A 50,062-nucleotide genomic window follows, 5' to 3' on the forward strand; every position below is an offset into this window, starting at 1 on the left:
CGACACGTACACTCTTTTGTTAACGATCGCCTGCTTTTAGTCTAAACTCCAGTAACTCAAAGCTTGTAGCTACATAAAAAGAAACCTTTGCAAAGCGGCTTAAGCATAGCCTTTGGCGAATGGAGCATAACTCCATTCGTTATTTTTATTTTGTTGATGCTCCAGTCTGTGTGGTGTAAATAACTTTTATAGCTAGCGATCGCAGCAGTTTTAAGAGTAACAAAAGGAGTCATAGCATCCTATTATCATTTTTACTTTAGTCTCCATTAATACACCTCAAATATTTAAGATTTACTCGACAAAGTTACTCTTAATAAAAACCGTAATTATCATAATTTTTTTTGGTAATAAAATTAGCATTTTGTTATTAGATTCCATAGTAATTATTGAGAATGAAGTTTATTCACACATTGAAATCTTTTAATTGTCAAGGTTTCAAAGCTTCAAACTGTCAAAAAACGGTTGCTATCTTTGAGAAAAAATTTATGCACATTGATGATGTTAATAACAATATATTGTCAAATAAACAGCTAAATACCACTTCAATCTCCTCATTAGATAGCTTTAATACAAAAGATGAATACAGCCTCAACTTCAGCAGACGTAGTAGCTATAACTCAGCCGATGCTGATGTGCAGTTGCGAAATAACGATGAATCGAAAAATAGCAATAACCCTACTAATAATGCTTTTAACACTCAAAATTATAACTCCACTAATGGTTATGGCTTGATTAATGGAGCAGCAGCAGTGGCTAGAGCTATTGGCCAAAATACCTTTGCTGATGTTCCCGATCTCGGTGGCAATAATTGGGGAGCAGACCTAGTTAAAGCACCGGAAGTTTGGGCACATGGATATACAGGTAAAGGCGTTGTTGTCGCTGTTGTAGATACTGGAGTTGACTACAACCACGAAGATTTAAAAAATAATATCTGGACGAATAGCAAGGAAATTGCAGGTAACGGTATAGATGATGATGGAAATGGCTATATTGATGATAATTATGGCTGGAACTTCGCCGATCAAAATAACAACACCTTAGATGATAACGGTCATGGTACTCATGTTTCCGGCACGATCGCAGGAGAAAATAATAACTACGGTGTCACTGGTATTGCCTACGATGCCAAGATTATGCCTGTCAAAGCTTTAGATAGCTCTGGCTCTGGTTCCTATAGTTCCATATCTAAAGGTATTCGCTACGCTGTAGATAATGGAGCTAATGTGATTAACCTGAGTTTAGGAGGCGGATCTTCCAATCGCACTTTAGAGTCAGCCATTAACTACGCCAGCAGTAAAGGAGTGATTGTCGTCATGGCAGCAGGTAATGATGGTGACTCATCACCAGACTATCCCGCCCGCTATGCATCCAAGTCGGGAATTGCCGTTGGGGCAGTAGATAAGAATAATAATTTGGCTGACTTCTCTAACCGCTCTGGAACAAATCCAATCGCTTACGTCACAGCTCCAGGAGTCAAGGTTTATTCATCAGTTCCGAATAATCAATATGCAACTTATAGCGGCACATCTATGGCTGCTCCCCACGTTGCTGGTATCGTTGCCCTGATGCTTAGTGCTAACTCTAACCTGACTGATGCCCAAGTACGTCAGATTGTCACAGAAACCGCAGAAAATAGTACGCAAACTACAAGCTCTAGTTTTAAAATTTCTAATGTCAGTTCTCTAGCGAGTCGGGTGATTGCAGAAAGCGCAGGAAATAACACACAAACGACAAACTCTAGTTTTAATAGTTACAATTTTGGCTCTCTAATTGGTCAGGGAATTACAGAAACCACAAGATATCTAACCCCAGAAAATATCAATAGTTTTAATAATTCCAATTTTGGTTCTCTAATCGGTCAGGGAATTACAGAATCCACAAGATATCTAACACCAGAAAATATCAATAGTTGGAATAATTCTGATTTTAACCCTGTAATTGGTCAAGCAATTACAGAAACCACAAAATATCTGATATCAGCCGAAGGTAATAACATATCAACAAATCCAGAATTATGGTCGCAATTTCAAAGCTATGAGAAGATTCTGGGTAGCATCAATGTGAATAGCAATCAGGATGAGAATAATCCAGATTTTGTCAAACTACTAGAGGGAATGTAAAAACAAATAGATCGGTATAGAAAATAAAATTTTTGGGTATAGCTTGAAAATTATAGCAATTTGCAGTTAAGTTCAATACTGCCCGTGTCTCGTTCCCAGTCTCCGACTGGGAATGCCGTCCTAGAGGCTCCGCCTCTCTTGCTGGCGGCAGCAGCCCAATTGAAGTGCATTTCCAGCCAGAGGCTGGAAACGAGGTTTTAAAGGAGTTTCAGCTTAAGTTGACACCAATGAACAATGCTAAACCCTTACTTGTGGCTAATCTAACAGACTTTCCTACCTAACAGAAAATGCCTCGCTGAATCGCCGTGTCACAGGCTCAGTAATGAATGTCAAAATTGACTTTTTCCGAGTGACAATTTCACCTGTAGCAGCCATCCCTGGTGTAAATTCTACTTCTTGACCTCGAACATTTACCGCGTGTTTATTTAGCTTAATTCTCGTCGGAAAAACTAAACCCAATTCTTTATCAGCAATTGCATTTGGACTGACTTGCATAACTTCGCCATCCACAATGCCAAATTCTTGGAAGGGAAAAGTTGCCATTTTCACTTTTGCCTTCATTCCTTGACGAATAAACCCAATATCACGGTTGAGAACTTTCACCTCTAGAAGCATTTCTTCGCCTTCCGGCAAAATTGACAGCAATTCTTCACCCGATTGTACTGGCCCCTTGGTGGCTTTGACTTTATAAATTGTACCGGCTACGGGAGCCTCAATCGTTTCTAAAGCTTGTTGCTTCCTCGCCTGCTCTAATTGACCTTGTACAGTTGTCAGTTCTTCTTTACGCTTATTATACTGCGTCAAAATTTCGCTTTGGCGTTCTGATGCTACACGCTGCGCCTGACTGCGTGCAGCGTTGTAAGCTTGTTGTGCTTGGCGAATTTCCTGGACTTGAGCAGCAATATCTTTTTCTAATGATGTGACTTTATCTTGAGCCTCTGTGATTCTATTCTGAGCGTTGATCACTTCATCTTGCGATCTAGTGATTTCTGTCTTTGCACGAGTTAATCTTTCTTGGGCATCCAGGTAATCGACACGAGGCACAGCGCCAGGAGTAATTAGAGTGCGTAGGCTTTTTTCCCTTTCTTGAGCAAGGGCTAAATTACTTTCAATTTTAATTCGGATACTATCTGCATTCACAAGGTTGGTTTGAGCATTCGCAAAGCTGCTTTTAGCATTAACTAAGTTATCTTGCAATCTGCTCAAGCGGACTTTAGCTTGATCGATGAGTGCTATTTGACGATTTGCTTCTGCTTCTGCTGCTGCTTGACGCGCTTGGTAGTCTTGCAGGCGGGAACTTAAAAGTTCATCTTGCAGTTTCGTCCCAGTAGTTTTAGCTCCAGTGCGTTCTGCATCCAAACGTTGTAAATCGTCTTGAATCAATCTGGTAGATTTAGCTAGGCGGGAAACATCGGTTACTTGCAAGTCTGGATCTTTTTGAATCAAAACTTGACCTTTAGTAACGCGATCGCCTTCTTGTACTTTAACAGCGACAATTGACCCTCCACCCAAAGATGTCACCGGTCTTACCTGTGTAGAAGCAATTAATTCCCCCGGTGCTGTTGCTACTTCATCTATTTGCGAGAAGTACGCCCAGGCGATCGCTCCAAATACAATGGCACTCATCGTTCCCGCTAATAATCTAGTGTACAGGGGTGGCAATTCCTGTACGGCCTTCCCTAATTCATAAGTAAGTTGTTCCTCCGGTTTAGCGAATCGCTCTTTTGTTTGACGTGCTTGAGCAGCATTTACCATATATTTTTGTCCTTTGTCATTTGTCATTTGTCATTTGTCATTTGTCCTTGATTATTCACGAATGACCAATGACTAATGACTAATGACTATTCAAACTGCTAAATAGCGCCGCAAAAAACTGTCTAATGTCTCTAATTGGAAGTTAAAAATCGTCTCTAAATTGGCAATTTCATCTTTTGTACAGAAAAATTCATTTGCTAGCAATGTACGAAAAGTTCCCAAAGCTTTTTGGGTTTGGGGATTAAATAAACCTAATGCACTCTGTAACCCATCAATCAGAAATAGGGGTGAGTTAATTATTACTGGTTCTTTGGCGAAAATCCGACCAAAAATCCGGGGAATATCTTCTCGTAATAAAATCTCTGGCCCTCCAACGGGTAAAATCTGGTTGCGAGCGCCTTCAACTGTCACAGAATCCACTACTATCCTTGCCAAATCATCAGTACTGACAATTGAGGTACGGTTTTTGCGATCGCCAACCAGCAGATACAATCCCGTTTCCCGAAATCGTTCTACTAGTGGCAGCAAGTTAGATGCTAATCCAGCTGGGCGCAAAATAGTGTAATTTAAGCCACTAGCTGCCAAATATCGCTCTACTGCTCGTTTAGCTTTAAAAACAGGAGCATCTTCATAACCGCGATCGGCTCCCAGTACAGAAATGAAGACAAAATGCTCTACGCCATTGGCTTTCGCTTGGTCGATGAGTTCAATATTGGCGCGGTAATCTAAAGATAGGGCATCGCTATCAGAACCGTGGGCGCTGATAATATACCGCACATCCTGACTCGCTTTCTGGATATCTTTTTCCTCTAGCAAGTCACCAATGAAGATTTCTGCACCCCGATGTTCTAACTCGCTGTAGCGCGAGGTAAGGCGGACAAATGCCCGCACAGACTGTTCTCGTTGTCGTAGAAGTCGCACAACTCTGCGACCAATGCCTCCCGTTGCTCCAGTTACCAGAAACATACAAATACCTAAATTGAATAGTTACAGCGTTTATAATTGTCAAAATTCTCGATATCTCGATATATAGTCACACCTTATTTATTTTAATACTCTAAAAATGATCCCCCACATCCTTGTAGATGCAGGGGATAGAATAATAGGATTAGTTTTACTGGCTCAACAAGTCAATAGCTTGTTCAAGCGACATCTTAGCCTTGTGCAAATTTAGCAGGTTTTCCTGGTCGTATCGGTCAGGATAGCTCATTTTCCTGCCCTCTAAAGTTATCCGAATTAGTGCTGCTTGCTCATCTGTGGGTGAATTCATCTCATCTATAGCAGAACTGATTACCTGGATAGCGTTAAAGTTAGGGAATTTTAACCCTTTACCTTGCTTCATTTGTTGCAGCGCTAAAAGTGGAAATGCCATCAGAGTTACGATGTAGGAGGTTTTGTATCCTGCATTCCCAGTTGGTTTGATGCCGTATCTACGACACAAGTCACGTAATTCTTTAATAGTCTTGATTTCAAGTTCGGAACGCGTGAACATAAAATAGTAGTGTCCATTTTTGAAATTGGATATTGGTGGTTGTACTTCCGGCAAGTTGTCGCAACTACCAAAAAACAATCTATTGTTTTGGCACCAAGTAAATCAAGCCTTATTTATATTTCTCAATAATGCCTAATCCTAAAGGGAATCCACAAAATTTACAACCAATTAAATCAAATAGAGAAGAATCATTAACAGAAAGGATTAACCTACGCATTACCAAGACTATGAAGGAAGAACTATCTACAAAGGATGATCCTCCAGAATTTTGCCGTCGTGCAATCCAGGAAGCATTAGATAAAGATAAACAGAAGTAATTTCAAAGAGATAGTTGTCACGAATGTGTGAATTACTGGAATAAGTCAGCAATATGCTTGATTGTTTGCGGAAAACACCAAAATGAGAAAACAAACTAGGATTTGAGAAAGTAAAAGCTCATTTTGCTTGCGGAAAACACCAAAATGAGAAAACAAACTGGAGTTTGAGAAAGTAAAAGCTGATTTTGCTTGCGGAAAACACCAAAATGAGAAAACAAACTGGGGTTTGAGAAAGTAAAAGCTCATTTTACTTGCGGAAAACACCGAAATTAGAAAGTAAAAGCAGCTTTTGAGTAAGCAAACACAGCTTTTGAGTAAGTCAAATGTCATTTTGCTTATTAAATTTGACTTTAGGGACTCCCAAATAAAAAATACTCAACTACTTCTTGTGGAGTGGGCATCTTGCCCGCCCATAGCCAAAAGCTGTTAAGAGGATGTTTGAAAAGTCATAATTGGTGTATCAACGTTTTTTACCCCACCCTAACCTTCCCCGTATGTATTGGGGAGGGAACTAGATTTTCCAGTTTTCCCCCTTGTAAAGAGGGGATTAAGGTGGAAAATTCAAAGTCTCTCTCCTGAAAGGAGAGAGATTTTCTAGATAGCATGAAAAGTCAGCTTTTTAATTGTCGCTTGTAGGGCAGGGGACAGACTTTTCTCCTGACCAATCTGTAAGAGTATTTTCATCTCTATAATGCCGGGGAGTTTTCAGCAGCAAATGCCAAGCTTCTCCAGCATCCAATAAATTAAACTTTTCAGAATATTGAGTTTCTAACAAATCCCTAACCATCACATAATAGTCCGAGTTCATTCCTGGAAAAATATGATGCTCAGTGTGATGAGAAAAATTGAAATGCAACAAGTCAAATATTTTGTAAACCCGGAGAGACATACTATTAATTAGTGGATCGTTAACGCTAGTCATCGGACAAAGTAAATGATTTGTATAAATATAAAAAATTACTCCAGCATAACCAATTGCAATCGGCAAAAAGTAACCAAGTATGAGCTTTATGGGGTCAAATTGGAGATAGATGAGGATACTCAGATGAATCACGATCATCATCAATAATTCCCCTGCGATCGCTCGACGATCTTTCGGACTGACTGTAAATGCAGCAGGAACATAATCGACAGATTTATGATTGAAAAACAGCACGGATGTCAGATTGCGAAAAGTATGTACTCCCCAAGCAGAAGTCATTCCCACTATGAACCATATAGGATTGACTTCAGTCGAAGGTACAAATAAGTCCTGAATCCATTTTCCCCAGGTTGAAGATTGTTCATATAAGTAATTACGATCTGGGTCGCCTAAATCGTTAGTGTGATTATGATGTACTCGATTATGAACTGCTTTCCATAATGTTGGCGGCATCCACAACATTGTTAGTCCTATAAAACTAATTATATAGATTAATCGGGGGTTTTTAATTACGCTACCATGCATCAAATCGTGGGTGCTAAATAGTAAGACAACCACGCTATTACCCATAATTAGGCTTAAAGGTACATAAAGCCACAAAAGGTATGGCGACCAAGAATCTAACCGCGCCGCTATCATCCAACCTAGTATTAAAATTGCCAGATTAATGAACAAGATAATTAACTTACTGGGATCGGGAATAAATGCTTCAGGTGGCATCAAGGAACGTAATTCTTTCGCATATATTTTCTGATGAATAAGTGTCCGATCTGTACTAACATTCATAAATAATTTTTCAGTTAGATAATTTCACTGGGTAAATTTTTGCAGTAAATCGTAAGCATTTTTCAACTGGAATAATTAAATTCACAAGTAGGTAAGTATTTAAATCCTAACACAAAATATTTCTGCGGTAGACCTCTTGCATAATTTTGGCATTGCCTACACGTTTTACTCAGAATAATTTATGTGGTTAAAAGTGAAAGTTATCTAAAGCTAACTAAAATTATTGTTTTAACCATATTACTAGCTATAGGCTATTAGGATGTCAAGTTTCTCTTAATAGGTAATGTTTTTTTAGTAATAGCTTTAGTCTTTATTTTCTCATCAATAAAATACTTACTAAAAACCCTATATATTAGCTTGAAAAAGTACTAAAAAAACGTAAGTTTGTTAAAAGTTTTCCCAATTTCAATCCCCCCACATCTTTATAGATGCGGGGGGAGTAATAAAATAACCCACAATTTGAATTTTTGATTAATTTTTGGGCAGCATTCACCCATTAATCCCATATACGGTAGGTGCAATTGCACTATTTATACTTTGTGCAAGCAGCCCATCTCAAAACTATTCAGACGCTTTGTTATTAGCTCTATTAGCACGCGCCTCAGCTGAAGCCATCACCTCATCGAAATTTTCTAGCACTTCGCCAGGGAAGTTTTCCAAAACTCTGGTAGAAAGAGCAACCCGGCCTTTACCTTCATCCAAGTCAATAATTACAGCTTTAATTGGCTGACCAACTTGAAATACTTTTTCTAAAGAATCAATAAATTTCTGGCTTACTTGCTTGATATGAAGTAGGGCGCTCATCCCACTTAAATCGACAAATACACCAAAAGGTTTGATGCCAGTAACTTTACCTTCCACCAGTTGACCTAGTTCTAATAAGCTGAAGTTGCTAGAACGAGTTGCTAAACGCTGGGAAAGAATGAGTTTGTTGGTGTTTTTATTAATTTCCAAAAAGCCCACGGTCAGATTTTGACCTTTGAGTGCATCTAAATTATCACGCTCTGCCAAGTGCGATCGCGGGATAAATCCCCGCAAAGAAAGAATATCAACGGTTACACCACCTTTATTCACACCCATAACTCGTACTTGCACAGTCTGAGCATTTTCCTGCATTTCGGCCAGTCGTTCCCAGATGTGCTGAATTTCCAACTGCTTTCGAGAAAGGGTGACTTGCCCTTCTGCATCCTGATCTCGGATAATCAAAAACTGCATTTCCTCTTGCAATGGCAGCACTTCCGATAAATCGGTAACTGCTCTCAAAGAAGCCTCATCGCGTGGCAGAAAAGCTGACGACTTGCCACCAATATCAACATAAGCTCCATCATGATCGAGTTGGAACACTTTGCCATTTACAAGCTGTCCCTTTTGAAATTGGTAGTCGTGTTTTTCTAGTGCTTTGGCAAAATCGTCCATTGTAAAGGGCGAATTGGCTGTTTGAGAAAGTTTCGATTCGGAATTCATGACTTTTGAAGATTAGTTTTTATTTGATATGGTGCAACTGAAGTTTAAATTGTCATTTGTCATTTGTCATTTGTCCTTTGTATTCACCAATGACCAATGACCAATGACGAACTTGGGTGCGTATGCTTCAGTTTAGTTGACCAAAGAGTTGTTTTACTTGCTCCCAAGCATCGGTCGCAGCTTTAGGATTATAACTGGCACGGTGGTCGCAGAAAAATCCGTGATCAGCTCCATCGTAGCGAAACACATGATGAGGAATTTTATATTTTTCTAACTCTGCTGCAATCTCATCTACTTGTTCGGTTGGGATGCTAGTATCTTCTATGCCAAAAAAGGCATAGAGAGTGCCTGGAATTTCTCTGGTGCGAGTGACAGTAGGAGCGCCACCTCCCGGCGTGCGGGTGGTAATTCCAGCACCGTAGAAGGAAGCCGTAGCTTTAATATCTGGCAAGGTGGCTGCAAGATATGCGACATGACCGCCAAAGCAGAAGCCAATACAGCCAAAACCATCTTTTTTTACTTGAGGCAGATTTTTGAGGTAGTCAATTGCTAGTTGAATATCGCTCAATAACTCTGAGGCTTGAGTTTGCATGGCGTAGCTTCTGCCCGTTTCAATATCTTCGGGTGTATATCCGGTTTCAAAGCCAGGAGCAATCCGTTGAAAAAGTGCAGGTGCGATCGCTACATACCCAAGTTGGGCAATCCGTTCTGTAACTTCCCGAATGTGAGCGTTGATACCAAAAATTTCCTGTAATACTACAACTCCTGGGTAAGAGCCAGGTTCTTTTGGTTCTGCTAGATAAGCAGACACTTGAATATTATCTTGCAAAAGATTAACCGTTGTGGTAATTGTTGCTTGCTCTGTCATAATAATTTTTACCAGTGCTGTGTGATTAACCGTGTGTTTATTTGATATAACTATGCCAGTATGCTCAGCTTTTTTCTAATTAAATTATCAGTTCCCAGTAGTGAGAGCATTAGAAATTGAGTTTAGAAAAAATTTATATGTAAATAACTAATCTTGTATGTAATAAATCAACTAGTTATCCGGGGATGCTGAGTTAAAAGTGCTGAGTAGGAAAGCAACACCTAAGACTCAAACCTCAGCACTCAAGACTCAGCACTCAGCACTTAGTATTCAGGAGGTTTGGTGATGATTCAATTCCGTATTCAGCCAGACAGCGAAATTCCCGCATCAACCCAGCTGTTTAATCAAATCCGATTTGCGATCGCTTCTCGACAATATCCCCCAGCCTACAAATTACCAAGCACACGGGCGCTGGCAATGCAAACGGGATTACATCGCAATACCATAAGTAAGGTTTACCGTCAACTAGAAGAAGACGGATTTGTTGAAAGTATGGCTGGTTCGGGTATTTATGTTCGCGCCCAAGGTCATGAGGGCGGTAGTAGGCTGCAATCACCAATTCTCAAACAAAATCCTGATGCATATCAAGTTGTTCAGCAAGCACTTGACGAACTGCTCTCTCAAGGATGTACGCTCAATCAAGCTAGAGAGCTATTTTTAGCGGAAATCGACTGGCGCTTGCGTTGTAGTGCGCGGGTATTGGTTGCAGTGCCATCTTATGACATGGGTGCTGGTGAGTTGATGGTCTATGAATTAGAGCGATCGCTAAAAATTCCAGTGCAATTGGTAGCAATGGAAGAATTAACAGCTGTGCTAGATAAAACTACCTCTGCCACAGTAGTCACCAGTCGGTATTTTATCAGTAATGTGGAAGCGATCGCAGCTCCAAAAGCCGCACGAGTAATTCCTCTCGATATCTACGACTACAGCAAAGAACTCAGCCTCTTGAAAACCCTACCAAAAGAAAACTGTGTTGGGATAGTTAGCCTCAGTTCCGGGATTGCACGAGCCGCAGAAGTCATCCTCCACGGTTTGCGGGGCGATGAACTACTGGTAATGACTTCGCAACCAAAAGATGCTTACAAACTTCAGGCAATGGTTAAACGGGCTGAAGTCATCATCAGCGACCAAGCTAGTTTTGCGGCAGTACAAGCAGCAGTGCAAGCCTCTGATGAAGATATTATTCGTCCACCAAAGCTGATTAAGGTTGAAAATTATATCGGCGCTAACTCGATTAACTTGCTAAAACGAGAACTGGGTTTAAGTTAATTTCAAGATAATTTAGCCAACATCTTTGAGAGCAGCTGATACAGGAGGGATGGGATAGTGCAGATTGTGATTGTGGGTGCAGGCCCAACAGGTGTAACCCTTGCCCTGCTTCTTGTAAAACGTGGTATTACTGTAACCTTAATTGAAGCAGCAAAAGACTTTCATCGTGTATTTCGCGGTGAAGGATTAATGCCCAGTGGCTTAGAAGCTTTAGAGCAAATGGGTATATCAGCCTTGTTGGAACATATTCCCCATCAGCAACTCGACGCGTGGGAATTCATTATCGGAGACAAGCAGTTGTTTCGAGTTGAGGAACCAATGGGAGCAACCCAACCCTGTACACTGGTTTCACAACCACCACTGCTCAAAGCACTGATTTCGTCAGCTCAAACCAATGATGGATTTGAATTTATCCAAGGTGTTCCTGTCAAAGATTTACTGTGGAGTAACCAACGTGTCGCAGGTGTAGTACTGAGCGATGGGAGAGAATTTACTGCTGACTTAGTGATTGGGGCAGATGGTCGAAATTCTCTTGTGCGCCAACGTATAGGATTAGAATTGGTACGTCAGCCCAAAAATATTGATATTCTCTGGTTTAAACTTGCCGCCAGTCCTGAGTTTGCAACCGATAATGTGTTTCGTACAATTGTAAATGGCGATCGCGTATTTACCATCTTTCACGGAGCAGAATCAGGAAAACTACATCTGGCTTGGGTAATGTCAGCAACCGAAAACACTGACTCCAAGCAAGCCAACTGGGCAGAGATTTTTGCCTCACTATCACCCTCATGGCTAGCAGAACATTTCCGTAATCATGCAGACACCATCGAATCTCCCATTCGGCTTTCTGTTGTGGTTGGTTATTGTCCACAATGGCACGCACCAGGGGTACTGCTTCTAGGTGACGCTGCACACCCAATGTCTCCCGTCCGTGCCCAAGGAATTAATCTCGCATTCCGTGATGTGATTGTCGCTGCTAATCATCTTGTGCCACTTTTGCAAAAAGAAGCTGGACACCAGGATATTGACATGGCACTATTGCACATCCAAGCAGAACGTCAGCCAGAAATTATCCGCGCCCAGCAACTCCAGTTAGAAGAAGCTAAACAAGGCGAACTACTGCGAAAAAATGCACTGGTGCGATCGCTGTTGATTCAACTTGCTCCCTTGCTCCGTAAAATAGTTAAAAAGTCTTGGTTAAAGCGACAATATAAAATGCGTCAAGGTATCACACAGGTACACTTAACTGTCTAAAAAACCGTTCTTAATTATCCTACTTGTGGTTGTGGGGTGTTAATTTGCAAAAACTCTTGTACCTGTTGCATATAAGTTGGCGCATCTTCCAACATTGGGAAATGCGCTGTGTTACGAATCATCACAAATTTAACTTTGTCATTCAATGCAGCGGCTTGACGCCCCATCTCGGCTGGAATAATTTTGTCATACTCCCCTGCTACAAGCAGAGTCGGCACTGTTAGCTTGGCAAACTCTTGCGGCATCACTTCAGATTGAGCTTTACTGACTGAAGTAAAAATTGTTCCTAAAGCCGCATCGTAATCTGCTTCGAGAAAATCTTCCAAAAAAGCTTGCCGCTCAGAATGTGGTATGGAACTATGCAGAAATCTGGCCATAAACATTCGGTCAACAAATGGAATTTTGCTTAACCATTTGGGACGAAATTTCACTACATAACCACCAAATTTATGAAAAGCACTAAAAGATTTTTCGTCGTACTCAAAAATGCCGCTACAAGTTAAAATTCCTCGTTCTACTCGTTCGGGATAGCGGTTAAAAAATAAAGTGGCAACAGAAGCGCCCATCGAATGAGCATTGATATAGACACGCTGGAGATGCAACCCATCTAACAAAGCTGCCAAATCATCAGCGTATTCCTCTAATTCATAGGTTAACTCTTTAATTGCCTCTGATTCTTCCTGGGGGGATTCCGATTCGGCAACAGCTTCACTTGCTTCGGCTATGGTTGGCTTCCCACCAGAACGGCCAAATCCCCGCATATCGTAGAGTAAACAATCAAATTGCTCTGATAAAGCATCAGCAGTATTTTGCCAATATCTAGCCGAACCAGCCCAACCGTGAATGAAAACCATCACTGGTTTTACCAAAGAACCGGATGGTTTTTTCACCCATTCGTAGTAATGCTCAACGCCACGAACATTAATATAAGGCATTAGTCATTTGTCCTTTGTCAGTTGTCATTAGTCCCTGGTATATGGTTATTATTCCTTATTTTTTGACCAATGACTAATGACCAATCACTAATGACTATTAAGCTGATTCTGGCTTCGGTAGTGAAGACGGATGTATTATCAGTTCCGCAGTCGATCGCTTCTCGACCATCTCCCGTGTTACTGTACAGCGTGTCACATCCTTACGGGATGGTAACTCATACATTACATCCAGCATTAATTCTTCAACAATACCACGTAATGCTCTCGCACCAGTTTTACGGCGGTAAGCTTCTTGAGCGATCGCTCGCAAAGCATCTGCTTTAAAATCTAGCTGGACATTATCCATCTTCAGCAGTTTTTGGTACTGCTTCACTAGCGCGCTGCGTGGTTGAGTAAGAATCGCCATCAGTGCTTCTTCATCTAGCGGATCTACTACTGCTACCATTGGCATCCGCCCAATAAATTCTGGAATCAGGCCAAATTTTACTAAATCATCCGGTTCTAGATGGCGAAGCGTGTCTGCTGCTCGTTTTTCCTTCGATTGACCTTCTCCCGGTTGCACAAAGCCGATTGCTTTTTTGCCAACTCTCTGATCTACAATTTTTTCTAAGCCAACGAAGGCACCACCACAGACGAACAAAATATTACTTGTATCAATCTGGATGCAGTCTTGATAAGGATGCTTGCGGCCTCCTTGGGGTGGTACATTAGCGATCGTTCCCTCTAACATTTTCAGCAAGGCTTGCTGCACGCCTTCGCCAGAAACATCGCGGGTAATTGACGTGTTCTCGCTCTTACGAGCAATTTTGTCAATTTCGTCAATGTAAATAATTCCCCGTTGCGCTTCCTCTATATCCAAATCTGCCACCTGTAACAGTCGCAGCAAGATATTTTCCACATCTTCTCCCACATACCCAGCTTCCGTCAGCGTCGTCGCATCGGCTACGGCAAAGGGTACATCCAGGATTTTCGCTAGGGTTTGGGCTAAGAGAGTTTTGCCGCAACCAGTCGGGCCGATTAACAATATGTTGGACTTTTGCAGTTCTATGGCATCATCCGCCCCAGGTTTGCCACTGGCCTTAGACTGAATCACCGCCAGCCGCTTGTAGTGATTGTAAACAGCGACTGACAGCACTTTCTTCGCTTCGTCTTGACCAATAACGTGTTCGTCTAGATACTTTTTAATCTCTCTTGGCTTGGGTATTTGATTAAACGAAATACTAGCAGAGTGGGTACGCCGTTTTTCAGGTGGTTCTGCTCTTGGTGCTGGTTGTGCTGCCGCACCACTGGTATCGAGCAACTCCTCGTCTAGTATTTCATTACACAAGTCAACGCATTCATCGCAGATGTAGACTCCCGGCCCTGCGATTAACTTACGCACCTGCTCTTGAGACTTGCCACAAAATGAACATTTTAAATGGGAGTCGTACTTAACCATACCAGCCTCTTATTTCAGAATGGTGACGTTTTCCCCTGCTACGGGAAGATTTTGCCTGGAAATGACTTGATCGATCAAACCGTAGTTTTTTGCCTCTTCTGCCGACATAAAAAAGTCGCGCTCAGTATCTGCTTCTATTCTTTCTAAGGGTTGACCAGTATGGTGAGCCATTAGCTGATTCAACTTAGCCTTAACGTAAAGAATTTCTCTGGCTTGAATTTCAATGTCAATGGCTTGACCTTGAGCGCCACCAAGTGGTTGGTGAATCATAATCCGGGAGTCGGGCAGAGACATTCGCTTACCGGCAGCCCCTGCTGTCAACAAAAATGCCCCCATGCTCGCGGCTAATCCAAAACAGATGGTAACAACATCAGGGCGAATTTGCTGTATTGTATCATAGATTGCCATCCCTGCGTAGACGGAGCCGCCAGGAGAATTAACATACAGTTGGATGTCTTTTTCTGAGTCTTCGGCGTCTAGGAATAACAACTGAGCCACAATTGAGTTGGCTACGGCATCGTCTATTGGCGTTCCTAAAAAGATAATCCGCTCTCGCAGCAGGCGGGAGTAGATGTCGAAAGCTCTTTCTCCCATGCCAGATTGCTCTATCACCATCGGCACGATGTTGCTAGGGCTGCTTAACTGGGAGTTAATGTTTATTCGACTTAAGTTGCTGATTGGGGAATTTCCCGACTGCGATTCAAGCATACAAGCTTTCTTTGACGATTATTTAGGACAAATTTTTCAGCAGCGGATGCTGCCTTTTCAACGAATGGAATTTTTATAAGCTACGTGTTAACCATTATGCCTCATATAATTTCCTCTCGTGTAACACAGTATCAAGCTCAAGTGATAACAAGTGTCACTATTTGCCGAAAATTCATTAATTCTTTAATTATTTTGACTTCATCCCTGAGTCATGGGGCATGGGGCATTGGGCATTGGGTATTGGTTATTTTCCCCTGCTCTCTGCTCCCTCATCTCCCTTAGCTTACCCATTTCACCAGTACTTTAACTCAGAACTGGTGAACTCATGGTTGTGGGATTTTTTATTATCCTTCTGTAACTTCTGTAGAAGCTTCGGTGTTTTCTTCCTCAGTCTGAGGTGCATCAGCATCAGCATCTGATTCTGCGTCTTCCGTTTCCTCCGCAGTACTCAATGAACCTTCCGGTACAAGTTCAACTGATGAGTGTTCTAAGAGCCAATCGATGATTTTTTCGGTTAACAGTTCGTTTTCCACGATTGAGCGCAGTTTATCTTCATCAACGTCCTGTTCCTCCGAGTACTGTTCCAAAAGTTCTGTGACTCTGGCTGCGATTTCTTCTGGTGTTACCTCGATAGATTCGCGTTTGCCGATTTCTCGTAAGGATAAAGAGCGTTTGATGCGTTCAATTGCTTCAGTACGCGATCGCTCCCGCAATTGCGGAATAATATCTTGAGTAAACAGCTTTCTCACATCCAATCCCTGCTGAGACAGCCGGATTGCTGTTTGCGTTAGCATTGCATCCACTTCTTGCTCAATCAAGGTTGCTGGTAAGTCAACTTCTACCTGCTTGAGCAGTTCCGTTAACAAGGCTTCCTGCTTATTGGTTTTTGTTTTGTCGTCCGCCTCTTTTTGATATCGCTCTACCAAAGAAGCGCGTAACTCCTCTAAGGTTTCAAAATCGCTGATTTCCTGGGCGAAATCGTCATTTACTTCTGGTAGTTCCTTTTCTTTCAGTTCTTTGAGCGTCACGGTGAAAGTTGCTGCTTTTCCAGCTAAATCTTCATTAGCATAAGGATCTGGGAACTGTGCCGCAATTTCTTTCGTTTCTTCAGGATTCATCCCCACTATTCCCGAAATAAAGCCTGGAATAAACTTATCTTCCTGCAACTCAACTTGAAAATCAGTTGCTTCGGCTCCGGGAATCGGTTCTAGTTCACCTGTTTCGTCTTCGCCCTCAACTCTGGCGAATGAACCTTTAAAATCGACTACAGCAATATCGCCGATTTGAGCTGCACGTCCTTCTACAGGAATCAATGTCGCCAATTCTTGACGTTCCTTATCCAGCGTGTTCTCCACTTGCTCTGGATCGAACTTGACTTCTTCGGCCTTGGCTTGCAAATCAGTGTACTGCACTAGATTCACTTCTGGTTCTACATCCACAGCAGCCGAAATCGTCAAGGGTTTTCCCGGTTCATAATTATTAATCAAATCCTCAAAAGAGGAGCGCAATTGCGGCTGACCGATTGCTGGGATGGCTTCTTGTTTGACTGCTTGCTCAATGCCATCTTGAATTAGTTCTTCCAGCGCCGCTGCCTTGATTCGAGTTGTACCCAGCCGTTGTAGTAATATCGGCCGAGGCACCTTGCCTTTACGAAACCCAGGAATATTGGCAGTACTCGCTAAGTTTTTAATGACCTGTTCGTAAGTTTGCTTGGTAATTTCCGGCGTAATCTCTATTTCCAGGCCAATTTGGCTGGCGGGAAGTTTTTCCTGGGTAACTTTCATGCTTCGTCTCTAGTTTTCTGGTATTTTATACTCCGAGTACACACAAAACGCAATAAAATAATTGTTTGCGTTTATAGCTTGATGTCTCTTAGGGCAATGGAAGTTTGCCAAAAGGTCTTGTGACATCCAAGGATGGATGTTTGTCTTGGGGCAAAGATCCAGTTTACTGCCAATTATCAAGGACTTGATATTTTACTTTCATAACAATTTGGTTAATGGGGCATTGATATTAAGGGGGAGGTGATAGGGAAATAATCTGTAACCCTTACCCTGTCACCTCTACCCTGTAACCTAATACGCTATTCCCTTCTTCACCCCCAACTCACTCTAAAACTTGGGAATTAATTATTCAGTGGGCTAACGCCGTGATATCCTGGTCTCAAAGAGTGGTTAGTACCTCAAATTAAAGTTATAGTATTGAGTCTAGCTATTATCTAGCTATTATTAAGTTATGTGTGGTACAAGAGTGCATCTGTCACTTAACCACATAGCTCAGTTTTGTGTTGTGCTGGCTTTTTGCATTTAGCTCGTAGTATATTCATCATCTTTGGTAAACAAGTTTGTAGCCAATACATTTGTTTCTTTACAGGAAGGATGCTTATTAAACCCCTAAATGCAGATATCTCCCTTTTTCTGATAAATAGCGGTTTATTGTATAATATATAGTTATAGTTATTGATGAAAAAATCGGCGTTATTTTAAAATGCAACATTATAAAAAAATGTATTAAATATATAAAGATATATTAAATGAAAGAAAAATTTAAACCTATTTAAAATGTATTTCCAGACTGCGATCGCTATTTAAATATAACTAAATTGTCCATTGTTCCAAGAAATTGCAAATTAAGTCTCTTATAAGGAGGAAGCAAGTTTGTCGAAATCCTATCGTTTAGCTATTTTAGGAGCTACTGGTGCAGTAGGCACAGAGTTGCTGGAATTATTAGAAAGTCGTAATTTTCCGGTTGCTGACTTGAAGTTATTGGCATCAGAGCGGAGTGCGGGGCGATCGCTGCGGTTTAAAGGTGAAAATATACCAATAGAGGCAGTGAGCGATCGCGCCTTTGAAAATGTCGATATAGTACTAGCTAGTGCAGGCGGTTCCACATCCAAAACTTGGTCAGCAGTTGCTGTGGAAAAGGGCGCAGTGGTAATTGACAACTCCAGTGCTTTTCGGATGAACCCGGAAGTTCCCTTAGTAGTACCAGAGGTGAATCCCCAAGCCGCGGCGCATCACCAAGGCATTATTGCTAACCCCAACTGCACAACAATTTTAATGTCTGTGGCAGTCTGGCCATTGCATAAAGTTAAACCAGTGCAACGCATCGTCGCTGCAACCTACCAATCTGCTAGTGGTGCTGGGGCTAGGGCAATGGCAGAAGTTAAAACCCAAACAAGCGCTATACTACAAGGACAGCCAGCGATTGCCGAAATATTGCCTTATCCATTGGCATTTAATTTATTCCCGCATAACTCCCCATTAAACGATTTGGGTTACTGTGAGGAAGAAATGAAAATGGTCAACGAAACCCGAAAAATATTTGGTACGCAGCAAATCAGAATCACTGCAACCTGTATACGGGTTCCCGTACTCCGCGCTCACTCAGAAGCCATTAATTTAGAATTTGAGACTCCTTTTAGTGCGAAGGAAGCCAAAGAAATTTTAAATTCCTCCCCGGGAGTAAAATTGGTAGAAGATTGGGGAACGAATCATTTTCCGATGCCAATAGAAGCAACCGGTCGAGATGAAGTTTTAGTGGGAAGAATTCGCCAGGATATTTCTCATCCTTGTGGCTTGGAATTATGGTTATGTGGCGACCAAATTCGCAAAGGTGCAGCATTGAATGCAGTACAAATAGCCGAATTGTTAGTAGATAAAAATCTACTTAAACCATTAGCTATTAGTCATTAGTCACTTGTACTGAGCGTAGTCGTAAAGCCTGCGGCATAGCTACGCTTCGGGCGCAGCCTATCGTAGAGAAGTATTAGTCATTGGTAATTAGTAAAATGACAAATGACAAAGGACAAATAACAAATGACTAATGACACTTGAAAGCAATTTGCAGATAGGTTATTACAATAGAGAACCACCAAGATATAAAAACATGGGTAATCAGGAGTGAAAAAAGGGTGGGAGATTTTGGCAATGTTTTAACCGCTATGATTACGCCATTTAAAGCAGATGGTAGTGTCAACTATGATGTAGCGGCAGAACTGGCGGCGCATCTAGCTAACAACGGTACAGATACATTGGTGATGTGCGGCACAACCGGAGAATCCCCGACACTAAGTTGGGATGAGGAATACCAGTTGTTTGTCGAGGTATTGCAGTCCGTGGCCGGAAAAGCCAAGGTAATCGCAGGTTGTGGATCGAATTCCACCAAAGAAGCGATCGCAGCCACCCAAAAAGCGTCTAAAATAGGAGTACATGGTTCCTTACAAGTTGTTCCTTATTACAACAAACCGCCGCAAGCGGGATTGGAAGCGCACTTTAAGGCAATAGCACAAGCCTGTCCCGACTTACCGTTGTTGTTATATAATGTCCCAGGTCGTACCGGACAAAACCTTCAGCCAGAAACAGTTGCCCGGTTAGCTGAGGTTAACAATATTGTCGGGATTAAAGAATCCACTGGTAATATAGATCAGGCTAGCGTTATTCGTCGCTTGACACCAAAAGAATTCCACATCTATTCTGGTGATGATTACATGACTTTGCCCTTGTTAGCGATCGGGGCAAAGGGTGTGGTAAGTGTGGCTTCTCATCTGGTAGGAAACCAACTACAGCAGATGATTCAAGCTTTTAGGGCGGGAAAAGTTGAGGTAGCAAGCGACATTCATCTCCAATTATTTCCGTTGTTTAAAGCTTTATTTCTTACTTCAAATCCCATTCCAGTGAAAAAAGCACTCCAACTTCAAGGTTGGGAGGTTGGTTCAACTCGTCCGCCGCTATGTGAAGCTGATTTAGAAGTAAGTCAAAAGTTAGAAGCGATTCTGGAAGAACTTAGTTTAATTTAACCACCAGCTATTTAAATGTTGATAGTCTCCTCCTTGCCAAAGATACATATACACAACGATCGTAATTGTTCATAAGTTGCATTTAAAAACCTGTGCTAGGACTGATAGATATACTATGAATCCTTGAGTTTTACAGTTGATTTTATTGAATAAAAAATTGAAATCTTCAATTAAAACTTGATTGCTTTGGGACTGGCTTAAAAGACAGATGTTGTCTGAAATACAAGGAAAGTTAACTATCAACTTAATTAATCAAAAGTAACAATCTAAGGAGAAAATGGCTAAAAACGAAGCTAATAATTCCGCCTTGAAAATTATTCCTTTGGGCGGTTTGCATGAAATTGGTAAAAATACCTGTCTTTTCGAGTATGACGATGAAATTATCCTGTTAGATGCAGGATTAGCTTTTCCCACAGAAATGATGCATGGAGTCAATATTGTTTTACCAGATATGACCTATCTGCGGGAAAATCGGCACAAAATTAAAGGGATGATCGTGACTCACGGTCATGAAGACCATATCGGCGGGATTGCTTTTCATCTCAAGCAATTTGATATTCCGGTGATCTATGGCCCCAGATTAGCAATGGCAATGCTAGAGGGTAAATTAGAAGAAGCAGGAGTCCGCGATCGCACAGAAATCAGAACAGTTCTACCACGTGATGTGGTGCGGATTGGCAAAAACTTTTTAGTTGAATATATCCGTAATACTCACTCCATCGCTGATAGTTTCACAGTTGCCATTCATACTCCCCTGGGTGTAGTTATTCACACAGGGGATTTTAAAATCGATCACACCCCAGTGGATGGTGAAAAGTTTGACTTGCAACGCCTAGCAGAACATGGAGAAAAAGGCGTTCTTTGTTTGCTAAGTGATTCCACTAACTCAGAAGTGCCAGGATTTACACCTTCAGAACGTTCAGTTTATCCCAATCTGGAGAGAGTATTTAGTCAAGCACCTGGGCGATTATTTGTCACGACCTTTGCTTCTAGCGTCCATCGCATCAACATGATTTTGGATATTGCCAAGAAGCAGAATCGTGTAGTGACAGTTGTCGGGCGTTCCATGCTGAACTTGATTGCTCATGCCCGCAATTTAGGTTACATCAAGTGTGAAGATAATCTGTTGCAACCATTGCACGCTGTCCGCAACCTACCCGATGAAAGAGTGCTGATTTTAACTACAGGTTCTCAGGGTGAATTGATGGCAGCCATGACCCGCATTGCTAACAAAGAACATCCTCACATTAAAATCCGCGAAGGAGATACGGTAGTATTCTCTGCTAACCCAATTCCCGGAAATACGATCGCTGTAGTCAACACCATTGATAAATTAATGATTCAAGGTGCGAAAGTGGTCTATGGACGGGATAAAGGAATTCACGTCTCCGGTCATGGCTGTCAGGAAGAACAAAAACTGATGATTGCCTTAACTCGACCGAAATTCTTTGTGCCATTTCACGGCGAACATCGGATGCTAGTGAAGCACGCAGAAACGGCTCAGAGTATGGGCATTCCCGCAGAAAACACGATTATCATTCAGAATGGTGATATTGTCGAATTGACAGAAGATGCCATTTGCGTCGCTGGGAAAGTGCCATCTGGTATAGAACTGGTGGATACTACTAGTTCGGGTATGGTAAGTGCGAAAGTGCTGCAAGAACGGCAACGCATGGCTTCAGAAGGCATCATCACGATCGCAGCTGCCATTGATTGGAATGGTAAACTGTTAGCAAAACCAGAAACTCACCTCCGAGGTGTAGTGACAAGTGTAGAGCGATCGCTCCTGCAAACCTGGGTAAAACAACGCATTGAAGAAATCCTCACGGTGCGCTGGACAGAATTTGCTCCTGAGCAAGGTGAAGCAGCAGATATAGACTGGGGTGGATTGCAAGGTACTTTAGAACGAGAATTGCAACGTTCCATCCGTCGGGAATTGCAATGTCAACCATCTGTGACTTTATTGATGCAAATCCCTGATGAGCCACCTGTGAAAGTTGCTGATGGGAGAAGACGGCGGACTCGAACTGCTGCTCAGGTAGCATCGTAGGCTAAGATCGCAATTTAATGTAGAAGCGCAGAGACGAAGATTTTTTCTGAACGTCTTTGCGCTTTTATGTAAGATATAGTCTCTTATCATGGGTACAGAAGCCGAGCGGTTTGTATTTGCCTATAGTTATTGGAGGCGATCGCTATGACTAAAACACCAATAAAAATTAATACTCTGGAAGAGTATATAAATTTTGATGATGGCACCGACAAGCGCTATGAAATTCAGGATGAGGTGCTGGTAGAAATGCCTCCTGGTACTGGCAAACATGAGGCGATTATCACCCTACTGTTAATTCGCTTTTTTTTAGAAATTCAAAAAATGGGATTGTCTTTACAACCGCGCCCTAACGGTACAGAGGTGCTGACCAATAAACAACTTAGAAGACCTGATGTTTGTGTAATTACTAATGAACAGGCAAAAAGTATTGAGAGTACCTCAGCTATTCTTAAGACTGCCCCACCCCTTTTAGTTGAGGTAGTTAGTCTCGAATCTATTGACCGAGACTATAACCAAAAAACCTCTGAGTATGCGGCGATGGGTGTGGTCGAGTATTGGATTGTTGACCCCCTGGAAAATAAAGTAACTGTGTGTTTACTAAATCAGGGCAGTTACAAGCAAACTGTGTTTATCGAAGACCAACGGATTGTTTCTCAAACGTTTCCAGCATTAACCCTGACAGCCCAGCAGGTGTTTTCAGCTTAAGGTTGTTTGGTTCCTTTGCGTGAAATCAAAAAAATACTGGTTGCGTTCGTCGTTCGCGCAGCGTCTCCGAAAGGAGAAGACGTTGCCGTTGGCGAAGCCTCTCGAAGAGAAGGCATCGCCTAAATTTTGCAATGTTCAAATTGGCAGAGCGAGCTAACTTGTTAGGTTGCTGTCGCCTCAAGCAACTCCAACCAATATCTCCTCATTTTTCTCGGCTGCTGAAAAATACAAATCTTTCCACCGCTCGAAGTCGTCAAAACACGATTCATCTCTTGCAAACAGTGTTTCAGGATCGAACTGTCGAAAAATGCTGGCTCCTTCACTGACTAGCTCACGGGATATCAGTCCCAATGACTCCTCTGCTGACAATAGAGTTGGAGCAAGAGTTTGATCTCCGAACATGAGCTTTTCAACAATCTCATCGGCATTCGCAAACTTTCTTCTCGATAGCTCTTGCGACAAACGTTTCTCGATCTCAACAGATGTTTTTTCTAGTGATGCTGTCCTATCTTCAATCCCTGGATAGGCTTGACGAGTAAGCCTTAACTCAGACCGCAATTGGGCGATTACCCGATCTGCTTCTAGTTCAGATCCAAAAATCTCTTGGTGTGTTTCGATAAAATCTTCAAGGATTTCATTAATCTCTTCAGGCTCAATTTCAAAAAAGCGGAAAATGCCGCAACCATAGGGGAAAAGATAACCTACAAGGATGCTGAGTGCCTTATCACCTTGAAGGCGTGCATACAGTGTACTGGAAGGAGGAATTGCCCTGTAGAGTACAGAAACACCCATAAGCAAGCTCATCTGAATTTTAACGCTTCAGACTATATCATTCTCAAATCGCACTGCCAACCTAAGTTTTGTGAAATGCAATCGATTCTACTTGCTCAAAACTCACTACTTTTACGGTATTCAGCCAGCAATGAACAAGACACACTTACGTGAAAAAGTGGGAACACGGAGAGGAAAAATGCCTTCTAGGGTATTATCGATGTTTATACTTAGCAAAAATTCTTTTAGAAAGACCTTATATTAAGTTCTGTAAATGTTACACTAAAACCTATCCAATGATGGATGTCTTTATTAAAATTTAAACTGTGTCAAGTTATGAACAAGATCGTAATATTACACTACCGATCCCCAGAAATTTGCGATTAACTTGACGTAGTAATAAATTAGGTTCTGACTTAAAGTGGCTAATCAGGTATTACATTATATCGCAGTCAGAACGCGATTTTTCCGGGAAAGTTCGTTGCCACGTTGTATATATTCATCAAAAAGGTGAATAGCCTCAATAACACAGAGGGTTAACCATGAAGGTATTCGACAATACCACAAAAAAGATTTTTCTGGCTAGCTGGGTATCAATCAATCAAGCAGAGACTACTGACCATAAAGTAACCCAGTTAAACCATTCTCCTTCCAAGCCTTATTGGGATATTCTCCAACCCTTACGGCAGCGAGTAGAAAACATTCAAGTCCGCGATCGCCAATTAGCTCACCGTTTGTGCAAACTGATTCCATCTCAGTGCCCCTTTGAGCGCGATGTCAAATTATTTGGCAAGACCTTGTTTCACATCCCGCCGATGTGCAAGCTCAACCCCTTATATGAAGAAGTGGTTGGTTTACGTTTCCGAGCGATGTGCTATCTAGCCGATGAATGCGGCGAAGATATATCTCAGTACTGTTGAGGGAAAAGTTAGGAGTAAGGAATAACGACTCAGGGATCAATAATATAACTCCTAACTCCTAACTCTCTGCTATTTTTTACTATTTTTTTACTATTTCTTTTGCCATTTTTGGATGGCATCCTGAGCATCTTCGTAAGCGCCTGTCTCCTCTGGCACTAAGGCTGCGGTTGCAATTGCGGCATTACGTTCTCCTTCGGCGGCGCGACGCTTTGCCAAGTCTAAAATTTTCTCACTCCATTTATCGATCGATTTTTGGGCAGTATCGAAGCCTGGTTGTCCGGGTGGTACTTTCTTGGCAACTTCGATCGCCCGATTGTAGGTAGATGCCTGTTCGGGCTTAATTAAGGCATTCGCTGCATCTAAAAGAGTTTTGTTACTCACATACTGCTTACCCTCTAAGCGCCACAGGTTAATTGCTGCTTGTGCCTTCGCGTAGGGGGCTTCATCTTTGGTAATTAATCGAGCCGCAGCAATAGCGCTTGCATACTGTCTTTGTTTAGCACGACCTTCTGCTAAATCTAAAATCATCTGGCTCCAAATCTTAATATTCTCTTGAGCTTGTTCGTACAGTGGTTCACCAGGTTGAATTTTTCGGGCTGTAGCGATCGCCATACTCAAATCGCTCGCCTGAGTTTGTCTGAGCGACATTTTCGCCAGGTCTAATACTGCTTGATTCCGCTTTTTCGACTCGGAACTAGAGGTTATTTGGGCGCTAGATTGATTTTTGAGTCTAACTGGTGAAGTGCGTAGGCGTAGCCCGCCGGAGACATCGCTTGGTAAATTCTCGACAACCTGGCGATCGCTAACAGTAGCATTGGGTAATGCACTTGATATTTGCTTAATTCTAAAAGTTTCTTGATTACGCAGAAAAACTACGGCGATTAAACCTGCTACCAGTAAGCTGCCTCCGCCCCACAAGATAAACTGTTTCCAAAAAGGGATGCTTGGCTGATTCGCTGGCAATCGAGAGACGTAACCTTTAGAGGAATTGGGGATAAATCTTCCTTTGGTATTCACTCCCAAGGAAGTTTCCGGCATTGGCTGGGCAACTAATCCGCCACCTGACTCTTGGACTTTTTGACCTTTCGCCTGTTGGGAGGAGTTAACACTAGCTTCTCTCCGTCTGCCCTGAGTTGCTGAAGTTTTAGAGGAATCGTCAAGGGGAGGGGCTGCAAGAGCAACAGCAAAAGATTCTTCAGGATAAATTATCGGTTCTGGCTGAAAATCACTTTCCATTGCCAATTTTGGCAAGATTACTTGCTGCCTTGATGGGATGATCGTGGCGGGGTTTTGGATAGGACGCCAGTGGTGGTGACATAACTTTGGCACGATCAGGCTGAGGTAGCTTTCTAAATCTGCCAAGTTGCTGCCATTACCAGAACGCAAAGCTTCTAACAAAGCTGCTGTAAAGAATCCGTGACCTAATTCGCTACTCTCATGGGAAAATTGCTCTGGTTGGCAAGAAAGAATTGTCGCCAGTTGTAGTTCTTGGGCGAGTTCTATTGTTTCTTCACCAACGGGGGCATCCGCTTGAGTGCCAAAGGCGCGGTTGATATCGAGTAGTAGCAATACATTTAGGTCAGCAAGTTGCAGACTTTGCATTAGCGATCGCAATTCTATGCCAGTCTCTTGCACCAGTTCCGGGTTGCCCTCTGCTGGCATTAAGTAATCTTTACCCTTGTAATTGACTCCATAGCCGCTAAAGAATAACCACAGATAGTCTTCCGGTTGCCAACTTGTTGCTGCCAAATCTTCAAGCAGCAGCAAAATATTCTCCTTCGTCGGGTAAGTCGATCTATCCCCAATCGGCGGCGAAGTATCTGTCATGACTAGACAGTGCTTGGGGAGAAAACCTGCCTCTGTCACCAAAAAATCTTCTAGTGCCTCAGCATCTGCTTGGGCACAACTTAAAGGTTGAAATAACTGATATTGATTGATACCAATCGCGATCGCCCAGTAATTTGCCATCCCGCTCTTTGTCAGTTATTGTTGTTTGCTGGTCTTAAAATTGCGGTTGGCTTTGCCAAAAAAACAAAGCTAACCTATGTCTTATAGTCTAGGTGATTCTGATTGAATCTTAAGTTAGAATGTAATTTTTATTACGTTAATTAGCCGGAAAATACCTTTACCTAATTTCAATAACAGATTATTACTAAGGAGATAGAAGGTCATGAGCAAAATTTCTGCTCACCTACCATCATCGCTCGCTCCCTTTTCAGTTATTAGCCAAATTGCCAGAAGAATCCGGATAATTCCTTTAGTAGTTTTGCTTATATCTACTGTTCCTGCGTGGTTTTTGATGGAAGCGATCGCACCGCAGCTTGTGCGAGCTTACACCGCTAGAGTCGATCTAGCTATTGACCGCCTGCCAGAAGAAAACTATGAAACCGTTCTCAGGAGAGCGGAAGCGGTCGCTAGGGCAGCTGCTCAAAGGAGCTTCGATCAAGATATCTTGGTGACAGATGTTTCCATCATTGTATCCGTACAAAATTATGGAGCGATCGCACCAGTCCTGACATTAGATGTCAGTCGTCCTCAATGGCGATCGCGCCCTGATGCTCAAAATTGGGCCACTTACTTCAAAACTGCGCGATCTTTACTTTTCTTTGAAAATAACTCCAATCAAGTTCCAGCAGCTAGCGTTGTGTCAACGCCAAAATGACGGGTTGAGCTTGAAGTCCGAGCCAAAGCTTTCTTGGCTCGGAACCTTGGGGGATTTAAAAAAAGTCATTAGACCTCTTGCAAAAATATATTTTTGCACTCTTAGGGAAAAGGTAAAAGGTTAAAGGGAAAGGATTTTGAGTTTTTTTACCCTTTACCCCGACTTTTGCAAGAAATCTATTGTTTCTGTTCTTGCGTCTTAGCGTCAGTCTTAACCCAACTTACTTATTCCTGACTCAACTATTGTCTTTGGCGTCAGTGGATGGCCTAGAATAAGAAGGTTGTCAAAAATCGCGATATCTGCTGACATGGCTGTTCCTAAGAAGAAAACTTCCAAATCAAAACGAGATAAACGTCGAGCTACCTGGAGGCATAAAGCCGTCGTTGAAGCTCAGAAAGCCCTATCTCTGGGCAAGTCAATTTTGACTGGACGTTCTACATTTGTTTATCCAGCTGCTGAAGAAGAGGAAGAAGAATCATAATTTCTCAATCAGGAAAAGCACGAACAGCACCGATAGATTTGATTGCCAAACTCAACAATCAAACTTCTGATCGCTAGATAAATGCTTTTTCTTAGCTTTCCTGATTGCATTATGAATCATAAACACTCTACATAAGCTCATTAGATCGAAAAAAATTGGTAGTGAGTAATTGGAAATATCCATTACCCATTACCTATCATTCAAGAGTTCATATAAAGAGTAAAACATCTGATACTGTTGGCAACTCAGCAAAAAAGCTTGTAAACATCTTGAGAAAACTTATTTTTCTCTAATTATGATAGGAAAATTTTTTCAGAAACCAGGTAAAGAAGAAAGCGATCGCGTCCCTCCTGGTCAACACTTAGCTAAAGGTTTTCCCGTATTAACTTACGGCGAAACTCCCCAAGTCAGCACTGAGGAATGGGAGTTTCAAGTTTGGGGTTTAGCAAAATCTGCTACCTTTAGCTGGTCAGACTTTATGGCGCTACCTCAACACGAATTCACAGCTGACTTCCACTGTGTAACGCGCTGGTCTAAACTTGATGTCAAATGGACTGGCATTAAAGTTACAGATTTCATGGGTCTGATTGAATTAGACCCAAAAGTAGCCCACGTTATGGAACACTGCTATGGCGGCTACACCACCAATATTTCTCTAGAAGATTTTCTGCGTGAAGAAAACTTCTTTGCTTTTAAAGTCTTTGGTGAAGACCTTCCATCTGAACACGGTGGGCCGATGCGGCTAGTTGTACCCCACCTCTACGCTTGGAAAAGTGCTAAGTGGATTAATGGATTGGAATTTTTAGCTGCGGAAGAACTTGGTTTTTGGGAGCGCAATGGCTACCATCGCCGTGGTGAACCTTGGGCTGAGGAGCGTTACAGCAACGCTTTTGGGATGTAATAATTAATAGTTAAAAGTTAGAAATTAGGAGTTAAGAATTTAGAGTTAAAAATTCATAATTCATAACTCCTAACTATTAACTTTTTTAACCCAGAAGTTTCTTGATAAACGGCAATTTGCCCTGATATGGAGCGTATCGCCATTTTAAATCGAGCCAGAAGGAGTTTTGCAATACACTTTTCTTATGTGAAAAGGTGTCAAAACTAGCTTTGCCGTGATAGTTGCCAATACCGCTATCTCCCACTCCACCAAATGGTAAAGACGAGACACCAACCTGCATAACTGTGTCGTTAATACAAACTCCACCAGAGGAAGTTTCCTGCAAAACTCGCTTTTGCAGGTTTTTATCTTGAGAAAATAAGTATAACGCCAAAGGTTTGGGTCTAGAGTTAATCAAGGCGATCGCTTCTGCAATGTCAGTATATTCAATGATGGGTAAAATAGGCCCAAAGATTTCTTCCTGCATAACAGAATCTTCTAGTGAGACATTATCAATTAGTGTTGGAGCAATATAACGTTCTGAAGGTTGATTTTCTCCACCGATGACAACTTCACCGTCTTTGAGAAAACTAACCAATCTCTCAAAGTGCTTTTGACTGATAATGCGGGCATAATCAGGACTGCTTGCTGGATTCTCGCCATAAAATTCTTTTAAAGATTTTTCCAGACCATCTATTAAATCTTTCTTGATTGTTTTATTAACTAAAAGATAGTCAGGGGCGATACAAGTTTGTCCAGCATTAATGAATTTTCCCCAAGTAATTCGTCTGACAGTATGTTCAATATTAATGTCAGTATCTACAATGCAAGGACTTTTGCCACCCAATTCTAAAGTCACTGGTGTGAGATATTTTGCTGCTGCTGCCATGATGATTTTGCCAACGGCTGTACCACCAGTAAAAAAGATATGGTCAAACTTTTCTGCAAGTAGTTTTTGACTTGCTTCCACGCCTCCTTCTACTACTGCAAGATAAGCAGGGTCAAAATGTTTGGCGATAATCTTAGCTATGACATCAGACGTATGAGAAGCAATTTCTGAAGGTTTGATAATTGCACAATTACCGGCTGCGATCGCACCTATTAACGGTGAGATAATTAACTGAAATGGATAGTTCCAAGGCCCGATAATTAAGACAACCCCTAATGGTTCTGGATAAATTTTTGCTGAGTAGGAAAAAAAATCCCAGGAAACCGCTGCTTTTTGGGGTTTACTCCAGTTTTGAAGATGTTTGATGGCGTAATCAATATCCTTAATTACGCTGATTTCTGTAAGATAAGTTTCTACTTCTGGTTTATGTAAATCCGCTTGTAATGCCTCGACTATTGACTGTTCATGTTCGATAATTGCTTGCTTAAGATTTTTCAGTTGTTCAATGCGAAAAGTTACATCTTTAGTTTTGCCCGTTTGAAAAAACTCTCGCTGAGTCTGGATAATATTGCCAATGTTAGATAATTCAGTGGTAATCATTGTTTTTTCCTATTAAAAACTATTTGTTTAATGCTGTTATCTCAGCATATTTGATTTTTCAATTGTTAGCATTTGATTTTCTGATTTAATTTTTTACTTTAAATTATCGTAGATACTAGTAAGGTTATAAATCATGAATTACCAGGATAAAAAACTCTATAATTCATAATTTATAATTACTAGTTTTTCATGCTTTGGTGGGTAGAAGCACAATAAATACACTACCTTTGCCCAACTCGGAATTAAGCAGAATAATGCCTTGATGTGCCTCGACAATTCGACGAGCAAGATACAGTCCTAAGCCACTACCAGAACTCTTATGACTGCCTTGGCGAAATCGTTCAAATATAGTGGCTTGTTCTTCAGGGCGAATACCTGGGCCAGTATCCGCTATTTCAATTCTAATGTAGTCAACGGAATTGGATGTTTCAGAGAACTGAGATTGATTACTTTTGTTGAAATGGCGTTGAGAAGTAAAACGAATAGTAATAGACCCGGAGTCGGTAAATTTGATCGCATTTCCGATGAGATTGGTAAATAAACGATGTAGTTCCAAGCGATCGCCCATCACTGTATTTGTGACTGACTCTTCAGTAACATCCAAATTTAGGGACAGTGTTTTATCTTGAGCTAAGGGTGACAATTCTCCAGTCACTTCATCTAGTAATTGACCCAGATTAACCGGTTGAAACGCCAAACTTTTGCGACCCGCTTCAAAACGATAAACTTCCAATAAAGTATTCACCATAGAAAGCAGGTTGATATTGCTACGGGCCATGATGGCGATTACTTCCTGCATTTGCGTTGATAATGTTCCCAATGCCCCTTGCTGAAATAGCATCAACATTCGATCGGCAGCTACCAAGGGAGTGCGTAAGTCGTGGGTGAGACGGGAGACAAAATCTTCTCGCTGGCGGGCAATTTCATCACGTTCATCCATACTATGCTTCAAACGCAGGAGCGATCGCACTCGTGCCAGCAATTCGTCTACTGTTACAGGTTTGCGGATAAAATCATCAGCACCCAAGTCTAGTCCGTGGGCGACGTTGGGCGCATCGTGGGCAGTTATTAACAATATGGGAATGTATTGCGGCAATTTCATATCACCGCGAATGTGCTTGGTGACTTCGTACCCGTCCATACCTGGCATCATCAAATCCAGCAGAACTAAATCACAAGGAGAAGCTTTCAATTCTGCCAAGGCCGAAATTCCATTTTCGGCGGTGCTAATGGTGTAACCTTCTTCCTCCAAAATAGTTTTGATCAAAAACACGTTATCAGGAGAGTCATCAACAACCAGAATTTTGTCAGAGCGAGAAGATTGTGAAGTCATATAGATGCAAGATACGAGATAAAAGTAAATTTTTAGAGAAATTGCTTTCTTGGTATAGTTTTACTAGATATTACCCTTAGATATATTTTCTTCAAAAAAAATTGTTTATCTAACAAATTTATACAAATTGACTTTCAAAACAACTTTACTTACCTTTTTTAGATATAGCCACAAGCTAATTAAATTATGGCTTGTAAGCTTCTAGAACTGAATACAGAGGATGGGGGCACGATTTTGGTAGCAGTTGAACTACCAGATGCATCAGTAGGTCGTGTATCGCCCACTGGTGAGTTACTCATAGAAAAAGTAGAGGCTAACTTCGATGCAGTCAAGGAATTGATTGTTCGCAGGTGTCGCCCAATTACAAAGGCATTTCGTACCTTGCAGCAAGAATCACAACCTGTAAGCAAAGAAGTTGAGTTTGGGGTAAATTTTACCGCCAAAGGCTCGGTTTATGTGGTCGAATCCACTGGGCAGGCATTACTGAAGGTGAAAATAACTTGGAAACTGGCACTTGAAGAAAACAAGTAATAAATTTTCATGAATTGGGAATTAGTTAAAGCTTGTACCGTGGCGATCGCTACTCCAGAAGGTTGCATCCAAGGCACGGGCTTTTTTATCTCACCCAATGGACATTTACTCACCTGCGCTCATGTACTTGAATTGGCAGGGGGTTGGGAAGAAGTGCGAATCAATGGGCAAGGGGTTGAGTTGGTTTATTTAGGCGATCGCACTCTCACCACAAAACAGGCGATCGACGTGTTATCCCAATACATCGGTGTGTTATGCCAATACATCGACGTGTTATGCCAATGCATCGACGTGTTATGCCAATACATCGGCGTGTTATGCCAATACATCGACGTGTTATGCCAATACATCGACGTGTTATGCCAATGCATCGACGTGTTATGCCAATGCATCGACGTGTTATGCCAATACATCGACGTGTTACGTTAATGCATCAGAGCGATCGCTCATTGCCCAGAAGTGAGATTATTTAAGAGTTGCTGAAATTCTGTTGTAGAAAAAATTGCGATCGAACTCTCATCAAAAAATAGGCGATCGCTCATTCTCCAGAGGTGAGACTATCTAAAACTTGTTGAAATTCTGCTGTGGTAGGAATTGCGATCGCACTTTTATGAAGCATTTTTAGCACAGATGGTTCTTCTATCCCATTGATAACTTCGATAATAGAGCTTGGCACTTCTCCAAAGCGCGTTTCTAGAACTGTAATGATGCTTTCTCTAGCAGTTTCGACAATTCCTTCTTCTTTTGCTAGCCTTTCAATACTAGTTACGTACCGCATTCTATCTGCCTCCTCGTAACTTCTTACTTCTGTTTTAAAATTAAGTGCCAACTCTTTTGGCAAAACCATTATCCAGTTGATAAACCGAAATAGTTCCCGAATATCTTCCCGGCTATATCCCCGTTCATACAGCCGTCTGACTAGGCTTAGTTTCCACTGTAGCCGATTTTGTGGGTTTCCTTGCGTTGCCTTGGTCTTGAGATGCGCCATCACAATTGACTATCGTAATCAGTAAGTTGCTCGGTCATGAACTAAAACAAAAAGTACCTCTGTGCCATTGGTAAAACTGTTGCAGGTTCGCAAATCAGCAATTCACCATCTGCCCTAACTTGATATGTTTCTGGATCAACTTCAATGTGGGGTAGTGCATCATTCAGCTTCATATCTCGCTTACTCAATTGGCGTGTCCCAGAAATTGCAACTGCTGCCTTTTGTAAACCTAACTGGCTGGGAATTTCTTTCTCTAAAGCTGCTTGGGAAACAAAAGTTAACGATGTGGCATGACGCGCCCCTGCAAAACTACCAAACATCGATCGCATATAAACTGGTTGCGGTGTGGGAATACTGGCGTTAGCATCGCCCATTTGCGACCATGCAATCATCCCGCCTTTAATCACTATCTCTGGTTTCACGCCAAAAAACGCGGGACGCCACAAACACAAATCTGCTAATTTTCCCTCTTCCACTGAACCCACATATTCAGCAATTCCGTGAGCGATCGCAGGATTTATAGTATATTTAGCAACATATCTTTTTGCCCGAAAATTGTCTGCCTTTTGCTCAGTTCCTTGTGCGTTAAGACTTCCTCGTTGCACCTTCATTTTGTGAGATGTCTGCCAGGTGCGAATTATCACTTCGCCAACTCTTCCCATTGCCTGGGAGTCGGAAGAAATCATGCTAAATGCGCCTAAGTCGTGCAAAATGTCTTCGGCGGCAATAGTTTCTCGACGGATGCGAGATTCGGCAAAAGCGACATCTTCAGCGATCGCTGGGTCAAGATGATGGCATACCATCAACATATCCAGGTGTTCGTCTAAGGTGTTGACGGTGTAAGGACGTGTGGGATTGGTAGAAGATGGCAGAACGTTAGCTTGGCTGCAAACTTTGATGATATCTGGTGCGTGTCCTCCGCCTGCGCCTTCGGTGTGGTAGGTGTGGATGGTGCGATTCTTGAAAGCGGCGATCGTATCTTCAACAAATCCGGCTTCGTTCAGGGTATCAGTATGAATCGCTACTTGCACATCATATTCATCAGCAACACTAAGGCAAGTGTCAATTGCTGCGGGTGTAGTTCCCCAGTCTTCATGAAGTTTTAACCCCATTGCACCGGCGGCTACTTGTTCTACAAGTCCTTGGGGTTGACTGGCGTTACCTTTACCCAAAAATCCTAAGTTGACAGGAAAAGCATCAGCAGCTTGCAACATTCGGTAAATATTCCAAGGGCCGGGGGTGCAGGTAGTGGCATTTGTACCTGTGGCGGGGCCAGTACCGCCACCGATCATGGTGGTAATCCCGGAAGCAATCGCCACTTCAATTTGTTGAGGACAAATGAAATGAATATGGGCATCAATACCGCCAGCAGTGAGAATCATTCCTTCACCTGCTAAGGCTTCAGTTCCAGGGCCGATAATAATATCTACATTATTTTGAATATAAGGATTTCCGGCTTTACCAATTTTGAAAATCTTGCCATCTTTAATGCCGATATCTGCTTTGACAATACCCCACCAATCGAGAATTAAGGCATTGGTAATTACTAAATCAACAGCACCATCGGCGTTAGAAATGGGGGATTGTCCCATTCCGTCTCTGATAACTTTTCCGCCGCCAAATTTCACTTCATCGCCGTAGGTGGTGAAATCTTGTTCAACTTCTATAAATAATTCTGTATCTGCAAGTCGGATGCGATCGCCTATTGTTGGGCCGTAGGTTTCGGCGTAGGCGCGGCGATCCATTCTGTAAGGCATATAAAATCCTTTTTTTTAACGCAAAGGGACGCGGAGGGAAGCGCAGAGGTACGCGGAGGTTTTTAGAGGTTTCCGTTAATTTTGGCGTTGAAGCCGTAGACTTGGCGAGTACCGACGAGGGGGACTAGAGTTATTTCTTTTTCGTCGCCTGGTTCAAAGCGAACTGCGGTTCCAGCGGGGATATCGAGGCGCATTCCTCTGGCTTGTTCTCTGTCAAAGTTTAAGGCGGTGTTAACTTCATAAAAGTGATAGTGGGAACCGATTTGTATGGGGCGATCGCCTGTATTTGACACTAGCAATTTTATAGTTGGACGACCAACATTCAGTTCAATTTCACCTTCTGGTGTAATGATTTCTCCAGGAATCATAATAAATTAAAAACTAAAAAATTAACGAATTGGACTATGTACTGTCACTAACTTTGTACCATCAGTAAAAGTTGCTTCAACTTGCACATCATGCACCATTTCCGGTATCCCTTCCATGACATCATCTCGCGTTAAGAGAGTTGTACCATAACTCATCAATTCAGCTACAGTTTGCCCATCTCTTGCACCTTCTAAAATGGCAGCAGAAATATAAGCAACTGCTTCTGGATAATTCAGTTTTAAACCCCTTACTTTACGTCTTTCTGCTAATAAAGCAGCAGTAAAAATTAATAACTTATCTTTTTCCTGCGGCGTAAGTTGCATTCTTGCCTCTTCCTTCGCGTCCTTCGCGCCTTCGTGGTTCGTTCAAAGCTGCCACACTCTTGGTATACAATTACCACGATTTAAAAAAGAAACTCGCAGCAACTGCCAAACATTAATAAACCAGTTTCTAACCTCAGATGTAGAAGCACCGCGATATCGACACAATAATCCATGTTGTAACCGACTAACACCCGCTTCTCCTTTCCCATCCCATAAATTTCGCGTTTTTTCGACAATTTCTCCTGAAACTGAACCACCAACCCAAACTAGACTACCTACTATTGGTTTTCCAGCCAACCCGTGGGGACTGTGAAAAGTTTCTTCGCTACCCTGTAACCATTGCCGATCGATCCACAAGGGAACATCTCGCTGCCAAATTTCCGTGTGCGATCGCCATTCCCCTTGCAAGAATTTTTCTCCTCTAGCACTGCGACCAAATCGGGTAATTTCCCAGCCTAACCAACTGCCCCCGGTTGCTAATTCTACCCGTAAATCTTGCCGATAAATCGCGTCGTTAAATAAAATTGTCTCTTGCGGCAACCACTCCAAACAAGCACCAGCATCAACTTGCATCTCGATGTTTTGTCTAGCTTGTAAGCCATTACTGCGGTATATCTTGCTTGCAGCAGCTGTAGTAATTAAAGCTTGGGTGTGGGGTTGGAGGTGGATGTCAGAGGATAAGCGATCGCCTCCCACCATTCCCCCAGCCGTGTGTAAAATGACACTATGACAAATTTCCCCTTCTGGGTAAAATGGACGTTGTACCTTCAGGGGCGCTTGTTGGTGACTGTAAATTAATTGGGTTTTACCCTGGCGATCGGCATAGACTAAATTAAGTTTGCCATGCCAACCTTCTGCTACTTGCGGATTGCAGGTCATTTATAAATTCAAGATTAAAGTTCAGATATCTTATATTTATTTAATGCATTCTCTGCTACTTTACTTGCAATTTATCATTGTTTTTCGCCCAGGTGTACGCTAGTGCGATAGACCATATAGATAAAACCACTTTCATCACGAAAGCGCTGATATAATTCTTGAAAATTATCAATAAGCTGTTCGTATGCCAAACCTTCACGCGGCAAATAAGAAACACTCATTGCTCGTCCAATAAGTCCAGTTAAATCTAACTGTTGTCTATAAGTAAAATTATATTCACGGATGTTAATAAAATGGGGAGTTACTAACAGTGGCTCTACCGACTGCATTCGAGATTCTGCTGGGTGATTATTAGATACTTCGCGGACTATTCGGCTATATTCTGTAGTTAAGGTATCTTCTTTATCGCGGTTATTCCACACGACAGCCAAGCGTGCTGATGGTTTTAAAATGCGGTGAAATTCCAATAAAGTTGGTTCGGGATTGAACCAGTGGAAAGCTTGAAAACAAGTAACTAAATCAACTGAATTATCAGATAGTTGGGTAAATTCTGCTGTTCCATCACGAAACTCTATTAAAGGATGTGGTTTAGCAGCTTCTCGCATCGCCGCGTTTGGTTCTATGGCTATGACATTAACTCCCCGTTCAGCTAACAGTCTTGAAGCAATTCCTGTACCTGCACCAATATCTGCTGCTACGAGTTGTGAATTTTCACCTAATCCTTCCAAGATAATATCAATTGCATCTGCGGGGTAGCTAGGTCGATATTTTACATAATCCTCTGCTCTTTCAGAAAATCGATTGAGTGGGTTTAAGGTATGTAAGGGGGTTGTTTCAGGATTAATTTGACTCATAAGTTTTTATGTAAAAGTAAAAATAAACCTTGTTAGTTAGGCGTATTTTCAGGGAAGCATAGAACTGTAGTTCATGAAATGCGTCAATCTACCAGAAATTATGACAGCTAAAGTGATAAGCATTTGTAACCTCAAGGGTGGAGTTGGCAAAACTACCATCGTCATGGCATTAGCGGAATATTTAGCCGGCGATACCATATACAAAAAGCGTGTACTTGCTATTGACCTTGATCCTCAAAGTAATTTGACTAGTGCTTTAATGTCTGAAGAGGTTTGGGAAAAGGAATTTAACAATAGAGGATTGACATTGCCTTTCTTATTTAAAAACCCTGAATATTTTTTAGACAGTGCAAAACATGAAAAGTTTATAGCTAAAGATAATATTTCAAATGTTAGAAATAAAAATTCTTTTGCCCACTTACATCTGATACCTAGCAGCCCAAGGCTATTTGAAATCCAGGAAGATTTACCATCAGGCTATTATTCTTTAAACTTAAAACCTGTTGAGCTTCTTCGTACAATACTAAAACCATTATTGAATAATTATGACTACATTTTAATAGACTGTGCCCCAAATATTAACACAATAGTTAAAAGTGCGTTTCTAGCTAGTAATGCTTGTATAATCCCCTGTGTTCCGAACCGAATGTCAATTCACGGGTTAGAAATACTACTTGACCATATTGAAAAGTTTAACAGAGATTTTGAACACAGCCTAAAACCAGTAGGAACTCTAATTTCACGTTATAACGGAACTTTAGCCCAAACTGAGAATTTAAATTTTATTATCGGGCATCCTTTTTTTCCTGCCGTTTTTCAAACAAAAATTCCAGAAAGAGCAAAAATTGCCGAAAGTTTAGATTTGAGTATTGAATTAACATATAAACAAAAATATGGTGGCGATGCTCACGAATCGATGCTGAACTTAGCTAAAGAATTTATTCACAGAGTAGGTAGATAATGGAAGCATCACAAATTGCAGATTTATTAAGAGCGATCGCAGAAGTAGTAGAATCCGATCCCAAACTTGCCAAGGCTGTAGAAAAATGTTTAACGAACAGTTTAAACGCTCAAAAAAGTAAAAAATTGTCCGAAGCAACACCAAAGCAATCAGACGCTAGTAAAACTCTTGAAAATGGCGATCTTATCCTAACTGAATGTAGGCAAATTTTACGCGAACAGGGTGAAGAACAACTGAGGTTTTACTTAACTGAGCTAGGAGAACAGGTTAGAGAATTATTGAAACACGGTCAACTTGACCCGAAACGCTCTATGCGCCGCCGGAAAGATTTGAATAGTATTATTGAGGATATTATTCAAAAATTGCAAGCTCAAGATAAAAGCGGAAAACTACTTGCAGCTTCAATCTCTAAAATGTGATGCAGCTTTATTAATTTCTCTATTGCTGTTCTAGCCAAGCTATCAAATCAGCAATTTCCGAAAAATCAAGCAGTTCCTCTCCCAAATTCTCTAACTGTTCGGCAGATAAATTCCGAACCTGCTCAACTAATGATCCATCAATATCACCAAAACGCCGCTTAAGTAAACGACTAATCAATTTAAACGCTTCCTTTTGAACGATATCTTGATAAATTACAGACTCTTTCATAATATCCTCCCGTAAAAATTGCCGAACCAAATCCTTGTCAAACCGCAAACCTGCCAGAATTTCTACACAACCCGCGATATTTTGTCGCTCTTCCCTATCTGGAATTGTAGCGACTTGTTCAGCCACTTGTGCCAGTAAAGTTTGCGGCGAGTCAGTTCGCGTCAAACTTGCTAAAGGTAACAGCGCCGGATTAACTAAAAATAGTGTTGAATCTTGCTCCCAAAGACGAACAACCTGATATTGGTGAATCGTCGTGTTGTCCCGATATTCTTCAGTAAAAGCCATTTCATTAGTAGTTTCTTGCAAAAAGATTAGTACTTGCACTACAGGACAACGGTATTGCCGCTTCAACCTCACAGAATAATCGAGCATTCGGAAATTAAGTGCCGGATTAGATTTCGCCAAAGTTTGAAATTCAATGTGCAAAATTTGGTTAGCCGCTTGCAAAAATGTCACAGAATCCGCACGAATTGGTTCAAGCGTGAGTTCCGTTTTTAAGACTTCAATTTGTTGCACCTCTACTCCAAGCAGCCAACGGATAAATTCGGCTGGGTACTGTTCAGCTAAATATTTACAAGCGTTGTCGTAACTCACTCTGTTCCTCTTCTTTTGACACAAAAAAAACAGCCACCTCCATAAAGGAAGCAGCTGTTTTACAAATTATGTAACTACGTATTAGTAATCGAAGTCGCCGCCACCAGCGCCAGCACCAGCAGGAGCGCTATCTTTAGGCTCAGGCTTGTCAACTATAATACATTCGGTTGTCAACACCATACCAGCAATCGAAGCAGCGTTTTGCAGAGCAGAACGAGTCACCTTAGCAGGGTCAACAATACCAGCCGCTAACAAATCAACAAACTCGTTGGTTGCAGCGTTGTAGCCAATGTTGAAGTCTTTCTCTTTGACGCGTTCAGCAATAACAGCACCATTCTGACCGGCGTTTTCAGCAATCCGCTTCAGAGGTGCGGGTAAGGCGCGAACCACAATCAAAGCACCAATCAACTCTTCATCCTTAAGGTTGCTCTTTGCCCACTCTTCCAAGTCGGGAGCCAGGTGAGCTAGAGTTGTACCACCACCAGGAACGATACCTTCTTCCACAGCAGCTTTGGTGGCGTTAATAGCGTCTTCTAGGCGCAGTTTCTTGTCTTTCATTTCGGTTTCGGTTGCTGCACCTACTTTCACTACAGCAACACCACCAGAGAGTTTAGCAAGACGCTCTTGTAATTTCTCTTTGTCGTAAGAAGATTCGGTTTCATCGATTTGACGACGAATCTGTTCGACACGAGCCTTAACAGCAGCTTCGTTACCTTCGGCAACAATTGTAGTGCTGTCCTTGGTGATAGTGATCCGGCGAGCTTTACCCAAGCTATCCAGCTTGGTGTTATCTAGCTTCAAACCAGCATCTTCGGTAACTAGTTGACCACCAGTTAAAACGGCAATGTCTTCTAATAGTGCTTTGCGGCGATCGCCAAAGCCAGGAGCCTTAACAGCAGCCACATTGAGTACACCGCGCAAACGGTTTACTACTAAGGTTGCCAAAGCTTCTTTTTCAATATCTTCGGCGATAATCACCAAAGGACGACCAGCACGAGCTACTTGCTCTAACACTGGTACAAGGTCTTGCACCAAAGCGATTTTCTTATCAGTCAACAGTAGGAAAGGTTCATCAAAAACCGCTTCCATCCGTTCAGCATCGGTAGCGAAATAAGGAGAGATGTAGCCTTTATCAAAGCGCATCCCTTCAGTGATTTCCAACTCGGTGAACATAGATTTCCCTTCTTCTAGGGAAATTACGCCTTCTTTGCCCACCTTGTCCATTGCTTGGGCAATCATCTGACCAACTTCTTCGTCATTACCAGCCGAGATCGCACCAACTTGGGCAATGGCTTTGGAATCTTCCACTGGACGGGCGTGTTCAGCAATTTTTTCTACCAGGAAGCTGGCAGCTTTGTCAATACCGCGCTTCAGTGAAATCGCGTTAGCACCAGCTGCAACGTTCCGCAAGCCTTCTTTGACGATCGCATGAGCTAATACGGTAGCGGTGGTAGTACCATCGCCCGCAGCATCATTGGTCTTAGAAGCAGCTTGACGAATCAGAGCTACACCAGTGTTTTCAATGTGGTCTTCTAATTCGATTTCTTTGGCGATCGTTACACCGTCATTGACGATTTGCGGTGCGCCAAACTTCTTTTCTAGGACTACGTTACGACCTTTGGGGCCAAGGGTAACAGCTACAGCCTCAGCCAGGATGTCAATGCCTCGTTCCAAGGCGCGACGGGCGTTTTCGTTGTAGATAATGCGCTTTGCCATAATTTATTGTTAGTTGTCCTTTGTCATTTGTCATTTGTCTTTTGTTCTACCCTTCGGGAAGCCGCCCGGAGGGCATCTACGTCATTTGTCATTTGTCATTTGTCCTTTGTCATTGGCTAATGACTAATGACCAATGACCACTAGATAACAACTGCTAAAATATCTTTTTCAGAAAGCAGTACATATTCTTCAGTGCCGAGCTTGATGTCAGTGCCAGCGTACTTAGAGTACAGCACCTTATCACCGACTTTAATTTCCAATTCCTGACGGTTTCCATCGTCATTACGCTTGCCAGGGCCAAGAGCCACTACTTCCCCTACTTGGGGCTTTTCCTTGGCGGTATCGGGCAAATACAGACCACCTGCGGTCTTCTCCTCAGAGGCGCTCACTTTTACGAAAACGCGATCGCCTAAAGGTTTAACTGTAGAAACGCTTAGAGATAAAGCTGCCATAATTATTTTCTCCAGAGTTTAGCACTCTCAACTCCTGAGTGCTAATTTATCGAAAAGTGGCGTCCAATGGCAAGAATGCCTTGAGTACGGGTTCCCGAACTAGAAGGTCATAGATGTACTTAAGTATAAATGCTTAATTATTTATACCTTGCGGGTTTTGTTCTGTAAGTTACGAAGAGAGTAGGGAATGGGGAATAGGGAAGAATTTTCATAACTCTTAATTCTCCACTCAACTTTATTTGCAAAGCTTGCAAATTGTTATAGAACTGTAATCAGGGAGCCGCTCGATGAGTAACAATACAGTGATAGCGATCCAGTCCAACCATCAAATTCCTAAAAAACTCAATCTTTAGAACATAAGACCCTGAGTAATTGTGTAGAAAGTTTAGGACTTGCAAAAATTCAGCGAGACATTTTTATTTGCGCTGACCAGGCAATTGCTGCTCAAAACGAGCTAGTCTGGAATTCTGGGATTACTTAAAAAAGCGACTTAAAGATTTAAAACTCGATGAGCCGTACTAAAGTCATTCTATTTGCGTCTATAAAACTAAAGCCAACTGCTTGCGTGTTTCTGGTTCTAGATCCATAATGGTGATTTACCCTGATGGTGTCTGGTATCGCCAAGCAAACCCGGAAGTTACTCTGCGGATCGTCCGAGAACACTGAATAGGTAATAAGGTGGTAGAAGAATATGCGTTTTCAATCCATCTTTTGCCTGAAACTTCCCTAGTTTCTTGTGAACACCTCATAGAGGCTTAACAACGAAAGGATATGGTATAGCAGTAGGCTTTAAGAAAGTGCGGGTTGGTTTTGAGGTAGGGTCATCTTTAAGCCAATACTTACTTGTCAGTCCGAAAGATTATTATTTAATCAGTGTTTTTTACCCCGCCCCTTTCAAAGCGATATATAATAGCGCATTATAGATACTACTGCTATACGTATCCTTGCTGGACTTTTGCTATCGAGCTACTAGTCTATTGAAAGTGCTCGGCATTTTTGAGACTTCGAGACAGCAAAGGCAAGTTAAGTAGGAAAAAGGACAACATCTCGAATAACCCACCATAGAGGATAAATATTCAAGACTTTGATGGACCGAAGCGCGACAAGTGCCACTGCTATGAAAGAGCCCAGCATGAAAGATCACAAACGACTTCTATTGATTGATGATGACCCTAACCTCATCTTGCTGGTGAAGGATTACTTAGAATTCCGGGGATATGAAGTCATCACCGCTGAAAATGGACGTGAAGCTCTGGAAATTTTAGAGCAAGATGTTCCAGACATGATCATCTGCGATGTGATGATGCCGGAAATGGACGGATATACTTTTGTGGAACAAGTCCGGCAAAACGAACGCACCAGCTGGATTCCGGTTCTTTTCCTTTCAGCTAAGGGACAAAGTGCAGACCGAGTTAAAGGTCTGAACAAAGGTGCTGATGTTTATATGGTCAAGCCCTTTGAACCAGAAGAACTCGTAGCGCAAGTTGAGTCCTCGCTGAAACAAACTATCCGTTGGAAAGAACACCAAGCAAAAGGAGGCGAAAACGGTTCCCGTATCCAGGTTCCCTTCGATGTGCAATTAACCCCAACCGAACTGAAAGTAGTTCAGTTTGTTGCTAGGGGTTTAGCTAACCGTGAAATTGCTGAAGAACTCAATGTTAGTCAGCGAACGGTTGAAAGCCATGTGTCCAATATGTTGGGCAAAACCAATCTCCACAATCGCACTGAACTAGCGCGGTGGGCGATTGAAAATCAAATGGCCTAAACAAAGTTAAGAGTTAAAAGTTAGGAGTTATGAATTTTTTAATTCCTAACTCCTAACTCCTAACTAATATTTACCAACCATCTTCTTCAGGGCTGGATTGGTGCAAAACTTCTAAATCCAGTTCATCCAGGTAAGTCAAGGCACTTTCAATCTGGGAAACAGTGCCCCGTAGTTCCAGATCAAAGCAGCTATATTGTGGCACGTTTGCGCTTATCTCGGCAGTAGCAATAATTACTGTGATCCCATAGTGAGAAACCAGTCGTGAAATGACTGGTTCCTCATGCAAGTCTTTAGGAATACGAACCTGGATGCGAGTTTGGGTGCGTCTATTATTTAAAATATCAGTATTAGATTTTACTTGTTTATTTGGAATTGCCATTCTAGCTTCCTATTCGACTTCTGGGATGAGGGTTTGGCTTTGCACTACTTCTTTTAAGACTAGCGTTACTCATCCTATGCACGCAAATGGTAGCAAATGATTCATAATTCATCATTAAGATGCGATGAGATGAATTATGGATTCCTATAAAAAAGTGCGATCGCATTTAAGTGGATTATAAACTTATTAACTTATAAGTTAACTTTGTTGAAAAATGAATAAACACTTTGGAGAATAATTCTTCGGTGAAATCTTAATTCAAGTGTTGCTTTTATGATTCACAGGTAATGCTATTGGAATTTCGATCGTAAATTCCGTTCCATGAGCAAGTTCAGACTTTAGCTGGATATTTCCCTGATGTTTCTCAATAATTTGATGGCTAATTGCTAAACCTAGTCCCGTTCCTTTGTTGATGGGTTTAGTTGTAAAAAAAGGATCGAATATCTTGCTTTTAATTTCAGAATCTATTCCATTACCGTTATCTCTAAATGTAATTATGACTGTTTCTAATTGAGTTACTTCAGTTTGAATTACAATTTGCTTTTGGATCTGATTATCTAGCTCTAGTAAAGCATCAATGCCATTACTAAGGATATTCATGAATACTTGGTTTAATTGTGCTGGATAACATTGAACTGGTGGGAGATTTCCATACTTTTTAATAATCTCAATTTTTGGTTGTAGTCGATGATTTAAAAGTAATAAAGTACTTTCAATTCCTTCATGAATATTAACAGCTTTTTTATCTGACTGATCGAGTCGAGAAAAGTTTTTTAGGGACAGCACGATGTCACGAATTCGATCGGTTCCTATCCTCATGGATGAAAGAATTTTTGGTAAATCATCGCTGATGAAATCAATATTAAAGTCACCAAATTTTTCTTCAAACAAAGAATAGGAATCTGGATGTTCTTGTTGATATAGTTGGATTAAATTTAAAAGACAGTTTACATGGTTATTAAGATGATTAAAATTACCGTGAATAAAATTAACAGGATTATTAATTTCGTGCGCTAAACCTGCAACCATCCGACCTAAGCTAGACATTTTCTCTGTCTGAATCAATTGAACTTGGGTAGTTTGTAATTCTCGTAAAGTATTTTCTAACTGTTGTGCTTGAAGTTGGGCAGTAGCAGTTGCAGTAGTGAGTGCTTTGAGGTTATTGTAAGCTTTGGAATGATAACGAATGCGGGCAATTAACTCAACTGGATCTGGTAATTTGATTAAGTAGTCATTAGCGCCTTCGGTAAAAGCTTCTGCTTTGAGCTTTGCTTCTTCTTTACTGGATAACATAACGATTGGTACATCACGAGTTACTGGATGAGAGCGAAACCAACGCAGTAACATTAATCCATCGATATCTGGCATGACCATATCCAAAAATATCACCGTTGGTTCTATGGCGATCGCATCTTGAATAGCCTGAGCCGGATTGCTTGTATAGTGAAGGGATATATCTGTTTCTGTCGCAACCATCCGACGGAAGGCTTCGCTGATAATTATCTGATCGTCAATTAGCAAAAGCCTGACTGTGGATATTTTGGCATCCAGAATAAATGGCGCGGCTTGTGGAGCTTGTGGTTGACTCCAGTTTGGTGGTGATAATCTTGCTGTCTTTGGAGATATTTCTAAGAGTGCTGTTTCTTGCAGGTTCATTTAGCACCTATAAATAGGTATTTGTTTTTAATACTACAAACTAGTCAGTAAAATATACTAATATGTAATTGTCGTGATTATATCTCAGTAATTAAAAGTATTAGTGTTTTGCAATACTTCGTAAAGGTGTTTTAAGTATTTGCTTTCATACACAGTTTTGATACAAAAGTATTATAAAATACTTTTAAGTTAAGTGTTATTTCGTAAATTTGATGCAGGCTGATGCGATCGCCTCAACTGGCAAAACCTCTACCGCAGCTTTTAATTCCACTGCTACTTTCGGCATACCATAAACAACGCAAGTTTTGCGGTCTTGAGCAATAGTATGCCAACCTGCTTCGCGCAATTGTTTTAAGCCTTGAGCGCCATCTCCTCCCATCCCCGTCAGCAAGGCCCCAACCCCTTTTCCAGTCCAATTTTTAGCCACACTCTTGAAGAAAACATCAATTGATGGACGATAGAAAAAATATAGTGGTTCTTTGTCATAGCTAAAGGTGAGGTCGGGACGCATTATTAAATGAAGATTTGTGCCAGCAAGCAGAACTTTACCAGGCTGTGGTGTAGAACCTGCGATCGCTAGTTGCATAGGTAGAGGAATTTGCTCATTCAACCAGGCGGCAAAACCTTGGACAAATTGGGCATCCATATGTTGAACAATAACCACAGCTGCCGGAAAGTCTTGGGGAAATTGAGAGAGAATAGTTTTCAATGCCTGGGGGCCACCAGTGGAAGCCCCAATAACGATTAGAGGTGGAAGTGATTTTGAGTGATGGACAGGGGGCGATCGCCGATGTGAAGATTTGCCAATTAAGCGGGCGATCGTGGCAATTTTATTTAGTAACCCATCATCGCCTAAGATTGGCGTATTGATGGCATCCAAGGCTCCATAGCCCATTGCTTCAAAAACCTTGGCTGCATAGCGATTAACGCTAGCTGTTACCATCACAATCGCGCAGGGAGATTGCCTCATGATATGCCGAGTAGCTTCTACTCCATCCATACTGGGCATCAGCACATCCATCAAAATCAAGTCGGGAGTATCAGCCGCACACTTGCTCACAGCTTCCGCACCATCGTAGGCAACCCACGCCAGCTTGTAACCTGGTATTTTTACCACAGCTCGCCGCAGTACCTCTACAGCCATTAACATATCGTTAGCGATCGCAATTCTCACAAATTATGACATTTCTCCAAAATAACGCGACAAATACAACAGATAAAAACCCAGATTAAATCTAGGATCAGCCCTTTCAAGGTGGTGAAATTTAAAACGAAAATTGGTAATTTCAATATTCAAAAAGCCCAAAATCTCGGCGGAGGATTCAAAATGGTAGGACTGAAACAATGTATCTTTGTTCGTCACCTTGAAAGGACTAGTCCTATATAATTTAAATGCCTTTGCCATATAGTCAAAACTCCAGTTTATAAAGCATAAGGAGTAACCAATGAAGCACTTTACCCTGTTTACTTTTCTGTATCTAGCAGCGGGAGCTTGCCTAACAGCGATCTTCTTTGGAAATTCTGACATCACTCCAAACGTTAAAACAATTCTGCTAATTAATGCTGGACTGTTATACCTTACCTCTGTCCTAAGTACTTTTCCATTTTGGCGTAATCGCGTACTACAAAGCGAAGCGAGACTGCGCGATAAACCTGCTTGGGATCGGAATATTGTGATGATTCTACCAATATTCATCATTGTATTGATGCTTGTTATAACCATCCCCGACCTGGTGAATCACAACTGGACAACTCCGGTAATCGCCAGAGCATCTGTAGGGCTACTAGTCATCCTACTTAATGCAGAACAACTTTTTATCAGAAACCAAATTCGGCAAGAATCCTGATTACTAGACAGACAGTACAAGGAGATGGATGAGATTTTCTTGTCAATGCGTAAGTCCTAGATTCAGCCCTTTCAAGGTGGTGAAATTTGAAACGAGAATTGCTAATTTCAACATTCAAAAAGCCCAAAATCTGAGCGGAGGATTTAAAATGGCAGCACTGAAACAACGTATCTTCGTTTGTCACCTTGAAAGTGCTAGTCCTAAAATCTTACTTTCTTAATTACGAATTACGAATTATTATCAAGCCTCTCCAATTAAATCAATCACCGCCTTTAACAGAGTGTCATCATGAAAGCTGCTCTTAGTTAAGTAGTAGTCTGCACCTGCTTCTAACCCTTGCAGTCGGTCTTCTTCCCGGTCTTTGTAAGAAACTATAATCACAGGTATTTGCTTCAACTTGGCATGAGTTTTTATCTGGCTGGTGAGTTCAAAGCCGTTCATCCGGGGCATATCAATATCTGTCACCACCAAGTCATAATCGCCGCTACGGATTGCATTCCAACCATCAATACCATTAACCGCCACTTCCGCTTTGTACCCATTGTTTTCTAAAAGTTTGCGCTCCATTTCGCGCACAGTGATCGAATCATCCACCACTAACACTCGCTTGTAAGTTTTGGTAACTGCCTGATGAGCAGACTGATTTACCTGAGAAAGTTGTCCGCTGGAAAACACCTTGGCAATGGAACGTACCAAATCTTCAACATCGACAATCAACACTGGCGAACCATCATCCATCAGGGCGGCGGCGCTAATGTTGGGGACTTTACCAAGGCGGGGATCTAGGGGGCGGACAACCAAATTGCATTCACCGAGAAACCGATCTACAACTAATCCGTAACGATTGAGACGATCGCTAATTACAATAACTGACAGCGATTCCATATTCACCGCAGGCGAGGCTAACTCTAAAACTTGACTTGCTAAAATCAACTCCACAGGTTGATTATTTATGACGAAAAATGGGCGATTTTCCGATACAGCAATCTTAGACTTCGATAATATCAACACCTCTTCAATGCGTGTCAGTCCAAAAGCATAGGGTTCGCCAGCAATTTCTACTAATAGGGTGCGAATCACAGATAGGGTTAGCGGTAACTGCAAGTGAAAGGTCATACCCCTTCCCAACACAGAAACCGCCCGCAGCGTGCCGCCAACTTCCCGCACTGTGCTATGGGCGATATCCAGCCCCACACCTCTACCGGAAATTTCAGTTACAGTCTGGGTTGTGGAGAAACCAGGTAAAAACAGGAACTCCATCAACTCAACTTCGGTAAGTTGGGCTGCCATTTCCGGGTTTGTCAGTTGTTTGCTGATGACTGCTTGGCGCAAAAACTCGATATCGATTCCCCGCCCATCATCTGCAACGGTGATAAACAGCATTCCGGCGCGATGGGTAACTTCAATCCGAATAATTCCTTCTTCTGGCTTTCCTGCTGCTAGACGTTCCTGGGGCAATTCAATGCCATGATCGATCGCATTCCGCAGGATATGAGTCAACGGAGCTTCTAGACGTTCGAGAATATCTCGATCTACCAAAGTAGACTTACCAACGATTTCCAGTTTCACCCGTTTACTCAATTGTCTAGCTAAGTCGCGCACCATCCGCGGAAATCCCTGTCCCCCATCTGCAAAGGAACACATTCGAGTCGCAATAACTTCTTGATATAAACGATGGGCAAGGTTAGCAGAACGCTGAGAAAATTGTTCTAGTTCGTTTTGGCGATCGCTCATCATCTGGTAACATTCGTTAGCTTTTTGATGAGTTGCACTCAAGGTTTCCTTAATTTGCCGATCCAGATGATACTTGCCCAATAACTCCTGCAACTTCTCCAGTAAGTTGGACAATTCCCCCTGATTGCTTCTCAGTTTCAGCAAAGAGTTCGCAAATGGTTCTAATAAATTCGCCTCAACTAAAGACTCTCCTGCTAAACCCATTAAGCGATTCAAATTTTCAGTACTCATTCGCACCGCCCGATTTTGGGTGATGCCCAGTTCTTCTAATGGGGATGGGGAAATAAGGATTGTCTGTTGGTTGTCTTCTAACTGCGCTGTTGTTACTAGGGGATGAATTTCTGTAGAGGTTGCCTCTGGAGTTAGGATATTAGCGATCGCCCTCACCAATGATTGAATGCCGATATTTTCTAACATCTGCAAATTTGGGTTAGCTGTAAACGTTTCAGCTATACGCAGGAGCATATCTACCCCTTGCAGCAATACATCAATGCGATCGGCAGTTAAGGTAACTTTTCCCTCTTGAGCCGCCACAAAGCAGTCTTCCATAACGTGAGCAAGGTTGACAGCCGGATCGATTTGGACAATTCGCGCAGCGCCTTTGATGCAATGGGCTGCCCGCATTAAAGCTGCGAGTTCTTCTTGGGGATCGGGCTTCGTCTCCAGTGCCAACAGGCGATCGTTCAATACCACAACTTGGGCTTTTACTTCCATGTTGAATAAATCAAGCAAGGAAAGATTGCTGACATCAAATTCTTCTAACATTACTACACCTTCCTAGAACACCGATTTATTAATCCTGGAAGAACCTCTCCCCCAACCCCAATACTGCTCGCTTTGTCCATTTTTAACTCGGAATTGGGTTTGGGGAAAAGGTTAAAGGGTAAAGGTTAAAGGTTTTTTCTTTCCCCTTTCCCCCGCCCCTTATCCCCTTCTTGGAACCCCACCTTCCCCTTTTCCCCAAAACCCGACAAGTATTGCCCCCAACCCCCTCTCCTACGAGGCTACGGTGTACACACAAGTCTCTCGATCTGTACCTTTGTTGCATCGCCTTGCACGTTTGTTGTATCGACTCGCACCTTTGTTGCATCGCCCTGCACGTTTGTTGTATCGATTCGCACCTTTGTTGCATTGCTCTGCACGTTTGTTGTATCGACTCGCACCTTTGTTGCATCGCCCTGCACGTTTGTTG

At 41.9% G+C, this 50,062-nt stretch carries 46 protein-coding genes; 19 read left to right on the plus strand and 27 right to left on the minus strand.

What is annotated here, in order from left to right; genetic code table 11:
• Nucleotides 1-485 precede the first annotated feature (485 nt).
• Complete coding sequence (locus RM049_RS30115) at nucleotides 486-2,120, plus strand: S8 family peptidase (protein ID WP_322706780.1); 1,635 nt, start codon at nucleotides 486-488, stop codon at nucleotides 2,118-2,120.
• A gap of 273 nt (nucleotides 2,121-2,393) precedes the next feature.
• On the opposite strand, the gene RM049_RS30120 is transcribed toward RM049_RS30115, so the two are convergent.
• The 3 genes from RM049_RS30120 to RM049_RS30130 form a co-directional block, all read right to left on the minus strand.
• The gene (locus tag RM049_RS30120; RefSeq protein ID WP_322700015.1) at nucleotides 2,394-3,902 is read right to left on the minus strand and encodes an HlyD family efflux transporter periplasmic adaptor subunit; all 1,509 of its coding nucleotides are present in this window, start codon (nucleotides 3,900-3,902) and stop codon (nucleotides 2,394-2,396) included.
• Between the two features lie 63 nt (nucleotides 3,903-3,965).
• Nucleotides 3,966-4,841 (minus strand): SDR family oxidoreductase, encoded by an 876-nt coding sequence (locus RM049_RS30125; protein ID WP_322706781.1) that lies wholly within the window; start codon nucleotides 4,839-4,841, stop codon nucleotides 3,966-3,968.
• 148 nt (nucleotides 4,842-4,989) lie between these two features.
• A complete protein-coding gene (locus RM049_RS30130; RefSeq protein ID WP_322669668.1) occupies nucleotides 4,990-5,367 on the minus strand; it encodes a hypothetical protein in 378 nt (125 codons plus the stop codon).
• Nucleotides 5,368-5,495: 128 nt separating this feature from the next.
• On the opposite strand from RM049_RS30130, the gene RM049_RS30135 reads away from it, so the two are divergent.
• Nucleotides 5,496-5,684 (plus strand): hypothetical protein, encoded by a 189-nt coding sequence (locus RM049_RS30135; protein WP_322668337.1) that lies wholly within the window; start codon nucleotides 5,496-5,498, stop codon nucleotides 5,682-5,684.
• 619 nt (nucleotides 5,685-6,303) lie between these two features.
• Here RM049_RS30135 and RM049_RS30140 read toward each other — a convergent pair.
• From RM049_RS30140 to RM049_RS30150, 3 genes are all read right to left on the minus strand, one after another.
• Entirely contained in the window at nucleotides 6,304-7,392 is a 1,089-nt protein-coding gene (locus RM049_RS30140; RefSeq protein ID WP_322706782.1) for a fatty acid desaturase family protein, read from the minus strand.
• Between the two features lie 561 nt (nucleotides 7,393-7,953).
• Nucleotides 7,954-8,856 carry a S1 RNA-binding domain-containing protein gene (locus RM049_RS30145; RefSeq protein ID WP_322684873.1) on the minus strand — a complete coding sequence of 301 codons (903 nt, stop codon included), beginning with the start codon at nucleotides 8,854-8,856 and terminating at the stop codon, nucleotides 7,954-7,956.
• Nucleotides 8,857-8,983: 127 nt separating this feature from the next.
• On the minus strand, nucleotides 8,984-9,724 hold the full coding sequence (locus RM049_RS30150; RefSeq protein ID WP_322706783.1) for a dienelactone hydrolase family protein: 741 nt from the start codon (nucleotides 9,722-9,724) through the stop codon (nucleotides 8,984-8,986).
• Nucleotides 9,725-10,009: 285 nt separating this feature from the next.
• Between RM049_RS30150 and RM049_RS30155 the strand changes: the two genes are divergently transcribed.
• Nucleotides 10,010-10,993: a GntR family transcriptional regulator gene (locus RM049_RS30155; RefSeq protein WP_322677438.1), complete on the plus strand. Its 984-nt coding sequence runs from the start codon at nucleotides 10,010-10,012 to the stop codon at nucleotides 10,991-10,993.
• A gap of 54 nt (nucleotides 10,994-11,047) precedes the next feature.
• Nucleotides 11,048-12,247 (plus strand): FAD-dependent monooxygenase, encoded by a 1,200-nt coding sequence (locus RM049_RS30160; RefSeq protein ID WP_322706810.1) that lies wholly within the window; start codon nucleotides 11,048-11,050, stop codon nucleotides 12,245-12,247.
• A gap of 14 nt (nucleotides 12,248-12,261) precedes the next feature.
• Here RM049_RS30160 and RM049_RS30165 read toward each other — a convergent pair whose 3' ends face one another.
• From RM049_RS30165 to tig, 4 genes are all read right to left on the minus strand, one after another.
• Nucleotides 12,262-13,182: an alpha/beta hydrolase gene (locus RM049_RS30165; RefSeq protein ID WP_322706784.1), complete on the minus strand. Its 921-nt coding sequence runs from the start codon at nucleotides 13,180-13,182 to the stop codon at nucleotides 12,262-12,264.
• A gap of 97 nt (nucleotides 13,183-13,279) precedes the next feature.
• Nucleotides 13,280-14,620, minus strand: coding sequence for an ATP-dependent protease ATP-binding subunit ClpX (clpX, locus tag RM049_RS30170; protein WP_322669673.1), 1,341 nt, complete (start codon nucleotides 14,618-14,620; stop codon nucleotides 13,280-13,282).
• Nucleotides 14,621-14,629: 9 nt separating this feature from the next.
• Nucleotides 14,630-15,328, minus strand: a complete 699-nt coding sequence (gene clpP / locus RM049_RS30175) for an ATP-dependent Clp endopeptidase proteolytic subunit ClpP (protein WP_104905916.1) — start codon at nucleotides 15,326-15,328, stop codon at nucleotides 14,630-14,632.
• 344 nt (nucleotides 15,329-15,672) lie between these two features.
• Nucleotides 15,673-17,112, minus strand: a complete 1,440-nt coding sequence (gene tig, locus RM049_RS30180; protein ID WP_322706785.1) for a trigger factor — start codon at nucleotides 17,110-17,112, stop codon at nucleotides 15,673-15,675.
• 873 nt (nucleotides 17,113-17,985) lie between these two features.
• Between tig and RM049_RS30185 the strand changes: the two genes are divergently transcribed.
• The 4 genes from RM049_RS30185 to RM049_RS30200 all read left to right on the plus strand — a co-directional run bounded on the left by RM049_RS30185 (nucleotide 17,986) and on the right by RM049_RS30200 (nucleotide 22,881).
• On the plus strand, nucleotides 17,986-19,023 hold the full coding sequence (locus tag RM049_RS30185; RefSeq protein WP_322706786.1) for an aspartate-semialdehyde dehydrogenase: 1,038 nt from the start codon (nucleotides 17,986-17,988) through the stop codon (nucleotides 19,021-19,023).
• A gap of 218 nt (nucleotides 19,024-19,241) precedes the next feature.
• On the plus strand, nucleotides 19,242-20,126 hold the full coding sequence (dapA, locus tag RM049_RS30190; protein WP_322706787.1) for a 4-hydroxy-tetrahydrodipicolinate synthase: 885 nt from the start codon (nucleotides 19,242-19,244) through the stop codon (nucleotides 20,124-20,126).
• A 277-nt stretch (nucleotides 20,127-20,403) separates the two neighbouring features.
• Nucleotides 20,404-22,176 (plus strand): ribonuclease J, encoded by a 1,773-nt coding sequence (locus RM049_RS30195; protein WP_322669677.1) that lies wholly within the window; start codon nucleotides 20,404-20,406, stop codon nucleotides 22,174-22,176.
• Nucleotides 22,177-22,320: 144 nt separating this feature from the next.
• On the plus strand, nucleotides 22,321-22,881 hold the full coding sequence (locus RM049_RS30200; protein ID WP_322706788.1) for a Uma2 family endonuclease: 561 nt from the start codon (nucleotides 22,321-22,323) through the stop codon (nucleotides 22,879-22,881).
• Between the two features lie 177 nt (nucleotides 22,882-23,058).
• Here RM049_RS30200 and RM049_RS30205 read toward each other — a convergent pair whose 3' ends face one another.
• Nucleotides 23,059-23,673, minus strand: coding sequence for a hypothetical protein (locus RM049_RS30205; protein ID WP_322706789.1), 615 nt, complete (start codon nucleotides 23,671-23,673; stop codon nucleotides 23,059-23,061).
• 521 nt (nucleotides 23,674-24,194) lie between these two features.
• Here RM049_RS30205 and RM049_RS30210 point away from each other — a divergent pair.
• Nucleotides 24,195-24,572, plus strand: a complete 378-nt coding sequence (locus RM049_RS30210; protein ID WP_322684865.1) for a Mo-dependent nitrogenase C-terminal domain-containing protein — start codon at nucleotides 24,195-24,197, stop codon at nucleotides 24,570-24,572.
• A 90-nt stretch (nucleotides 24,573-24,662) separates the two neighbouring features.
• Here RM049_RS30210 and RM049_RS30215 read toward each other — a convergent pair whose 3' ends face one another.
• Nucleotides 24,663-26,540 carry a caspase family protein gene (locus RM049_RS30215; protein ID WP_322706790.1) on the minus strand — a complete coding sequence of 626 codons (1,878 nt, stop codon included), beginning with the start codon at nucleotides 26,538-26,540 and terminating at the stop codon, nucleotides 24,663-24,665.
• A gap of 202 nt (nucleotides 26,541-26,742) precedes the next feature.
• On the opposite strand from RM049_RS30215, the gene RM049_RS30220 reads away from it, so the two are divergent.
• The 3 genes from RM049_RS30220 to RM049_RS30230 all read left to right on the plus strand — a co-directional run bounded on the left by RM049_RS30220 (nucleotide 26,743) and on the right by RM049_RS30230 (nucleotide 28,616).
• Nucleotides 26,743-27,234, plus strand: a complete 492-nt coding sequence (locus RM049_RS30220) for a hypothetical protein (RefSeq protein ID WP_322668704.1) — start codon at nucleotides 26,743-26,745, stop codon at nucleotides 27,232-27,234.
• Nucleotides 27,235-27,541: 307 nt separating this feature from the next.
• Nucleotides 27,542-27,715: a 50S ribosomal protein L32 gene (gene rpmF, locus RM049_RS30225; RefSeq protein ID WP_094328804.1), complete on the plus strand. Its 174-nt coding sequence runs from the start codon at nucleotides 27,542-27,544 to the stop codon at nucleotides 27,713-27,715.
• Between the two features lie 295 nt (nucleotides 27,716-28,010).
• Nucleotides 28,011-28,616: a sulfite oxidase-like oxidoreductase gene (locus RM049_RS30230; RefSeq protein WP_322706791.1), complete on the plus strand. Its 606-nt coding sequence runs from the start codon at nucleotides 28,011-28,013 to the stop codon at nucleotides 28,614-28,616.
• A gap of 85 nt (nucleotides 28,617-28,701) precedes the next feature.
• On the opposite strand, the gene RM049_RS30235 is transcribed toward RM049_RS30230, so the two are convergent.
• Both RM049_RS30235 and RM049_RS30240 read right to left on the minus strand, forming a co-directional pair.
• A complete protein-coding gene (locus RM049_RS30235) occupies nucleotides 28,702-30,084 on the minus strand; it encodes an aldehyde dehydrogenase (RefSeq protein ID WP_322706792.1) in 1,383 nt (460 codons plus the stop codon).
• A 187-nt stretch (nucleotides 30,085-30,271) separates the two neighbouring features.
• Nucleotides 30,272-31,417, minus strand: coding sequence for a hybrid sensor histidine kinase/response regulator (locus RM049_RS30240; RefSeq protein WP_322706793.1), 1,146 nt, complete (start codon nucleotides 31,415-31,417; stop codon nucleotides 30,272-30,274).
• Nucleotides 31,418-31,603: 186 nt separating this feature from the next.
• Here RM049_RS30240 and RM049_RS30245 point away from each other — a divergent pair, with 186 nt between their 5' ends.
• Both RM049_RS30245 and RM049_RS30250 read left to right on the plus strand, forming a co-directional pair.
• Nucleotides 31,604-31,948, plus strand: a complete 345-nt coding sequence (locus RM049_RS30245) for a CU044_2847 family protein (protein ID WP_322687652.1) — start codon at nucleotides 31,604-31,606, stop codon at nucleotides 31,946-31,948.
• A 9-nt stretch (nucleotides 31,949-31,957) separates the two neighbouring features.
• A complete protein-coding gene (locus RM049_RS30250; RefSeq protein WP_322706794.1) occupies nucleotides 31,958-32,377 on the plus strand; it encodes a hypothetical protein in 420 nt (139 codons plus the stop codon).
• Between the two features lie 109 nt (nucleotides 32,378-32,486).
• Here the strand turns inward: RM049_RS30250 and RM049_RS30255 are convergent, their stop codons facing one another.
• From RM049_RS30255 to RM049_RS30280, 6 genes are all read right to left on the minus strand, one after another.
• Nucleotides 32,487-32,936 carry a hypothetical protein gene (locus RM049_RS30255; RefSeq protein WP_322706795.1) on the minus strand — a complete coding sequence of 150 codons (450 nt, stop codon included), beginning with the start codon at nucleotides 32,934-32,936 and terminating at the stop codon, nucleotides 32,487-32,489.
• A 41-nt stretch (nucleotides 32,937-32,977) separates the two neighbouring features.
• The gene (gene ureC, locus RM049_RS30260; RefSeq protein ID WP_322706796.1) at nucleotides 32,978-34,693 is read right to left on the minus strand and encodes an urease subunit alpha; all 1,716 of its coding nucleotides are present in this window, start codon (nucleotides 34,691-34,693) and stop codon (nucleotides 32,978-32,980) included.
• A 62-nt stretch (nucleotides 34,694-34,755) separates the two neighbouring features.
• A complete protein-coding gene (locus tag RM049_RS30265) occupies nucleotides 34,756-35,061 on the minus strand; it encodes an urease subunit beta (RefSeq protein WP_322706797.1) in 306 nt (101 codons plus the stop codon).
• Between the two features lie 21 nt (nucleotides 35,062-35,082).
• Nucleotides 35,083-35,385 carry an urease subunit gamma gene (gene ureA / locus RM049_RS30270; protein WP_322706798.1) on the minus strand — a complete coding sequence of 101 codons (303 nt, stop codon included), beginning with the start codon at nucleotides 35,383-35,385 and terminating at the stop codon, nucleotides 35,083-35,085.
• 42 nt (nucleotides 35,386-35,427) lie between these two features.
• Complete coding sequence (locus RM049_RS30275; RefSeq protein ID WP_322706799.1) at nucleotides 35,428-36,264, minus strand: urease accessory protein UreD; 837 nt, start codon at nucleotides 36,262-36,264, stop codon at nucleotides 35,428-35,430.
• 74 nt (nucleotides 36,265-36,338) lie between these two features.
• Entirely contained in the window at nucleotides 36,339-37,118 is a 780-nt protein-coding gene (locus RM049_RS30280; protein ID WP_322706800.1) for a class I SAM-dependent methyltransferase, read from the minus strand.
• A gap of 100 nt (nucleotides 37,119-37,218) precedes the next feature.
• On the opposite strand from RM049_RS30280, the gene RM049_RS30285 reads away from it, so the two are divergent.
• Both RM049_RS30285 and RM049_RS30290 read left to right on the plus strand, forming a co-directional pair.
• Nucleotides 37,219-38,079, plus strand: coding sequence for a ParA family protein (locus RM049_RS30285; RefSeq protein WP_322687660.1), 861 nt, complete (start codon nucleotides 37,219-37,221; stop codon nucleotides 38,077-38,079).
• A complete protein-coding gene (locus RM049_RS30290; protein ID WP_322706801.1) occupies nucleotides 38,079-38,498 on the plus strand; it encodes a hypothetical protein in 420 nt (139 codons plus the stop codon). The genes RM049_RS30285 and RM049_RS30290 overlap by 1 nt, the downstream gene beginning before the upstream one ends.
• Before the next feature lie 19 nt (nucleotides 38,499-38,517).
• Here RM049_RS30290 and RM049_RS30295 read toward each other — a convergent pair whose 3' ends face one another.
• From RM049_RS30295 to groES, 3 genes are all read right to left on the minus strand, one after another.
• Complete coding sequence (locus RM049_RS30295; protein WP_322706802.1) at nucleotides 38,518-39,321, minus strand: DUF4351 domain-containing protein; 804 nt, start codon at nucleotides 39,319-39,321, stop codon at nucleotides 38,518-38,520.
• 81 nt (nucleotides 39,322-39,402) lie between these two features.
• Nucleotides 39,403-41,037, minus strand: coding sequence for a chaperonin GroEL (gene groL / locus RM049_RS30300; protein WP_322686727.1), 1,635 nt, complete (start codon nucleotides 41,035-41,037; stop codon nucleotides 39,403-39,405).
• Nucleotides 41,038-41,177: 140 nt separating this feature from the next.
• A complete protein-coding gene (gene groES / locus RM049_RS30305) occupies nucleotides 41,178-41,489 on the minus strand; it encodes a co-chaperone GroES (RefSeq protein WP_094348596.1) in 312 nt (103 codons plus the stop codon).
• A 1,087-nt stretch (nucleotides 41,490-42,576) separates the two neighbouring features.
• Between groES and RM049_RS30310 the strand changes: the two genes are divergently transcribed.
• Nucleotides 42,577-43,254 carry a response regulator transcription factor gene (locus tag RM049_RS30310; protein WP_012407592.1) on the plus strand — a complete coding sequence of 226 codons (678 nt, stop codon included), beginning with the start codon at nucleotides 42,577-42,579 and terminating at the stop codon, nucleotides 43,252-43,254.
• A gap of 70 nt (nucleotides 43,255-43,324) precedes the next feature.
• On the opposite strand, the gene RM049_RS30315 is transcribed toward RM049_RS30310, so the two are convergent.
• From RM049_RS30315 to RM049_RS30325, 3 genes are all read right to left on the minus strand, one after another.
• Nucleotides 43,325-43,633, minus strand: coding sequence for an NIL domain-containing protein (locus RM049_RS30315; protein ID WP_322706803.1), 309 nt, complete (start codon nucleotides 43,631-43,633; stop codon nucleotides 43,325-43,327).
• 258 nt (nucleotides 43,634-43,891) lie between these two features.
• Nucleotides 43,892-45,289, minus strand: a complete 1,398-nt coding sequence (locus tag RM049_RS30320) for an ATP-binding protein (protein WP_322706804.1) — start codon at nucleotides 45,287-45,289, stop codon at nucleotides 43,892-43,894.
• Nucleotides 45,290-45,485: 196 nt separating this feature from the next.
• The gene (locus RM049_RS30325) at nucleotides 45,486-46,463 is read right to left on the minus strand and encodes a chemotaxis response regulator protein-glutamate methylesterase (protein ID WP_322706805.1); all 978 of its coding nucleotides are present in this window, start codon (nucleotides 46,461-46,463) and stop codon (nucleotides 45,486-45,488) included.
• A gap of 271 nt (nucleotides 46,464-46,734) precedes the next feature.
• Between RM049_RS30325 and RM049_RS30330 the strand changes: the two genes are divergently transcribed.
• On the plus strand, nucleotides 46,735-47,136 hold the full coding sequence (locus tag RM049_RS30330) for a hypothetical protein (RefSeq protein WP_322687665.1): 402 nt from the start codon (nucleotides 46,735-46,737) through the stop codon (nucleotides 47,134-47,136).
• 240 nt (nucleotides 47,137-47,376) lie between these two features.
• Here RM049_RS30330 and RM049_RS30335 read toward each other — a convergent pair whose 3' ends face one another.
• Entirely contained in the window at nucleotides 47,377-49,635 is a 2,259-nt protein-coding gene (locus RM049_RS30335; protein ID WP_322706806.1) for a hybrid sensor histidine kinase/response regulator, read from the minus strand.
• Between the two features lie 244 nt (nucleotides 49,636-49,879).
• Between RM049_RS30335 and RM049_RS30340 the strand changes: the two genes are divergently transcribed.
• Nucleotides 49,880-50,062, plus strand: a 183-nt coding sequence (locus RM049_RS30340; protein ID WP_322706807.1) for a hypothetical protein, incomplete at its 3' end; no start/stop codon positions are given.

It is taken from the genome of Nostoc sp. DedQUE04 (genome assembly GCF_034530995.1).
Lineage (GTDB): Bacteria > Cyanobacteriota > Cyanobacteriia > Cyanobacteriales > Nostocaceae > Nostoc.

Coding starts and splice junctions, on each gene's coding strand:
- ureA (WP_322706798.1), bottom strand. CDS start 35,385: ATGCAACTTACGCCGCAGGAAAAAGATAAGTTATTAATTTTTACTGCT.
- RM049_RS30200 (WP_322706788.1), top strand. CDS start 22,321: ATGACTAAAACACCAATAAAAATTAATACTCTGGAAGAGTATATAAAT.
- RM049_RS30335 (WP_322706806.1), bottom strand. CDS start 49,635: ATGTTAGAAGAATTTGATGTCAGCAATCTTTCCTTGCTTGATTTATTC.
- RM049_RS30240 (WP_322706793.1), bottom strand. CDS start 31,417: ATGACTTCACAATCTTCTCGCTCTGACAAAATTCTGGTTGTTGATGAC.
- clpX (WP_322669673.1), bottom strand. CDS start 14,620: ATGGTTAAGTACGACTCCCATTTAAAATGTTCATTTTGTGGCAAGTCT.
- RM049_RS30315 (WP_322706803.1), bottom strand. CDS start 43,633: ATGGCAATTCCAAATAAACAAGTAAAATCTAATACTGATATTTTAAAT.
- RM049_RS30205 (WP_322706789.1), bottom strand. CDS start 23,673: ATGGGTGTTTCTGTACTCTACAGGGCAATTCCTCCTTCCAGTACACTG.
- RM049_RS30265 (WP_322706797.1), bottom strand. CDS start 35,061: ATGATTCCTGGAGAAATCATTACACCAGAAGGTGAAATTGAACTGAAT.
- RM049_RS30135 (WP_322668337.1), top strand. CDS start 5,496: ATGCCTAATCCTAAAGGGAATCCACAAAATTTACAACCAATTAAATCA.
- RM049_RS30140 (WP_322706782.1), bottom strand. CDS start 7,392: ATGAATGTTAGTACAGATCGGACACTTATTCATCAGAAAATATATGCG.
- RM049_RS30125 (WP_322706781.1), bottom strand. CDS start 4,841: ATGTTTCTGGTAACTGGAGCAACGGGAGGCATTGGTCGCAGAGTTGTG.
- RM049_RS30195 (WP_322669677.1), top strand. CDS start 20,404: ATGGCTAAAAACGAAGCTAATAATTCCGCCTTGAAAATTATTCCTTTG.
- RM049_RS30330 (WP_322687665.1), top strand. CDS start 46,735: ATGAAGCACTTTACCCTGTTTACTTTTCTGTATCTAGCAGCGGGAGCT.
- RM049_RS30275 (WP_322706799.1), bottom strand. CDS start 36,264: ATGACCTGCAATCCGCAAGTAGCAGAAGGTTGGCATGGCAAACTTAAT.
- RM049_RS30230 (WP_322706791.1), top strand. CDS start 28,011: ATGATAGGAAAATTTTTTCAGAAACCAGGTAAAGAAGAAAGCGATCGC.
- RM049_RS30165 (WP_322706784.1), bottom strand. CDS start 13,182: ATGCCTTATATTAATGTTCGTGGCGTTGAGCATTACTACGAATGGGTG.
- RM049_RS30250 (WP_322706794.1), top strand. CDS start 31,958: ATGAATTGGGAATTAGTTAAAGCTTGTACCGTGGCGATCGCTACTCCA.
- RM049_RS30220 (WP_322668704.1), top strand. CDS start 26,743: ATGAGCAAAATTTCTGCTCACCTACCATCATCGCTCGCTCCCTTTTCA.
- RM049_RS30310 (WP_012407592.1), top strand. CDS start 42,577: ATGGACCGAAGCGCGACAAGTGCCACTGCTATGAAAGAGCCCAGCATG.
- RM049_RS30130 (WP_322669668.1), bottom strand. CDS start 5,367: ATGTTCACGCGTTCCGAACTTGAAATCAAGACTATTAAAGAATTACGT.
- groES (WP_094348596.1), bottom strand. CDS start 41,489: ATGGCAGCTTTATCTCTAAGCGTTTCTACAGTTAAACCTTTAGGCGAT.
- groL (WP_322686727.1), bottom strand. CDS start 41,037: ATGGCAAAGCGCATTATCTACAACGAAAACGCCCGTCGCGCCTTGGAA.
- rpmF (WP_094328804.1), top strand. CDS start 27,542: ATGGCTGTTCCTAAGAAGAAAACTTCCAAATCAAAACGAGATAAACGT.
- RM049_RS30320 (WP_322706804.1), bottom strand. CDS start 45,289: ATGAACCTGCAAGAAACAGCACTCTTAGAAATATCTCCAAAGACAGCA.
- RM049_RS30155 (WP_322677438.1), top strand. CDS start 10,010: ATGATTCAATTCCGTATTCAGCCAGACAGCGAAATTCCCGCATCAACC.
- RM049_RS30215 (WP_322706790.1), bottom strand. CDS start 26,540: ATGGCAAATTACTGGGCGATCGCGATTGGTATCAATCAATATCAGTTA.
- RM049_RS30285 (WP_322687660.1), top strand. CDS start 37,219: ATGACAGCTAAAGTGATAAGCATTTGTAACCTCAAGGGTGGAGTTGGC.
- ureC (WP_322706796.1), bottom strand. CDS start 34,693: ATGCCTTACAGAATGGATCGCCGCGCCTACGCCGAAACCTACGGCCCA.
- clpP (WP_104905916.1), bottom strand. CDS start 15,328: ATGCTTGAATCGCAGTCGGGAAATTCCCCAATCAGCAACTTAAGTCGA.
- RM049_RS30280 (WP_322706800.1), bottom strand. CDS start 37,118: ATGAGTCAAATTAATCCTGAAACAACCCCCTTACATACCTTAAACCCA.
- RM049_RS30115 (WP_322706780.1), top strand. CDS start 486: ATGCACATTGATGATGTTAATAACAATATATTGTCAAATAAACAGCTA.
- RM049_RS30235 (WP_322706792.1), bottom strand. CDS start 30,084: ATGATTACCACTGAATTATCTAACATTGGCAATATTATCCAGACTCAG.
- RM049_RS30255 (WP_322706795.1), bottom strand. CDS start 32,936: ATGGCGCATCTCAAGACCAAGGCAACGCAAGGAAACCCACAAAATCGG.
- RM049_RS30290 (WP_322706801.1), top strand. CDS start 38,079: ATGGAAGCATCACAAATTGCAGATTTATTAAGAGCGATCGCAGAAGTA.
- tig (WP_322706785.1), bottom strand. CDS start 17,112: ATGAAAGTTACCCAGGAAAAACTTCCCGCCAGCCAAATTGGCCTGGAA.
- RM049_RS30120 (WP_322700015.1), bottom strand. CDS start 3,902: ATGACAAATGACAAAGGACAAAAATATATGGTAAATGCTGCTCAAGCA.
- RM049_RS30150 (WP_322706783.1), bottom strand. CDS start 9,724: ATGACAGAGCAAGCAACAATTACCACAACGGTTAATCTTTTGCAAGAT.
- RM049_RS30210 (WP_322684865.1), top strand. CDS start 24,195: ATGAAGGTATTCGACAATACCACAAAAAAGATTTTTCTGGCTAGCTGG.
- RM049_RS30245 (WP_322687652.1), top strand. CDS start 31,604: ATGGCTTGTAAGCTTCTAGAACTGAATACAGAGGATGGGGGCACGATT.
- RM049_RS30145 (WP_322684873.1), bottom strand. CDS start 8,856: ATGAATTCCGAATCGAAACTTTCTCAAACAGCCAATTCGCCCTTTACA.